The organism is Luteibacter jiangsuensis, from assembly GCF_030812295.1.
GTDB lineage: Bacteria > Pseudomonadota > Gammaproteobacteria > Xanthomonadales > Rhodanobacteraceae > Luteibacter > Luteibacter jiangsuensis_A.
This window is the reverse complement of record NZ_JAUSSK010000006.1, coordinates 57,672-115,342: the sequence shown is the minus strand read 5'-3', so window position 1 is coordinate 115,342 and position 57,671 is coordinate 57,672. Positions and strand designations below refer to the sequence as shown.

50 protein-coding genes (2 of these 50 cut by a window edge) are annotated in these 57,671 nt (G+C 65.7%); 26 read left to right on the top strand and 24 right to left on the bottom strand.

The window, feature by feature from the left end:
- The 6 genes from J2T07_RS19060 to J2T07_RS19035 all read right to left on the bottom strand — a co-directional run.
- A protein-coding gene (locus tag J2T07_RS19060) for an NAD+ synthase (RefSeq protein ID WP_306852414.1) crosses the window boundary here: on the bottom strand, positions 1–1,370 show its 5' portion. The gene continues 247 nt to the left of window position 1, outside the view; only the first 1,370 of its 1,617 coding nucleotides appear in the window; its start codon is at positions 1,368–1,370; the stop codon falls past the left edge of the window.
- A gap of 45 nt (positions 1,371–1,415) precedes the next feature.
- Positions 1,416–2,453: a serine hydrolase domain-containing protein gene (locus J2T07_RS19055; RefSeq protein WP_306852410.1), complete on the bottom strand. Its 1,038-nt coding sequence runs from the start codon at positions 2,451–2,453 to the stop codon at positions 1,416–1,418.
- A 2-nt stretch (positions 2,454–2,455) separates the two neighbouring features.
- Positions 2,456–3,181: a M15 family metallopeptidase gene (locus tag J2T07_RS19050; protein ID WP_306852408.1), complete on the bottom strand. Its 726-nt coding sequence runs from the start codon at positions 3,179–3,181 to the stop codon at positions 2,456–2,458.
- Entirely contained in the window at positions 3,120–5,762 is a 2,643-nt protein-coding gene (locus J2T07_RS19045; RefSeq protein WP_306852406.1) for a membrane dipeptidase, read from the bottom strand. Before J2T07_RS19045 ends, J2T07_RS19050 begins: the two co-directional genes overlap by 62 nt.
- Before the next feature lie 54 nt (positions 5,763–5,816).
- Positions 5,817–8,786, bottom strand: coding sequence for a TonB-dependent receptor (locus J2T07_RS19040; RefSeq protein ID WP_306852404.1), 2,970 nt, complete (start codon positions 8,784–8,786; stop codon positions 5,817–5,819).
- 75 nt (positions 8,787–8,861) lie between these two features.
- The gene (locus J2T07_RS19035) at positions 8,862–10,283 is read right to left on the bottom strand and encodes a transglutaminase-like domain-containing protein (protein ID WP_306852440.1); all 1,422 of its coding nucleotides are present in this window, start codon (positions 10,281–10,283) and stop codon (positions 8,862–8,864) included.
- Between the two features lie 274 nt (positions 10,284–10,557).
- Between J2T07_RS19035 and J2T07_RS19030 the strand changes: the two genes are divergently transcribed.
- Genes J2T07_RS19030 through J2T07_RS19000 form a run of 7 tightly spaced genes read left to right on the top strand, consistent with a single transcriptional unit; the run spans position 10,558 to position 18,211 of the window.
- Entirely contained in the window at positions 10,558–11,706 is a 1,149-nt protein-coding gene (locus J2T07_RS19030; RefSeq protein ID WP_306852402.1) for a DUF819 domain-containing protein, read from the top strand.
- 14 nt (positions 11,707–11,720) lie between these two features.
- Entirely contained in the window at positions 11,721–13,115 is a 1,395-nt protein-coding gene (locus J2T07_RS19025; protein ID WP_306852400.1) for an SH3 domain-containing protein, read from the top strand.
- A gap of 19 nt (positions 13,116–13,134) precedes the next feature.
- Positions 13,135–14,226, top strand: a complete 1,092-nt coding sequence (locus J2T07_RS19020; RefSeq protein ID WP_306852398.1) for a dipeptide epimerase — start codon at positions 13,135–13,137, stop codon at positions 14,224–14,226.
- 11 nt (positions 14,227–14,237) lie between these two features.
- Positions 14,238–15,083 carry a MurR/RpiR family transcriptional regulator gene (locus tag J2T07_RS19015; RefSeq protein ID WP_306852396.1) on the top strand — a complete coding sequence of 282 codons (846 nt, stop codon included), beginning with the start codon at positions 14,238–14,240 and terminating at the stop codon, positions 15,081–15,083.
- Positions 15,084–15,096: 13 nt separating this feature from the next.
- A complete protein-coding gene (locus J2T07_RS19010; protein ID WP_306852394.1) occupies positions 15,097–15,858 on the top strand; it encodes a L,D-transpeptidase family protein in 762 nt (253 codons plus the stop codon).
- Positions 15,855–17,090, top strand: a complete 1,236-nt coding sequence (locus J2T07_RS19005) for a dicarboxylate/amino acid:cation symporter (protein WP_306852392.1) — start codon at positions 15,855–15,857, stop codon at positions 17,088–17,090. Before J2T07_RS19010 ends, J2T07_RS19005 begins: the two co-directional genes overlap by 4 nt.
- On the top strand, positions 17,087–18,211 hold the full coding sequence (locus tag J2T07_RS19000) for an NAD(P)/FAD-dependent oxidoreductase (RefSeq protein WP_306852389.1): 1,125 nt from the start codon (positions 17,087–17,089) through the stop codon (positions 18,209–18,211). The genes J2T07_RS19005 and J2T07_RS19000 overlap by 4 nt, the downstream gene beginning before the upstream one ends.
- A gap of 167 nt (positions 18,212–18,378) precedes the next feature.
- Here J2T07_RS19000 and sucD read toward each other — a convergent pair whose 3' ends face one another.
- Together sucD and sucC are read right to left on the bottom strand one after the other, a co-directional pair.
- Positions 18,379–19,254: a succinate--CoA ligase subunit alpha gene (gene sucD, locus J2T07_RS18995; protein WP_306852387.1), complete on the bottom strand. Its 876-nt coding sequence runs from the start codon at positions 19,252–19,254 to the stop codon at positions 18,379–18,381.
- A gap of 14 nt (positions 19,255–19,268) precedes the next feature.
- Positions 19,269–20,501 carry an ADP-forming succinate--CoA ligase subunit beta gene (gene sucC / locus J2T07_RS18990; protein WP_306852437.1) on the bottom strand — a complete coding sequence of 411 codons (1,233 nt, stop codon included), beginning with the start codon at positions 20,499–20,501 and terminating at the stop codon, positions 19,269–19,271.
- A 151-nt stretch (positions 20,502–20,652) separates the two neighbouring features.
- On the opposite strand from sucC, the gene J2T07_RS18985 reads away from it, so the two are divergent.
- The 5 genes from J2T07_RS18985 (at position 20,653) to J2T07_RS18965 (ending at position 24,983) form a co-directional block, all read left to right on the top strand.
- Entirely contained in the window at positions 20,653–22,296 is a 1,644-nt protein-coding gene (locus J2T07_RS18985; protein WP_306852385.1) for a sensor histidine kinase, read from the top strand.
- A gap of 67 nt (positions 22,297–22,363) precedes the next feature.
- Complete coding sequence (locus J2T07_RS18980) at positions 22,364–23,758, top strand: sigma-54-dependent transcriptional regulator (RefSeq protein WP_306852382.1); 1,395 nt, start codon at positions 22,364–22,366, stop codon at positions 23,756–23,758.
- A gap of 8 nt (positions 23,759–23,766) precedes the next feature.
- Complete coding sequence (locus J2T07_RS18975; protein ID WP_306852381.1) at positions 23,767–24,084, top strand: hypothetical protein; 318 nt, start codon at positions 23,767–23,769, stop codon at positions 24,082–24,084.
- 57 nt (positions 24,085–24,141) lie between these two features.
- Positions 24,142–24,570 carry a DUF3757 domain-containing protein gene (locus tag J2T07_RS18970; RefSeq protein WP_306852379.1) on the top strand — a complete coding sequence of 143 codons (429 nt, stop codon included), beginning with the start codon at positions 24,142–24,144 and terminating at the stop codon, positions 24,568–24,570.
- On the top strand, positions 24,567–24,983 hold the full coding sequence (locus J2T07_RS18965; protein WP_306852377.1) for a DUF3757 domain-containing protein: 417 nt from the start codon (positions 24,567–24,569) through the stop codon (positions 24,981–24,983). The genes J2T07_RS18970 and J2T07_RS18965 overlap by 4 nt, the downstream gene beginning before the upstream one ends.
- A gap of 129 nt (positions 24,984–25,112) precedes the next feature.
- Here the strand turns inward: J2T07_RS18965 and J2T07_RS18960 are convergent, their stop codons facing one another.
- The 4 genes from J2T07_RS18960 to J2T07_RS18945 all read right to left on the bottom strand — a co-directional run bounded on the left by J2T07_RS18960 (position 25,113) and on the right by J2T07_RS18945 (position 31,492).
- Positions 25,113–26,654, bottom strand: coding sequence for a response regulator (locus tag J2T07_RS18960; protein ID WP_306852374.1), 1,542 nt, complete (start codon positions 26,652–26,654; stop codon positions 25,113–25,115).
- A 25-nt stretch (positions 26,655–26,679) separates the two neighbouring features.
- Positions 26,680–27,126: a response regulator gene (locus tag J2T07_RS18955; RefSeq protein WP_306852372.1), complete on the bottom strand. Its 447-nt coding sequence runs from the start codon at positions 27,124–27,126 to the stop codon at positions 26,680–26,682.
- Complete coding sequence (locus J2T07_RS18950) at positions 27,123–28,919, bottom strand: sensor histidine kinase (RefSeq protein WP_306852370.1); 1,797 nt, start codon at positions 28,917–28,919, stop codon at positions 27,123–27,125. The genes J2T07_RS18955 and J2T07_RS18950 overlap by 4 nt, the downstream gene beginning before the upstream one ends.
- Positions 28,920–29,143: 224 nt before the next feature.
- On the bottom strand, positions 29,144–31,492 hold the full coding sequence (locus J2T07_RS18945) for a GH92 family glycosyl hydrolase (protein ID WP_306852368.1): 2,349 nt from the start codon (positions 31,490–31,492) through the stop codon (positions 29,144–29,146).
- Between the two features lie 169 nt (positions 31,493–31,661).
- On the opposite strand from J2T07_RS18945, the gene J2T07_RS18940 reads away from it, so the two are divergent.
- From J2T07_RS18940 to J2T07_RS18920, 5 genes are all read left to right on the top strand, one after another.
- Complete coding sequence (locus tag J2T07_RS18940; protein ID WP_306852366.1) at positions 31,662–32,711, top strand: LacI family DNA-binding transcriptional regulator; 1,050 nt, start codon at positions 31,662–31,664, stop codon at positions 32,709–32,711.
- Positions 32,712–32,731: 20 nt separating this feature from the next.
- Positions 32,732–34,054 carry an L-fucose:H+ symporter permease gene (gene fucP / locus J2T07_RS18935; protein WP_430539381.1) on the top strand — a complete coding sequence of 441 codons (1,323 nt, stop codon included), beginning with the start codon at positions 32,732–32,734 and terminating at the stop codon, positions 34,052–34,054.
- Positions 34,055–34,129: 75 nt separating this feature from the next.
- Complete coding sequence (locus J2T07_RS18930) at positions 34,130–35,110, top strand: carbohydrate kinase family protein (protein ID WP_306852363.1); 981 nt, start codon at positions 34,130–34,132, stop codon at positions 35,108–35,110.
- Entirely contained in the window at positions 35,107–36,327 is a 1,221-nt protein-coding gene (locus tag J2T07_RS18925; RefSeq protein WP_306852362.1) for an AGE family epimerase/isomerase, read from the top strand. Before J2T07_RS18930 ends, J2T07_RS18925 begins: the two co-directional genes overlap by 4 nt.
- A gap of 194 nt (positions 36,328–36,521) precedes the next feature.
- Positions 36,522–37,439 (top strand): MBL fold metallo-hydrolase, encoded by a 918-nt coding sequence (locus tag J2T07_RS18920; protein ID WP_306852359.1) that lies wholly within the window; start codon positions 36,522–36,524, stop codon positions 37,437–37,439.
- A gap of 114 nt (positions 37,440–37,553) precedes the next feature.
- Here J2T07_RS18920 and ligD read toward each other — a convergent pair whose 3' ends face one another.
- From ligD to J2T07_RS18900, 4 genes are all read right to left on the bottom strand, one after another.
- Positions 37,554–38,426 (bottom strand): non-homologous end-joining DNA ligase, encoded by an 873-nt coding sequence (gene ligD / locus J2T07_RS18915; protein ID WP_306852357.1) that lies wholly within the window; start codon positions 38,424–38,426, stop codon positions 37,554–37,556.
- Positions 38,427–38,429: 3 nt separating this feature from the next.
- The gene (locus tag J2T07_RS18910; protein ID WP_306852355.1) at positions 38,430–39,368 is read right to left on the bottom strand and encodes a Ku protein; all 939 of its coding nucleotides are present in this window, start codon (positions 39,366–39,368) and stop codon (positions 38,430–38,432) included.
- 87 nt (positions 39,369–39,455) lie between these two features.
- Positions 39,456–41,366: a CocE/NonD family hydrolase gene (locus tag J2T07_RS18905; protein WP_306852353.1), complete on the bottom strand. Its 1,911-nt coding sequence runs from the start codon at positions 41,364–41,366 to the stop codon at positions 39,456–39,458.
- A 313-nt stretch (positions 41,367–41,679) separates the two neighbouring features.
- The gene (locus tag J2T07_RS18900) at positions 41,680–41,922 is read right to left on the bottom strand and encodes a hypothetical protein (protein ID WP_306852351.1); all 243 of its coding nucleotides are present in this window, start codon (positions 41,920–41,922) and stop codon (positions 41,680–41,682) included.
- Positions 41,923–42,237: 315 nt separating this feature from the next.
- Between J2T07_RS18900 and J2T07_RS18895 the strand changes: the two genes are divergently transcribed.
- Positions 42,238–45,150: an autotransporter outer membrane beta-barrel domain-containing protein gene (locus J2T07_RS18895; RefSeq protein ID WP_306852349.1), complete on the top strand. Its 2,913-nt coding sequence runs from the start codon at positions 42,238–42,240 to the stop codon at positions 45,148–45,150.
- A gap of 53 nt (positions 45,151–45,203) precedes the next feature.
- Here the strand turns inward: J2T07_RS18895 and J2T07_RS18890 are convergent, their stop codons facing one another.
- A complete protein-coding gene (locus J2T07_RS18890; protein ID WP_306852345.1) occupies positions 45,204–46,082 on the bottom strand; it encodes an EamA family transporter in 879 nt (292 codons plus the stop codon).
- Positions 46,083–46,199: 117 nt separating this feature from the next.
- Between J2T07_RS18890 and J2T07_RS18885 the strand changes: the two genes are divergently transcribed.
- The gene (locus tag J2T07_RS18885; protein WP_306852343.1) at positions 46,200–47,327 is read left to right on the top strand and encodes an aminotransferase class I/II-fold pyridoxal phosphate-dependent enzyme; all 1,128 of its coding nucleotides are present in this window, start codon (positions 46,200–46,202) and stop codon (positions 47,325–47,327) included.
- An 86-nt stretch (positions 47,328–47,413) separates the two neighbouring features.
- Here the strand turns inward: J2T07_RS18885 and J2T07_RS18880 are convergent, their stop codons facing one another.
- The 5 genes from J2T07_RS18880 to J2T07_RS18860 all read right to left on the bottom strand — a co-directional run bounded on the left by J2T07_RS18880 (position 47,414) and on the right by J2T07_RS18860 (position 51,872).
- Positions 47,414–47,929 carry a hypothetical protein gene (locus J2T07_RS18880; protein ID WP_306852339.1) on the bottom strand — a complete coding sequence of 172 codons (516 nt, stop codon included), beginning with the start codon at positions 47,927–47,929 and terminating at the stop codon, positions 47,414–47,416.
- 61 nt (positions 47,930–47,990) lie between these two features.
- Positions 47,991–48,764: a YdcF family protein gene (locus J2T07_RS18875; protein ID WP_306852336.1), complete on the bottom strand. Its 774-nt coding sequence runs from the start codon at positions 48,762–48,764 to the stop codon at positions 47,991–47,993.
- 42 nt (positions 48,765–48,806) lie between these two features.
- Entirely contained in the window at positions 48,807–49,151 is a 345-nt protein-coding gene (locus J2T07_RS18870; RefSeq protein ID WP_306852332.1) for a response regulator transcription factor, read from the bottom strand.
- Between the two features lie 127 nt (positions 49,152–49,278).
- Positions 49,279–49,917, bottom strand: coding sequence for a response regulator transcription factor (locus J2T07_RS18865; RefSeq protein ID WP_306852330.1), 639 nt, complete (start codon positions 49,915–49,917; stop codon positions 49,279–49,281).
- A complete protein-coding gene (locus J2T07_RS18860) occupies positions 49,914–51,872 on the bottom strand; it encodes a PAS domain-containing sensor histidine kinase (protein WP_306852328.1) in 1,959 nt (652 codons plus the stop codon). Before J2T07_RS18860 ends, J2T07_RS18865 begins: the two co-directional genes overlap by 4 nt.
- A gap of 235 nt (positions 51,873–52,107) precedes the next feature.
- On the opposite strand from J2T07_RS18860, the gene J2T07_RS18855 reads away from it, so the two are divergent.
- On the top strand, positions 52,108–52,704 hold the full coding sequence (locus J2T07_RS18855; protein ID WP_306852326.1) for a helix-turn-helix domain-containing protein: 597 nt from the start codon (positions 52,108–52,110) through the stop codon (positions 52,702–52,704).
- 3 nt (positions 52,705–52,707) lie between these two features.
- Here the strand turns inward: J2T07_RS18855 and wrbA are convergent, their stop codons facing one another.
- Positions 52,708–53,307: an NAD(P)H:quinone oxidoreductase gene (gene wrbA, locus J2T07_RS18850; protein ID WP_306852324.1), complete on the bottom strand. Its 600-nt coding sequence runs from the start codon at positions 53,305–53,307 to the stop codon at positions 52,708–52,710.
- 104 nt (positions 53,308–53,411) lie between these two features.
- Between wrbA and J2T07_RS18845 the strand changes: the two genes are divergently transcribed.
- The 5 genes from J2T07_RS18845 to J2T07_RS18825 all read left to right on the top strand — a co-directional run bounded on the left by J2T07_RS18845 (position 53,412) and on the right by J2T07_RS18825 (position 56,318).
- A complete protein-coding gene (locus J2T07_RS18845) occupies positions 53,412–53,684 on the top strand; it encodes a hypothetical protein (RefSeq protein ID WP_306852321.1) in 273 nt (90 codons plus the stop codon).
- A gap of 203 nt (positions 53,685–53,887) precedes the next feature.
- Positions 53,888–54,802 (top strand): hypothetical protein, encoded by a 915-nt coding sequence (locus J2T07_RS18840; RefSeq protein ID WP_306852319.1) that lies wholly within the window; start codon positions 53,888–53,890, stop codon positions 54,800–54,802.
- Between the two features lie 17 nt (positions 54,803–54,819).
- Positions 54,820–55,002 carry a hypothetical protein gene (locus J2T07_RS18835; RefSeq protein WP_306852317.1) on the top strand — a complete coding sequence of 61 codons (183 nt, stop codon included), beginning with the start codon at positions 54,820–54,822 and terminating at the stop codon, positions 55,000–55,002.
- 109 nt (positions 55,003–55,111) lie between these two features.
- Positions 55,112–55,876 carry a helix-turn-helix domain-containing protein gene (locus tag J2T07_RS18830; RefSeq protein WP_306852316.1) on the top strand — a complete coding sequence of 255 codons (765 nt, stop codon included), beginning with the start codon at positions 55,112–55,114 and terminating at the stop codon, positions 55,874–55,876.
- Between the two features lies 1 nt (position 55,877).
- Complete coding sequence (locus J2T07_RS18825) at positions 55,878–56,318, top strand: MarR family winged helix-turn-helix transcriptional regulator (RefSeq protein ID WP_306852314.1); 441 nt, start codon at positions 55,878–55,880, stop codon at positions 56,316–56,318.
- Here the strand turns inward: J2T07_RS18825 and J2T07_RS18820 are convergent.
- Positions 56,315–56,944 carry a homoserine/threonine efflux transporter gene (locus J2T07_RS18820; protein WP_306852312.1) on the bottom strand — a complete coding sequence of 210 codons (630 nt, stop codon included), beginning with the start codon at positions 56,942–56,944 and terminating at the stop codon, positions 56,315–56,317. The genes J2T07_RS18825 and J2T07_RS18820 overlap by 4 nt on opposite strands.
- A gap of 153 nt (positions 56,945–57,097) precedes the next feature.
- Between J2T07_RS18820 and J2T07_RS18815 the strand changes: the two genes are divergently transcribed.
- Positions 57,098–57,671 carry the 5' portion of a NupC/NupG family nucleoside CNT transporter gene (locus tag J2T07_RS18815; RefSeq protein ID WP_306852308.1) on the top strand. The gene runs 731 nt beyond the window's last position, so 574 of the gene's 1,305 nt are visible here — the first part of the coding sequence; the start codon lies at positions 57,098–57,100; its stop codon lies beyond the right edge, outside the window.

The following is a 57,671-nucleotide window of genomic DNA, read 5'->3' as shown; positions in this document are numbered from 1 at the left end:
TCGTGGCGCAGTTCGGCGGACGGCGGGCGGTCGATGACCGCCATCGGGATCGCACCGTCGATGGCCGCACGCCAGCGCGAGAGGCTGTAGACGGTGGTCTTGTAGACATCCTTGAGTGGCGCGTAGGCGCCGCACATGTCGCCATAGAGGGTGGCGTAACCGACCGCCATCTCGCTCTTGTTACCCGTGGACAGCAACAGTTTGCCGGTCTTGTTCGACATCGCCATCAGCAGCACGCCGCGCGCACGCGATTGCAGGTTTTCCTCGGTGATGTCCGGCCCGCGCCCTTCGAACACCGGCGCCAACGTGCCGGTGAAGGCCTCGTAGATCCTCTCGATCGGCAACACGTGATACTCGACGCCCAGGTGTTCCGCCTGCGCCTTCGCTTCGCGCAACGACAGGTCCGACGTGTACACCGTGGGCATCATCACGGCCGTGACCTTGTCCTTGCCGAGCGCGTCCACGGCGAGCGCCAGCGTGAGCGCCGAATCGATGCCGCCGGACAGCCCCAGCAGCACGCCGGAAAAGCCGTTCTTGCCGATGTAGTCACGCACGCCACGCACGAGTCCCGCGTACATGATCGCTTCCGGCGAGCGCGTGTCCTGTGCGGGCCAGTCGATCGCGGCGAGACGCTTCGTCCCGGTGTCGTATTCCACCGTGAGCATCATTTCCTCGAACGACGGCGCGCGGGCGACCACTTCGCCGTCGGACTGCACGAGCAAGGAATGGCCATCGAACAGCAGGTCGTCCTGGCCGCCGACCAGGTTCACGTAGGCGATGGGCACCCCGTTTTCCGTGGCCCGCTGGCGCAGCAATTCCTCGCGCGTGGCCGCCTGCCGGCGGTCGTAGGGCGAGGCATTGATCACCAGGATGAGTTCCGCCCCCGCCTGCGCGGCATGGGCGGCGGGTTCGGCCTCCCAGATGTCCTCGCAGATGAGCATGCCCACGCGCACGCCCTCGATCACGAAAACCCGCGTGGCCCGGCCATGCTGGAAATAGCGCTTTTCGTCGAAGACGGTGTAATTGGGCAAGGCCTGCTTGTGGTAGGTCCACTCGACCTTGCCTTCGCGGATCAGCGAGGCCGCGTTGAAGACTTCACCGCGCGTTTCGGGATGGCCCACGACGGCCGAAATACCGCGGATCTCCGGCGCGAGCGCCGCGAGTTCGCGCCCGCAGGCCTGAAGGAAACTCGGGCGCTGGAGCAGGTCTTCGGGTGGGTAGCCGGAGAGGGTCAGTTCGGGAAAGACGACCAGCGAAGCACCGAGGCGATCCCGCGCTTCCTCGGCCAGTGCCTTCACGCGCCGGGCGTTCTGGGCGGTGGCGCCTACCGGGAAGTCGTACTGGGCCAGGGCGAAGCGGAACGTGGACATCGGGGATCCGTGCGGTCGCGGGGGGACTGCCTATGATAGGACATGCTATAGGTAGAGGTTCGCGATGTGCACCGCCGTCTTGTACGGCTCGGGGTCGTTGCGGTTGGTCAGCAGGATCACGGTGAGGTGACTTCTTGGATATCGCACGATCACATTGCGGAAGCCGATGGTCTCGCCCGAATGCCAAAGCGTTTCGCCGGTGATCCGCCAGCCGTAGCCGTACCGCACCATGGGATCGTCGGTGGGTGTCCAGGGCGTGAAGGCGGCCCTGCGCGATGCGTCGCTCAGGAGCCGGTCGTCGTAGAGCGCGGCGTCCCAACGCGCCAGGTCGTCGATGGAGGAATAGATCCCGCCGTCTCCCAGCACCGAACTGGTCATGCTCTGGTCGGTGCGCACCCAATGCCCGCCCTCTTTGCTGTACCCGAAGGCGCGGTGCGCCACGGCCGGCCCTTCCCGCACATAGGCCAGGGTGTTCGTCATGCCCAATGGCAGGAAGATGCGCTCGCGAAGGAAATCCTGGAACGGTTTGCCCGAGGCCTTCTCCACGATCAGCGCGAGCATCGCGTAACCGCCGTTGCTGTATCGGTACGACGTGCCGGGCGTGAAATAGAGATGATCGGTCCTGGCGAGCAGGCCGAGCACGTCCCTGTCGCGCAGCGGCACCCGTGTGTCGGCGGGCATGATGTCCTCGTAATCGATCAGCCCACCCTGGTGGCTCAGCAACTGGCGGATGGTGATCGCATCGGCCGCGGCGGGCAACGTGGGCAGCCAGCGGCGGGCGCGGTCGTCCAGCGATAGCTTGCCATCCTGCGCAAGCAGGAGGATCGCCGCCGCCGTGAACTGCTTGCTCACCGAGGCCAGGCGATAGTTCGTTTGCGGCGAGGCCGGCACGTGGCCTTCCAGGTCGGCGAACCCATAGCCCCTCCGGACGACGGGCACGCCGTCGCGTATCACCAACAGCGAAGCGCCAGGCCCATCGCCGTCGTAACGCTTCATCAATACGTCCAACGCCACGTCACGCGATGGCGACGCGACACACCCGGCGAGGAAGACACAAAGGGCCAGCGATACGGCGAAACGCATGCTCACTCCACGGGAACGTCGTAGATGGTGTCGGCGGACGCGGCGGAAGGCAACGAGTAATGCCACCACTCTTGCGGGTAATTGACGAAACCTTCCGCCGCCATCGCACGCAGCAGGCGCTGGCGGTTCGCACGTTGTTCGGTGGTGATGCCCGGGTAGTCGGTATGCGCACGCGGATCGAAAAAGTCGAAGTCCGTGCCCATGTTCAGCGGCACGCAACGCGTTCCTTCGCATTGCATCAGCGTCAGGTCGACGGTGGCGCCACGGCTATGGCCGGAAACAGGCGCGATGTATTCGCCCAGCAGCTTGTCCTTGCCCAGATTTGGGTAATGCGCGGCCTTCGTCCGTGTATCGCCGGGATCACCCGCCCAGCGCACGAAGGCCGCGACGGCGCGTGCCGGCCGATAGCAGTCCCAGATACGCAGGCGCAGCCCCTCCCCACGCAGATGCATCTCCACCCGTGCCAGCGCCTCGGCGGCGGCCGTGCGCAGGAAACATTTCGGCGACCGGTAGCCATCCACCGGCGCACCGGTGAAGTTGTCGTTTCCCGCGTAATGGATGTCCTCGGCGATATCGGGCACCAACGCGCGTATGTCGGTGAGTCCCGCCTGGTGCGGCGTGCGCGCCGGGGACACCCCCGGCGGCGGGGGCTCGGCGGCGTGCGCGCTAAGGACAAGCACGCACGCGAGTAAAGGCCAGGTCTTCGTAGTCGTTGCTGAAATCGGCATCGGGATCGACCTTGGTCAGGCGCAACTGGTCCGGCGTGGAAAGATCCAGCCATGGCTCGGCGTCCATGCGGGGACTGGTCCACTGTACGAGGTAACGCGTACCCACGCGTTCGAGCATACCGGTCATGACCGGAGAGCGGGCCGCGGCGAAGCGCACGCCCTCTTTGCCGGGGCAGATGCTGACCTCGCCGAACCACGGATCGCGCCAGACACCGAGCAAGCCGCCCACTTCGCCGGTGGAGGCGGTCACGCGCGACGATGTGTCCGGTGCACGCGAAGCGCCCGGGGCGGACGACTCGGCGGCGATGCGGTCGGCGTACTCGCCCACCGTATGCGCTTCACCAGGGGCCGTGAACCGCTTGAGCAAGACCGCGGCCAGTGCATCGCGGGCGTCCTCGCTCCCGCCGTTCATGAGGATCACGAATCCGCTGCGCCGCTCAGGTAAGAGGCTCACCGTCGAATACATGCCGGAGAGCGTCCCCGTGTGCGAAACGCTCCATTGCCCATCCACGTCAGCCAGACGCCAGCCATAGCCGTAGCCATAAAGATGCGTGTCGTTCCAGGCCTTCCGGCGCTTACCCACCGGCATCGGATTCTGGATCGACCAAAGGGGTTCGCGATGCGCGGCGTCCAGCCATGCCCGTTGCGCCGCATCGGGCGTCAGCCAGTTGCCGGCCCAGCGGAGCATGTCGTCGAGGTCGCAGCGCACGCCGCCCGCGGCGGCGGAGGTGATCGCGGGAACCGTCGCCGGATCGCCGTTCACCACTTCGTTACCGTGCTCCCCTTGCCGATGCGGTTGGGCGACATTCCCCACGCCATCGCGCGACCAGCGGCCGACCTGGCAGCGGGAGAGCCCCAGCGGCTCGAATACCTCGCGGCGCAAAAGCGCTTCGTACGGGGCGCCGCCGGCCGCCGCGGCCACCTCGCCCGCCACCACGTAAAGGAGGTTGTCGTAGGCGTAGCGCGAACGGAAGCTGTGTTCCGGCTTCAGGTAGGCGAGGCCGGCCAGGATGTCCTTGCGCGTGAAGTCGTTCGGTTCCGGCCAGAGCATCAGGTCACCCGCGCCTTCGCGCAGGCCGCTGTTGTGGATCAGCAGGTCGCGCACCTGGATTTCGCGGGTGACCCACGGATCGTTCATGCGGAAACCCGGCAGGTACTTCGTCACCGGATCGTCCCAACGCAGCTTGCCTGCCGCGACCAGGCGCGCCAGCAACGCCGTGGTCATGGCCTTGCTGTTCGAGGCGATCTTGAACAGGGTCCGCTCGTCCACCTTGTGGCCCGAACCGGCGACGAGTTCTCCCGCCGTGCGCGTGTAGACCACCGTACCGCCGTCGATCACGCCCACCGCGATGCCGGGAATGCGATAACGCGACATCGCCTCGTCGACGAGCGCGTCGAGTGATCCGGTCGAAACGGCCTCGTCGGCGGCCCAAACGCGCAGCAGGTTGCCACCCCACAGCTTGGCGATGTCTTCTTCGGAGAAACCACGGCGTGCGAGCGCGGTGGTGACGTTATGCGTCTCGGAAGCGTCCATCCACCCGGTGATCTCGCCGCCACCGTCGAAGTCCGAGGCAATGCCCACGTGATCGACGCCCGCCACCTTGACCATGTGCTGGATGTGGTCGAGGAAATCGTCCAGCGTGGCGAGCGGATGCTCACGCTGGATCGCCTTCATGCCCTCGATATACGACGGCAGGTAGTCATGCTTTTCACTGTCGTACTCCTTGTCGCCCGCCTCGCGTGCCACCCGCGTCTGCAAGGCCTTCTCGGCGGCCGCGCGCTCCGGATCCTTCTTCAGGAACTCCTTGTACGCCACGGCCTGGACGACACCGCCCTTCGCGGCGATAGCCCTAAGGAGATCGTCCGGAAGGTTGCGAGGATGGTCGGTGATGGCCCGTGACGACGAATGCGACGCGATGATCGGCGCCTTCGACAGCGCGAGGACGTCGCGCACGCAGGCGTCCGACGCATGCGACACGTCCACCATCATCCCCAGCGCATTGGCCCGCGTCACCACCCGCCGGCCGAAATCGGTCAGGCCGAGGTTGCCGTCCACCTTGTCGCCAAGCTCCTTGCGAGGCAACGAACTGCCGCAGAGATCGTTGTTACCGACGTGCGCCAGCCCGATGTAGCGCGCTCCGCGTGCATAGGCCGCGTCCAGGCGCTTCAGGTCGTGCCCGAGTGAATAGCCGTTCTCGATGCCGATCATGGCCGACAAGCGCCCGGCGGCCTTGTTCGCACGGACATCGGCCGGCGTGCGCGCCGCCCGGATCCACTCGGGATACCGCTTCAGCATGAGGTCGATGGCGTCGTACTTGCGCGCCGCCTGTGCCACCGCCTTCGCGTACCCCGCCGGGGTCAACGGCCCCTGCTCCACATAGATCACGAAGAACGCCGCATTGAGACCGCCACGGCGCATCTTCGGCAGGTCCACCTTGAGCGGGCCGTCCTTGCCGGCGTCGAACTTCGGGTCGTGCATGTACGACAGGGGAATGTCGACGTGCGTGTCCAGGGTAAGCGGATGATCCTGCGCCTGCGCCGCCACGCAGAACAGAAGGGCAAGGGAAAGGGTACGTTTCATCGGTGCCTCCCGAAAAAAGAGGCGCCCCGGCCAAGGGGCGCCTTGCAAGGGACTTTAGAAGTCCAGGGAGACAGTCAGCTGGCCGAACCGGGGCGACTGGAAGCGCTGGGGTTGCAGGTACGTGGGGTTCAGTCCTCCGACCGACGTCTGCAGGTCCTGGTCGACGCCGAGCGTGCGCTGCTGATTGAGCAGGTTGTATACGGCGAACTTCACGCGCAGATTGTTCTTCTCGTCCAGCGGCAGCAGGTAGGTGATGCTGGCGTTGAGATTGAAGGTCCAGGGCGTACGGTCCTCGCCGCGCGGCGAGCGCTGGTACACGCGGTTCTCCGATACCGGGTCGGCGCAGTTCTCCACGCAGATGAAATAGCTGTGGTACACGGTGGCGTCATAAGGGTTGCCCACGCCGTAGCCGGTGATCGGACTGCCCGAGAGAGCGGTGAGGTCGGCGCCCACCTGCCACTGCTTGTTGATCGCGTAGGTGCCGCGGACCTTGAACTGGTGGCGATGATCGTTGGGCAGGTAACCGCCGGACAGGTTCACCCATGGGTCGTCGAAGTTCTCGGTACGGCCCGTGTCGTCGAAGTTGGTATCGGAGTTCACCGGTCCTTCGGCATTGCCCCGGCTCCACGAAAGCACGTACGAGGCGTTGAACATCCACTTTTCGTCCCACGCGCGGTCGACCTGGAACTCCAGCGAGCCGAACGAGCGCCGGGGCTTCTTCCAGCCACGCTGACCGAGGTAGTTGCCGTCGGCGTCGTACATCGCCCAGCCCTGCTTGGACGTGTCGATATCGATGTAGCCATCGGGCGTGCCGTCGCAGTTGATGTCGCCGTACACGGTGAGCTTGCGGCCCGGATTGCCCATCACGTAGCCGATGTAGCCATCGCCCCCGCACTGCGGCGTGGCACTGATCTCCATGTCGTCGATGGCATTGTGCAGCTTCCGGTAGGTACCGCTCACGCCCCACGACCATTTGTCAGTGATCGCCTGCTGGAAGCCGAGGATGGCTTCGTCCTGGTAAACGGAATCCATGTTCTTGTCGACCTCGGCACGCAGGTCGCCCACCGTGCCGTTACCCTGCGAATCGTCCACCGCACCGATCTGCGGACCGAGGATGGGCAACGCGTAGGGCGAGCCATTGCGATCGAGGATCTGGTAACCGTCGAAGGCGTAGTAGGTGCGCTGGTCGAGCAGGCCGCCGGCCTGCTTGATGTTGATCACGTTGGCCACGGGCAGGTAATACCGACCGAGGTTGCCGAAGATCTTGGTCGTGCCGTCGCCCTTCAGATCCCAGGAGAAGCCCAGGCGCGGCGCGATCATATTGTCCATCTTGATGTAGCTGGAACCTTCGCCCGTCTTGTTGTCGAAGGCGTCACGGCGCAGGCCCGCGTTCAGCAGGAAGTCCGGCGTGATGTTCCAGTTGTCCTCGAGATAGAAGGCGTTGTTGGTCGTCTCGAAGGTACCCGCGATCTCGTAGCGGCGCGCACGCACGTAGGCGTTGTAGCCCGCTGGCACCACACCGCCATTCTCGATGGTGGCCCCCGGCGTCGTGGAGTAGATGTTGTAGTAGTACGCGCCCGGGCCGGGGTAATGACGCGAATAGTCGGACGTGTCCACCTCGTGGTCGTAGCCGAAACGGACCAGATGGTCGCCCAGCGTCCATTCGAAGTCGGCGCGGCCCTGCTTGCGCGTATCGTTGCGCTTGATCACCGCGGTGCTGGTGCTACAGCCCAATGGGACGCCCGGCCCCGGCACCGCCGAGACCTTGGCCACCGGGTTGCAGTCGATATCGGACTGGGCGCGGGTGAAATCCTCGCGTTCGTTGCGGCCATACATCAGCTTCATCGAAAGGTTGTCGACGAGGTAGCTGGTGAAGGTGCCGTTCCAGTTGCGGCCGCCGGTGTCGCTGTAGATCTCGTCGTTCTTGTCGCTCTTGGTGTGCGTGGCGAAATCGTAGTTGTAGACGGAGCCGACGTTCTTGTCCTTGTCGGAGAACGCCATGAACTCGAACAGGTTCCTGTCGTTGATGTGCCAGTCGATCTTGGCGCCCCAGAAACCGGAGTCGGTGTCGTTCTGGGTGAGCACGGTGCCGAGGTTGTCGGTGTTCTGCGGCGTATATCCACGCGCCTCGTACATCGCGAAGAAGAACAGCTTGTCCTTCACGATCGGGCCGGACGCGTACACGTTCATCTTCGTACGCGAGTAGTGGTCTTCGGACGAGGTGATGTAGCGCTCGCCGTCCCAGTAGCGGTTCTTCGTCGTCGCCTGCCAGTCACTGGCCTCGAAGGTCATCTCCGCGCCGGCCTTGAACTCGTTCGTGCCCGAGCGGGTCACGGCGTTCACGACGCCGCCGGTGGTGCGGCCGAATTCGACGGAATAACCGCCGGTCTTGACCTGAAATTCCTGGTAGAACGCGAACGGCGCCTCGGAGAAGCCGTTGCGATTGTAGAAGTCGGTGACATTGAGGCCGTTCACGTAGAACGAGTTCTCGGCCACCGACGAACCGCCGAACGAGATGCCGCCAAAGCCGGCGTTACCCTTGTTCACGCCGGGGGCCAGCAAGGCCACCGACTGCACGTTCTGGTCCACGGGCAGGCGGCGGATTTCCTCGCGGCTGATATTCGTCGCGGTCTCGGTCGAGCTGACGTCCACGGCGGAGATGACGACCGGCGCGCTCACCTGCACGCCTTCGAGTTCGGTGGTGCCCGTCGCGCCGCGTTCCACGAGGTTCACCGTGGTGGCGTTACCGAGGCTCACCGTCACGTCCGTGGTGGCCGCCACCGGCTTGCCATCCTTGCTGCTGTCCACCTGGTAATGACCGACCGGCAGGTACGGCAGGCGAAAGTTGCCCGCGTCGTCGGCGGTTACCGTGCGCGTCAGCCCGGTGGCAGGATCGCGCGCGGTAACGGTCGCGCCCGCCTTGGTACGGCCGACGATCGTACCGTCGGTATTCGCGGCGGAGGCGCCGCCGGACATGGCAAGGCCCAGGCCGATCGCCATGCACAAGGCGCCGTGACGCAACATGCGCCGGTTCGTCTTCGTGTCCCCCATCTCCCCACTCCCATAAGATGATGTTTCGGGTTGTCGTGCGTTACCCGGTCAGGGCGCCGTGCCACCGCCCCCGCGCGGTGTATCGACACGGTGCCACCGGAAGTCGTAATCCCACTGGTCGAAATACAGGTTGCCGCCCTTCCACTCGACTTCACCGCGCTGCGAGTCGACCGTCTCCGAACGGAAGAAGGTCTTCGGCGGCGTGAACGGCTGCGTATAGTCGTCGTTGAAGGCGATGCGATAGGCATCCAGGCCGCCGAGGTAGAACCACTCGAGCGCGTCGTCGCCCGGCTTCGCGTCCGCTCCGGCCAGCAGGCGGCCGAAGGTCACGTCCATCGGTACCCATCCATACGGGGCCAGGTACACCTGCCCCCAGTCGTGGATGTTGTTGTACTTCCCGTCGGAGAAGATCCAGCCCGACTGCCAGCGCGCCGGTATCCCGTTGAGGCGCAGCAAGGTCATCAGCAGCAGGGTCTGCTCACCGCAATCGCCGTGACCGGCATGCAGCGTGTAGTCGCCGATGTTCGAAATCGTGGAGTATTCCCGCGCACCCGCCCAGGGAATCGTATCCACGGCGGCGAATAGCTTCCGCGCGATACGGTAGGGATCGGTCTCGTTGCCAACCACGCGCTTCGAATACGCGCGCATGGCGTCGGTGAAGACGATGTGCGGCGCGCGCTCGGCGACATAAGGCGCCAACGCCGGGGTGATCGGCGTCCGCGTCACCTTCGCCGGATCGATGTCGACGTAGCGCGCGTAGAGGGTCACCTCGTAGGTGATCGAGAATTCCGTGGGTTTGCCCGCCTCGGCCTTCTTCTCGAGGTAAGCCGTGCGCTGGAGGCTCGACTCGGGAGCGATAGCGGCCTTGGCCGGTTCGCTGCCGGTGAGCCGGATGTCTTCCTGCTGGCCCGCGATGGCGCGCGGATAGGGAATCCAGGCACGGATCGTTTCGCCCGCGGGCACCGCGCCGGCTTTCACCGTGAGCACCTGGGTGACGCTCTCGCGGCGCGGCAGCACGCTGCTGGCGTGATTGGCCAACGCGGCCGCGCGCACGGCGCGGTGGTGGTCGTTGAGGACTTCGTTCGGGCCGTCGTCGAAGGGCGTCTGTTCCTTGCGCCGCGCGCGCGCCTCGGCGCTGATCCGGAACAGATTTCCTGGCGAACGCTTGAAGTACAACGTCCGGCCGTCGATCACCTGCTTTTCGAGCAGGCCGGCGTCGTCCCACTTCACGAATTCGGCGTCGGTCAGATCGGGGATCTGCTTGCGCAGGCGGGTCTTCACCGCATCGGCGTCGAGGGTGAAATCGAGCAGGATTCGGCGCATGCGTTCGCGCTGGAACAGCAGGGTGTCGCGTTGCGCGGGGGCCAGGCCGGGTTGGGCGAGGGCCTTGGCGATGAGGGCTTCGGCGGTTTTGAAGTGACCGGCGTCTATTTGCCTTGAGGGGGCATCGCCGACAGGGTCGGCTCCCATCTGGGTCGGCGGAGCATCGGGGGCCGGGCGGGCCTCCACCATGGGAATGGAGCCCAGCGAGGCGAGCAGGCACGCCGCCAGCGCCGGGCGAATCATCGCGTTTCGTAGGGCCGCTTTCACCGTTCGGTATCCCCGATGCAACCGTGGTGGGTGGACGTGCGTCAGGGCTGTGTAACATGCTTGCAAAGCGCGGTCAATAATTTATGCTTCAGGCTACTTCGTTAGGAATAGATATTCCTGACGACCGTCGCGACACCACCCGGGGAGGGGACGCGTGATCCAGTCGGTTTGGCCTTACCTGGCCGTGATGCTGCTTGCCGCAGGCTTCTGGCCCGCGATCGAACGGCGTTTCGGCTGGAAGGTATTCGAGATCCTTCCGCCCATCGTCCTCACCTACCTCACCGTGACGGCCTTGTCCGTCGCCGGCTTCTGGACCGCCTCGCCCGAGATCCACGCGGCGCAGAACATGCTCGTCGCCCGGCTGGTGCCGGCCCTGCTCTTCCTGCTGATGATCAACTGCGACCTTCGCGCCATCCTCGCGCTGGGGCCGCGCGTGCTCGGCGTCTTTGTCTGCACCTCGATCAGCCTGTTCATCGCCTTCGTGCTCACCTTCCTGATCTACCGTCGCTGGATGCCGGGGGCCGGATGGATGCCGCTGGCCTCGTTGTCGGGCAGCTGGATGGGCGGCACGGCGAACATGATCGCGGTGAAGCAGGCCATCGGCATGTCGGATACGTCACTGGCGACCACGCTGCTCACCGACGCCCTGTGTTATTCGATGTGGGTGGTGGTGCTGTTCGCGGTGGCACGATTGGCACCCGCCTTCAATCGTTGGACACGGGCACAATCCAGCGCGAGCCTGACCGTGGCGGAGACAGCGGTCCGCGCACCCGCCACGTCCGACAGCGTGTTGCTCTGGCTGGGTCTCGCCCTCCTGGTCTCGGCCGTGTCCGCGGTGCTCGGCGCGAAGCTGCCGGTGGGCAGCATGGTGTCGCCGACGACATGGACGATCCTCATCGCGACGGTGACCGGGCTTCTCGCCGCGCATACGCCGCTAGCCCGTCTGCCCGGCGCGCTGGTTGTCTCGAGTGCGATGCTGATCTCGGTGGTGGCCGTGCTAGCCTCGCAAAGCAGCTTCGCCGGCATAGCCGCCGCCCCCCTCTACTTGCTGGCGGGAGTCACGGTGATCGCGCTGCATGCCGTACTTCTCAGCCTTGCCGCGCGCCTCTTCCACTTCGACCTGTATCTCTGCGGCATTTCCTCGCTGGCCCATATCGGTGGCGTGGCCGCCACCCCGGTACTGGCGGCCACGTATTCGCGGTCGCTGGTGCCGGTGGGCGTCCTGCTCGCCCTGCTCGGTTATATCCTCGGCACTGGCTTCGGTCTCGTCGTCGCCGCGGTGCTCTCGGCGCTGGCTTCCTGACCAAGGATCTCGCTATGAACCTGCTTCGCCCCACCCTGTTCGCCACCCTGCTTGCGTTTGCCGCGGGCGGCGCGTGTGCGGCTCCGCGCGACATGCCGGTACCGCCGTCGGGCATCCCCGGCATCACCGATGCGCAGCTCTCACCGGACTTCTGGGTCGCGCGGCTTCCGGATGCGGACACGCCCGTGCTCGACACCGCCGCCATCGCCGCGATCAACGAGCGCGTGGCGCGGCTGGACCCGTCGATGCACGACATCCGCCACCTCCCGGCCACCTTGCCACGGGAGCAGGTGAAAGGCTGGATCGAGAAGCTGACGTCGCTGCCGAGCAAGCCCTTGTTCGATGTCGAAGGCAAGCCCGTGACTGCCGCGACGATCGACGCCGTGATGGACAACGCCGCGATCGCAGGCATTCCCGCGCAGGTGACGCCGCGCTATGGCATGGCCGTGCGCCGAGGTGCCCTGCGTGGCTATCCGACCGACCTGCGCGTGTTCAGCCATGCCGACGACACCGACATCGACCGCTTCCAGGAAAGCACGCTGTTCCCCGGCGATCCGCTCGTGGTGGTGCATGCGAGCAAGGACGGCAAGTGGGTGTTCGTCGTCAGCCCACGCTACGCGGCGTGGATGCATGCGGAAGACGTGGCCTACGGTGACGCGGCGGCCGTCTTCGCCCACGCCGATGCCACGCCTTACCGGGTCGTCACTGGCGCGAAGCCGCTTACCGTCTACACGCCCGAAGCCCCCTCCGTCTCCGAATTCCAGCTGGACATGGGTACGCGCGTGCCGCTCGACACCTCGGTGCCGGCGGACCAGCCGGTAAACGGACAGAGCCCTTACACGTCCTGGGTATTGAGTCTGCCGGTCCGAGGCATCGATGGAGCGCTCTCGTTCCACCCGGCCCTGCTCCAGCGAAACCAGGATTCCACGGCCGACTATCTGCCATTGACCCGGGCGAACATCATCCGCCAGGCCTTCAAGTTCCTCGGCGAACGCTATGGCTGGGGTCACGCCTATAACGGCCGCGACTGTAGCGGCTTCGTTTCCGACGTGTACCGCAGCATGGGGGTACAGATGCCGCGCAACACGCGCGACCAGAGCATCAGCCCCGGGCTCGCCCACACGGTCTACACCGACAAGGACAGCCACGAGGCACGGGTGAAGGCCGCGAAGGCGCTCGAGGTGGGCGACCTGGTCTACATCCCCGGCCACGTGATGATGGTGATCGGCAAGATCGACGGCGAACCCTATGTCATTCACGATGTCGGCGGCATGAGCTACACGCAGGCCGACGGCAGCTTGCGACACATCAAGCTCAACGAGGTCTCGGTGACACCTCTCCTGCCCATGATGGCCAGCGGCGACAAGACCTTCGTCGACCGCATGACCAGCATCGTCCGCATCCGCTAATTCCGCCAAGCGAGACTCCATGAAGATCACCGACATCCGCTTCGGCATGCTGCGCGTGCCGCTGAAGACCGCCTTCAAGACGGCGCTTCGCACGGTCGACAAGGTCGAAGACATCGTCGTGATGGTGCACACCGACGACGGCCACGTGGGCTATGGCGAAGCGCCGGCCACGGCCGTCATCACCGGCGACACGCACGGCTCCATCATCGATGCCATCCGCCATTACATCGCACCCCGCCTCATCGGTCAGGACATCGCCGACCTCAACCGGATCACCAAGCTGATCCAGGGTACGATGGAGAAGAACACGAGCGCCAAGGCCGCCGTGGAGATCGCCGTCTACGACCTCTGGGGCCAACTGTATGGCGCACCGCTGTACAAGCTGCTCGGCGGTGGCGATCCGGTCATCACCACCGACATCACCATCAGCGTCGACTACATCGACAAGATGGTCGCCGACTCCATCGCCGCGGTGGAGCGGGGGTTCGAGTCGTTGAAGATCAAGGTGGGCAAGGACATCGGCGTGGACATCGAGCGTGTCCGCGCGATCTACGCCGCCGTGGAAGACCGTGCCCTGCTCCGCCTCGACGCGAACCAGGGATGGACCGCCAAGGAAGCGGTCTACGCGCTGCATACACTGGAAGACGCCGGCGTTCGCCTGGAACTGGTCGAGCAACCGGTGAAGGCGCGCGACCTGGAAGGCATGCGCTATGTCACCGAGCGCGTGCACACGCCGATCATGGCCGACGAGAGCGTGTTCGGCCCCGCCGAGGTGATGGATTTGATCCGCATGCGCGCCGCCGACATCATCAACATCAAGCTGATGAAGACCGGCGGCATATCCAACGCCATCCGCATCGCCGACATCGCCGGCCTCTACGGCATCGAGTGCATGATCGGCTGCATGCTGGAGACCAGCATCAGCGTGGCCGCCGCGGTGCATGTGGCGGTGGCCAAGTCCGACGTGATCACCAAGGTGGATCTGGATGGCCCCTCGCTGTGCGCGTACGACCCTGTCGACGGCGGCGTGAACTTCAACGAGTCGGAGATCTCCATCAGCGACGCGCCGGGGCTCGGCATCCGCGAGATCCGCGGCCTCGAGCCGCTCTGAGGGCCGCCGCCATGTCGCCGCTGGTGAAGATCCGTTCCGAACGCGACCGCATGTCGGCGGTGGAGCGGCGTATCGCCGACTTCATCCTCGAGAATGCCCAGCTGCTGCGTGACTATTCCTCCCAGCAGCTGGCCAACGCGCTCGGCATCAGCCAGTCCAGCGTGGTGAAGTTCACCCAGAAGCTCGGCTTCCGTGGCTACCCCGACCTGAAGTACTCCGTCGGCGAGGCCATCGGCCGTACCGACGAAGGCGACGGGGAGGCGGCCCCACTCGCTGAACGCCCGGGCGGCGACCCGCTGGGCGCGGCACTCTGGCAACGCAAGGCGCGTGCCGAGGAGGCGACGCGGCACATCAACAGCCCCGAGACCTTGCATGCGGTGGTCGACGCGATCGATTCGGCGGGCAAGGTCTTCCTCATCGGCCTGGGCGAAGACGACCTGCACGCACGGGGTTTCGCCGTGCGCCTGTCGCTGTTGGGTATCGTGGCCATCCGCCACTTCGATGTAAGCCGCATGGCCGCGCAAGTGGCGATGTCATCACCGGGCGATGTCCTCATCGTGTTTTCCGAACAGGGCAAGCATCCCGCGCTGGCCAAGATCGCCCGCTATTTCCGTGAGCGGCGCGGGCGCGTGGTGACGGTCACGCGGCATACCTCCAATCCCGTGCGGGCGCTCGCCGATATCGCGCTGGCCGTGGCGGCTCACGACGATGCGTCCTACATCCAGTCGCTGATCTATCAATCCACCGTGCAACAGTTGCTCGACACCGTGTTCGTCCACCTGTGCGAGGGTGACGAAGCCCGCCATGCCCGCCTCGTGCAGAACCTCGATCGCATCCAGCAGATGCTCGAACCCTGACCGGACCGCCATCATGCCCTTCTCCCGAACGCTCCCACGCCTGCTCGGCCTCGCCGCCCTTGTCCTCGCCGCATCCAGCACGGCGTTCGAGACACCGGCGGCCTGGTCGGTATCCCGGCAGATGATCGTGGTGACCACCGACGGATGGGATGTCGATCACGGGACGCTCCGCGCGTACGTCCGCGAAGGTACGCGCTGGAAACAGGAAGGGCCGGCCGCCGAGGTGACCATCGGCAAGCGTGGCAGTGCATGGGGCGTCGGGCTCAATCCGCCCGAACGCGATGGACCGGTGAAGAAGGAAGGCGACGGCCGCAGCCCGGCGGGCGTGTTCCGTATCGGCCAGGCCTTCGGTTACGCGGAGACGAATCCCACCGCCCTTCCCTACCGCGGCCTCGGCGTATCCGACTATTGCGTGGATGTGGACAGCTCGCCGTACTACAACCAGCTGGTCGACGCGAGGAAGGTCGGCGAGAAGGCCGTGGCCGGCGCGACCGAGCCGATGCGTCGCGACCTGCACTTCAACGGCGACCACGCGTATCGCATCGGCTTCGTCATCGAGCACAATCCCGACGGGCGCAAGGGCGCGGGAAGTTGCATCTTCGCCCACCTGTGGAAGTCGCCCACGTCGCCGACCGCCGGTTGTACGGCGATGACCGACGAAGCGATGGAACGCTTGCTCGGTTGGCTCGATCCATCGAAGAAGCCAGTCTTCGTGCTGCTGCCGAAGAACGAATATGCGCGCCTGCGCGAAGCCTGGAACCTGCCGGCCCCATGACCGCCACGCAACGCATCCTCCTGGGTCTGGCACTCGGCGCGGCGATCGGCATCGCGCTGGCCTCATGGACTCCCAGCGCCGCGGAACGCGTGGCCGATGCCGTGCAGCCGCTGGGCAAACTGTGGCTGAGCGCCTTGCAGATGACCGTGGTGCCGCTGGTGCTTTCGCTGGTGGTCGTCGGCGCGAACACCGCCACCGATGCCGCGGCATCGGGCCGGGTCGCGCGTCGTGCGATCGTCGTGTTCCTGTTGCTTCTTGCACTCGGCGCCGCGGTGGCGGCCGTCGCGGCGCCGGGGTTGTTCACGCTGTTTCCGCGCAGCGATTCGCTCACCGCCGCACTGCGCACCACCGGCGGACATCTTCCCGTCACGGCGCCGGTCGGCTGGTCCGACTGGTTGTCCGGCATCGTTCCCACCAATGCCGTCATGGCAGCCGCGCAGAGCGCCATGCTGCCACTGGTGGTGTTCGCGATGTTCCTCGGCTTCGCACTCACCCGCATCGCGCCGGAGCGGCGTGCGCTCGCCGTGGAATTCTTCCGTGCCATCGCCGACGCCATGATCGTGGTCGTGCGCTGGGTGCTGCTCGTGGCGCCCCTGGGCGTGTTCGCCCTGATCCTCTCCGTATGCGCGAGGGCCGGGTTGCACATGCTCGGGGCGCTGGGTGTCTATGTCCTTGTCGAATGCATCGTGTACCTCATCGTCACCGTACTGATGCTGGTCGTCGCCCGGGTGTGGGGCCATGAGCCATTCACGCGCTTCGCTTCGGCGATCGCGCCAGCGCAGGTGGTCGCGGCAAGCACTCAGTCATCGCTCGCGTCGCTGCCGGCCATGATCGACAGCGCGGACCGGCGGCTTGCCTATCCGACGGCGGTCACTTCGCTGGTCCTGCCCATGGCGGTATCGCTCTTCCGCCTTACCAGTCCTGTGCAGTACATTGTTTCGGCAAGTTTCATCGCCTGGGCCTTCGGCATCGAACTGGGCATCGTCCAATTGGCTGCGGGCGCGGTCCTCGCCGTGGTCGTCAGTCTCGGTTCGGTCGGGTTGCCGGGCCAGGTCACGTTCATCGCGACCAACGTTCCCGTCGCCCAGGCCATGGGTCTCCCCATCGGACCGCTGGGTATCATGCTCGCGGTGGACACCTTGCCGGATACCCTGGCCACGCTCGGCAACGTCACCGCCGATCTTGCGGCGACCAGCGTCGTCGCCGCGCAATCCCTTAAGGACAAGGCATGAGTGAGAAACATCTTGATGTCATCGTGATCGGCGCCGGCATCGCCGGCGCCTCGGTCGCGTGGTTCCTCGCACCACACGCGCGCGTCATGCTGCTCGAACGCGAATCTTTCGCCGGCTTCCACACCACGGGGCGCTCCGCCGCGCATTTCAGCGAAAGCTACGGGTCGCCGCAGGTACGCGCATTGAGTCGAGCGACGCGCCCCTTCCTCGAACATCCACCCGAAGGATTCGCGACCCATCCCCTTCTTCATCGACGCGGCGCACTCGTGGTGGGCAGCGCGGAACAAGCAGGTCGCGTGCGCGATGAATACGACGCGGTGCGTCGCCATACCCCTTCACTGACACTGCTCGACCGTGAGGCCATCGCGGCGCTCGTACCCGTGCTTCGTCCCGAAGCCGCGGAAATTGCGTTCTTCGAACCCGATTCCGCCGACATCGACGTCAACGAACTACACCAGGGCTTCTTGCGTGGAGCGAAGGCCCGTGGCGTCGCGCTACATCTCGACACCCGCGTCCACGCCCTGCGCCGCGAGGGCGACGAGTGGATCGTCAACGAACACTGGCGCGCCCCGGTGGTGGTGAACGCCGCAGGTGCCTGGGCCGACGCCTTGGCCGAACTGGCCGGTGTGCGTACCATCGGTCTCGAACCGCGCCGGCGGTCCGCCTTCACGTTCGCGGCACCGGAGGACGTCGACACATCCGCGTGGCCCTTCGTCGTCGACATCGACGAAACCTTCTACTTCAAGCCCGATGCGGGCTTGCTACTGGGCTCCGCGGCGAACGCCGATCCCGTCCACCCGCACGACGTGCAACCCGAGGAATACGACATCGCCCTCGGCATCCACCGCATCGAGGAAGCCACGACGATGACGATCCGCCGCCCCGCTCGCACCTGGGCTGGCCTGCGCAGTTTCGTCGCCGACGGCGATCTCGTCGGCGGGTTCGCACCGGACGCGCCCGGGTTTTTCTGGCTCGCTGCGCAAGGCGGCTACGGTATCCAGACCAGCGCGGCCATGGCCGAAGCCTGCGCCTCGATGATCCTCGGCAAACCCATGCCGGATCACCTCGCGCAGGCCGGCATCACGGCCGAGATGCTCGGTCCCAAGAGGCTCCGCAGGTAACCTGGTGGGGTGCTGCAAGTACCCATCGCCGCTGAAGCAGCTCCCACAACGGCAACCGTTCCACCGTGGCGGGAAATCTCACGGGTCCGGTAGCCAATCCCACCGAGCACAAAAAAGCCGCGGCCCGAAGGCCGCGGCTTTTCATCACATACCGAAGTGCGCGACGCTTACTTCTTCATCAGGCCCGCGAGGGTCTTGCCGAGGTCGGCCGGGGACTTGACCGTGGTCACGCCCGCCTTCTCGAGCGCGGCGAACTTCGCCGCCGCCGTGCCCTTGCCGCCGGAGATGATCGCACCGGCGTGGCCCATGCGCTTGCCCGGAGGAGCCGACGCGCCCGCGATGAACGAGACGACCGGCTTCTTCACGTACTGGCCGATGAACTCGGCCGCGTCTTCCTCGGCGCTGCCGCCGATTTCGCCGACCATGATGATGCCTTCGGTCTGCGGATCGTCCTGGAACAGCTTGAGGCAGTCGATGAAGCTCAGGCCATTGATCGGGTCGCCACCGATGCCGATGCAGGTGGACTGGCCGAGGCCTTCGTTCGTGGTCTGGAACACGGCCTCATACGTGAGGGTGCCCGAACGCGAGACGATGCCGACCTTGCCCGGCTTGTGGATGTGACCCGGCATGATGCCGATCTTGCACTCGCCCGGGGTGATGACGCCGGGGCAGTTCGGACCGACCAGGACGACGTCCGGATGCGACTTCAGCACGTTCTTCACGCGCATCATGTCGAGCACCGGGATGCCTTCCGTGATCGCGACGATGACCTTGATGCCACCGGCGATGGCTTCGAGGATCGAGTCGGCGGCGAACGGAGGCGGCACGAAGATCACCGACGCGTCGGCGCCCGTCTGGTCGACGGCGTCACGCACGGTATTGAAGACCGGCTTGCCGATGTGCTCGGAACCGCCCTTGCCCGGGGTCACGCCACCGACGATCTTGGTGCCGTAGTCGATCGCCTGTTCGGCGTGGAAGGTGCCCTGCTGTCCGGTGAAACCCTGGACGAGGACCTTGGTGTTCTTGTTGATCAGGACGCTCATGGGTAATTCGCTCCTCAGGCCGCTGCGGCCACGGCCTTCTGGGCCGCATCGTTGAGATCGTCGGCCGGCGTGATCGCCAGGCCGGAATTGGCCAGCAGTTCACGACCCAGTTCGACATTCGTGCCCTGCAGGCGCACGACCACCGGGATCTTGAGGCCCACTTCCTTCACCGCGGCGATGATGCCTTCGGCGATGAGGTCGCAACGCACGATGCCACCGAAGATGTTGACCAGGATGGCCTTCACCTTGTCGGACGAGAGGATGAGCTTGAACGCCTCGGTGACGCGCTCCTTGGTGGCGCCACCGCCGACGTCGAGGAAGTTGGCCGGCTCGCCGCCCGCCAGCTTGATGACGTCCATCGTGGCCATCGCCAGGCCGGCGCCGTTGACCATGCAGCCGATCGTGCCGTCCATCGTGACGTAGTTGAGGTTGTGCTGGACGGCGGCCGCTTCGGCGGCGTCTTCCTGCGTGAGGTCGCGCATGGCGGCGAGGTCCGCGTGGCGGAACTCGGCGTTGTCGTCGGAGTTGACCTTGCCGTCGAGGGCGGCGAGGTTGCCGTCGGCGAGGATCGCCAGCGGGTTCAGCTCGACGAGGGCGAGGTCCTTCTCGTTGAAGAGCTTGTAGAGGCCCATCATGATCTTGACGAGCTGGCCCACCTGCTTCGGATTCAGGTCCATCTTGAACCCGAGATCGCGGCACTGGTACGGCTGCAGGCCTTCGACGAAGTCCACCACGATGGTGTGGATGTCTTCCGGCGTGTCGTGGGCGACCTGCTCGATGTCGACGCCGCCGTGCTTGGAGGCGATGAACGAGATCGACTTGGTGTCGCGATCGGTGAGGATCGACAGGTACAGTTCCTTCGCGATGTCGGTCGCGTCGGTGACCAGGACCAGGTTCACCGGCAGCGCGCGGCCGGCGGACTGGTAGGTTTCCATGTTCGTGCCGAGCATGCCCTTGGCGGCGGCGCGGACGTCGTCGAGGCTGCGGCAGAACTTCACGCCGCCGGCCTTGCCGCGGCCACCGGCATGGATCTGGGCCTTGACCATCCACTGGGTACCGCCGAGGGCCTTGGCGGCATCGACGGCGGCGTCGGGAGAGTTGGCAATCTTGCCCGGCGGCACGGCGATGCCGTACTTGGCGAACAGTTCTTTAGCCTGGTACTCGTGGAAATTCATTCGATACCTCGAGCGAACGGAGAAAACGTGTGAAAGCGTGCGGGCCGCGGGGTCCGCACGGGGAGGGGGGATGAATCGATTGCGCCAGTTTCACGCAATACGGCCGCGTATTTTCCCGGAAGGCGCCCCGGATGGAAAGGGGCGATGCGGCATTCGCGGGCCCGCCACCCTATACTGACGGCCATCCACGGCCCCGGGGGGCCCACGGCGGAGAAGTATCCAGGTGTCCACGCCCGCGTCGACCATCGCCGTCCGAGCCAGCGCGAACCAGACCACCGCGCGCCACGAACTCTTCTTTTTCAACTACTTCCGACTCGGCCAGGCCGCGGTCTACACCGCGCTGGCGTTCCGACCCGAGCACATGAACTGGCCGGCCCTGCCGGAACCGGTGTTCGCCCGCCTGTTCGCCCTGGCCTACCTGCTTGCCGCCCTGGTGATGGTGGCCCGCACCCGGCAAACCCTCAACCGGCCGGTGCTGATCGTGTCGATCGGCCTCACCCTGGATATCGCCGCGGCCCTGCTGGCCCTGGTGCTGATGCACGACGTGCGCATGGGCGTGGCCATGATGCTGGCCGTGAACATCGCCACCGGCGCCTTGCTGCTGCCGTTCCGCCTGTCGATGTTCTTCGCCGCGCTGGCCACCCTCGGCATGCTCGGACACTCGGTCTTCGACCTGGACTCGGCCGACGGCACCGATCGCGAGATGGTCGAATACGGCCTCTTCGGTGCCGCTTATTTCGCCTGCGCCTCGTTGTGCTACGTGCTGGGCCGCAATATCCGGGCTTCCGAGGCACTGGCCGAGCAGCGCGGCATCGACCTGGCCAACCTGTCCCAGGTCAACGAACTGATCATCCGGCGCATGAAGACCGGCGTGTTGCTGGTGGACGAAAGCAACCGTATCCACCAGCTCAATGAATCGGCCTGGATGCTGATGGGCAATCCTTCCGCGGAGCAGCGCGACCTCGGCAGCCTCGCGCCCGAGCTGTCGCGGCGCCTGTACCACTGGCGCACTTCCGGCAAGCTCGACGAGAGCGCAACGATGCTCGCCGACGGCACCCCGGAAGTGGTGCCGCGCTTCTCGCGCCTGGCGCCGAACGACGACTCGCACGTGCTGATCTTCCTCGACGACACCTCCCTCGTGTCGCGCCGCGCCGAGGAACTCACCCTCAGTTCGCTGGGGCGGTTGTCCGCCTCGATCGCCCACGAGATCCGCAATCCGCTGGCCGCGATCCACTATTCGGCCCAGCTGCTGGCGGAATCCACGGACATGAACGATACCGACCTGCGCATGGTCGAGATCATCAACAACCATTGCTCGCGCCTCAACGAGATCATCGAGAACATCCTGCAACTCTCGCGGCGCGAGCGTTCGCGACCGGAGACCCTCGACCTGGGCAAGTGGGTGCACCACTTCGTCACCGAGTACCGCCAGGGCAACGACCTTGGCTCGGACATCCTGCGCGCGGTGTCCGGCAGCGAGCCGGTTGCCGCCGTGGCCGACCCCCAGCACCTGCAGCAGGTGATCTGGAACCTGGTGCAGAACGCGCTGCGCTATGGCCGCCTGCCCGGCGAGCCGGCGCGGGTGATGCTGGTGGCCCGGCATTCCGAGGCCGGCATCCCCATCCTCGAGGTGATCGACCGCGGCCCGGGCATCCCGCCCAAGGTGGCCGCGCAAATTTTCGAGCCGTTCTTCACCACGCACGAATATGGCACGGGGCTGGGCCTCTACCTCGCCCGGCAGATGGCCGAGGCCAACCAGGCGGCCCTGGAATACGTGCGCGTGGCCGGCGGCGGCAGCTGCTTCCGCATCAGCCTGACGCCGCCCGCACGCACGGCCGTCGCGACTCCCCTGGCGGCACGCGCGTGAACCCCGCCCTTTGCGTATGCCGCCCGGGCGGTTACATTTGGACTATTCACCGAACCTGTCGGACCTAATGAGCAAGCAGACCGTACTGGTCATCGACGACGAACGGGACATCCGCGAGTTACTGACCATCACACTCGGTCGAATGGAACTCGACGTCGACGCCGTGGGGAGCGTCAGCGAAGCGCGGAGCGCATTGGCGGCCCGGCGCTACGACCTGTGCTTCACCGACATGCGGCTGCCCGACGGCAGCGGCCAGGAAATCATCGAGCTGATCGCCACCAACCATCCGGACATGCCGGTGGCGATGATCACGGCCTACGGTAATGTCGATGCGGCGGTCAACGCGCTCAAGGCGGGTGCCTTCGATTTCGTTTCCAAGCCGGTGGATATCCACCTGCTGCGCCGCCTCGTGCGTACGGCGCTTCGCCTGTCCGAGGAGCGCAAGGCGGGTGCCGGCAGCAAGACCTCGCCCGGTGCCGATCGCCTGATCGGCGACTCCTCCGCGATGACCGAAGTACGCGGCAAGATCGCCAAGCTCGCACGCAACCAGGCGCCGGTCTATATCGCCGGCGAGTCCGGCGTGGGCAAGGAACTGGTCGCCCGCCTGATCCACGAGATGGGGCCGCGCGCGACCGGCGCCTTCGTGCCGGTGAACTGCGGCGCGATTCCGTCCGAGTTGATGGAAAGCGAATTCTTCGGCCATCGCAAGGGCAGCTTCACCGGCGCGCATGCCGACAAGGAAGGCCTGTTCCAGGCCGCGCAAGGCGGCACGCTGTTCCTGGATGAGGTGGCGGAGCTTCCGTTGCACATGCAGGTGAAACTGCTGCGCGCCATCCAGGAAAAAGCGGTGCGTCCCATCGGCGGCCGCGACGAAATTCCAGTGGATGTCCGCATTCTCTCGGCCACGCACAAGAACCTCGCCGCGCTGGTCGAGCAAGGCCTGTTCCGGCAGGATCTCTTCTACCGCATCAACGTCATCGAACTGCGCGTTCCGCCGCTACGCGAGCGTCGCGGCGACGTGCCGAAGCTGGCGGACTTCATCCTCCGCCAGCTGGCCACCGAAGCCGGCGGCGAACCCGGGCGCCTGCGCCCGGAAGCCCTTGCCGCGCTGGAGGCCTACCAATTCCCGGGCAATGTCCGCGAACTGGAGAACATCCTCGAACGCGCCATGGCGATGTGCGAAGGCGACACGATCGAAGCCGAAGACCTGATGCTGCCGCAGCGCACCGTCGCGCCGGCGCTGGCCGCCGTGACGGAAGCCGCCGCCCCGGCCACCGCCGCACACGCCGTGCGCAGCGCCGCGACCGACGGCTCGCTCGAGGATTACATCTCCAACATCGAGCGCGACACGATCATCAAGGCGCTGGAAGAGTCGCGGTATAACAAGACGGCGACGGCGAAGAAGCTGGGGATCACGTTCCGCGCGCTGCGGTACAAGTTGAAGAAGCTCGGGATCGACTGAGACTGCTGGTGGCAAAAGCTGATCGCTCGGTCAGCAACTTCTGCAACGCAGAACTGGCAAAGCCCGCACCGGACAGGGAAGAAAATTCGGAAATCCGGCTCACAGGTGATTCCGCGCCAAGCCGTCTTCGCTGGAAAGCAAAGGAATTTTTCCATACCATGAATTTGCCTTTGGACAGGACGCGCCAAAGGAAACCCATCCAGGGCGAGGAGCGCGCCAGAATCTCCCATATCCAGGGGGCGGTTCGTGCCGAAAAGGGCATACCTGACAAGCGCACTCGTACATCGCCGACGGCGCCACCGTCGCTCGATTCCCATACTGACTGATAGCCCGTCGCCCCCGGCGATGTTGGCGCCCTTCCCTCATGGAAAAGGAAATCAGTCATGCGCGCATTGCTCGGCGCTATCGCGACACTTGCATCCCCCGTTACCTCGGCCTACGTCATCGAACATTGCCCGCATCCATTCACGATCGTGAGTCAACACGGTGTCCATAAGGCGCCTGCACAGGACTCGCGATACGAATGGGTAGGTGTCGCACCCGCTGGAAACGATGGCAACGTGGTTCGCTTCGAAGAAGCGATCTTCTACCCCGATAGCGAAACCGCAATCGACGGCGAACTGGCCCGTTGCAGCTACAAACTGGAACGAGGCGCATTGGATATGGCTTACATGGACATGGCCGGGAGACCGAAACTCCGTCTGCACGACCGCCATGCGTGGACGCGTGAGCTGGGCCCCTTCGGCGTGGTGTATCACACGTGCACTGCAACCGACGGTATCGGTTGTACGTTCCGCGGAGTCGGCGAATGAGAACGCTGCCAGCGCTTGCCATCTTGCTCCTCGCGCCAACGGTGCACGCACGAGTCACCGAGCACTGCCCTTCCCCGAACGACATCATCTTCGCTGACGAAAAGTATCGTGCGCACGCCCAACGGGCGGACGCGACGTGGTCCGGCATACCGAGCGCCGCCGGGGGCGGTCACGTGCGCGAATTCATCGACGCGGAATTTCACGCGGTGCGGGCCACGAATCCATCCATGATCTTTGGATTCTTCGAAGGCTGCCGCTATCGCCTCACCTCTGGCACGCTCGTCATGAAATACAACGGCGGCGCAACGCCACTCAAGGTGCTGGTCCCTCCCCATGGCTGGTCAGCCCGCAAGGGAGACTGGCTCTACAGATGCTCGCGAAATCGAGAGGGCTGCTCATTCACCACGGACTGACCGACGAGCCTCCTGGTGGGAGCCGACCCTGTCGGCGATGGGTGCTTGCCGTAACCTGGCCCGTTGCCGCGAGATCGCCGACAGGGTCGGCTCCCACCAGGGCTTGCTTTTCCCAAGCAACGGAGCGTTCTAACCCGCATTCAGCGCCTCACGCACCTTCCGCAGCAACGCCCGCGACTGTACCGGCTTCTCGATCACATACAGATGATCGAGTTGGGGCAATTCGTCGAGGTTCGGTGGCGCATTGGGGTGCGCCAGCAGCAACACCGCGCCGCCGTAGCCGTGATCGAGCAACGCGGCCAGCGTGCGAACCCCGGTGAACAGGTTCATGTCGGCGTCCATCACGACAAGGTCCGGCACGCCATGCGCCTCGATCCATTGCAACGCGGCCGTGCCGCTCTGGCTCGCACCAGCCTGGTAGCCGTACGCGTCGAGCGTATCGACCAGCAGCGATAGTTGCACCGCCTCCTCCACCACCACCAGCACGCGTTCGGCCTCGCCCTGGAGGCTCGCATCCATGATTTGCGGTTCGACGTGGTCGCCGTCCTCGTTGCGCAACGGCAGATAGAGATGAAATTCCGTGCCTTCGCCGGCCTGGCTACGCACACGCATGAGGCCGCCGTGATTGGCGACGATGCGCTTGCACGACAGCAGGCCCAGACCCGTTCCCGCTTCCTTCGTCGTGAAGAACGGTTCGAACAATCGCTGCAGGACTTCGGGCGGCATGCCGTGCCCGCTGTCGACGACCGACAGTCGCAGGTATCGCCCGGGCGTGGCTTGCTCGCCATCGGAGAAGAAATCCTCGGGCAGGCTGACCATATCGGTTTCTATCCGCAGCACGCCTCCCTCGGGCATCGCCTGGATAGCGTTGAGGCAAAGATTGAGAAGGCACTGTTGCAGTTCGGTGTGATTGCCTTCGAACGCCACGTCCGGATCGAATACGTCCACATCCATCCGCACCATACGCGGGATGCTACCTTGCAGGAGCAGGTTCAGCGCTTCCAGCAGGGCGCCGAGCTTCACCTGCTCCGCGCGCCGCGCACCGCGGGCGAAGGAAAGCATCGAAGAAACCATTTCCAGTCCGCGGCGCCCGCAATCGCGCACCAGCGTGCCGAGCCTCGCGAGGCGAGGATCGTCGGCATAGTCCTCCAGCGTGTCGCCAGCGAGCAAAAGCGGCTGCAACAGGTTTCGCAGGTCGTGGCTCAGGCCACCAGCCAGCAGGGCGAGGCTTTCGAAACGCTGCGCGCGGATCAATTCCTGCTCAGCCCGTGCGCGGGCACGTTGCTCTTCCGCCTCGCGCAGGGCGCGGCGAACCGCGCTGGCAAGACGTGCGGTGTTGTGCTTCAGGATGTAATCGGTGGCACCGTTACGCAATGCCTCGATCGCCGCTTCCTCACCGAGCGTGGCGGAGATGAAGATGAAAGGAATATCGGAGCCGCGCTCGCGCAGGATCCGCAGCGCACGTTCGCCGCTGAAGACCGGCATGCTGAGATCGGACAGCACGATGTCCGGATGAAATTCGTCGAGGGCAGCGATATAGGCCTGCTCGTCGTCCACCAGCCTCGTCTCGTACTCGATCCCGTCCTGGTCGAGTTCGGTCAGCACCAACTCCGCGTCGAGGGGACTGTCCTCGACTTGGAGAATCCTGACCTTTTGGACTTGCCCACCCATGTCTCATCCCGTCCGTCGTCGCGTGTTATTCGCCTTCCGGGCGCTGGTTCAGCACCGCCCAGAAGTGGCCAAGCGTCTGCACCGCCGTGAAGAATTGCTGTACATCCACTGGCTTCAGCACATAGGCATTGACGCCGAGATCCCAGCTGCGCGCAAGATCGCTCTCTTCACGGGATGAAGACAGGATCACCACCGGCAGGCGCTTCCAGCGTTCCTCGGTACGCAGTTGCTTGAGTACTTCCAGGCCGTCCATGCGCGGCATCTTGATATCGAGCAGGATCACGGAGGGATCACCCTCCGGCCGATCGACGAAGGCACCGCGGCGATACAGCCAGTCGAGGCAATCGACGCCATCCTCCACGTGGACGACCGGATTGGCGAGCTTGGCCTCGCGAAGGGCGTCGATGGCCATTTCGGCATCGGCCAGGGAATCTTCGACGAGAAGGATCGTGCGCAGGTCGCGCTTGTTCATGTGTCACCCGTTCTGGAGCCCGGCACATCGGATGCCGGTAGTGAGAAATGGAAAGTGGCGCCGCGGTCGATCTCACCCTCGGCCCAGGTCCGGCCGCCATGGCGAGAGATGATGCGCCTGACATTGGCAAGACCGATGCCGTTGCCGGGAAACTCGGAAGCGCGATGCAAGCGCTGGAACACGCCGAACAGTTTGCCGGCGTACTTCATGTCGAAACCCGCGCCGTTGTCGCGCACCGAGAACTGGTAGTCGCCCGTGGGGGTTCTATCCAGCCCCACCTCGATCCGCGCGGACTCGCGGTGCGAAGTGTATTTCACCGCGTTGCCGAGCAGGTTCTGCCACACCGTGCGAAGCATGTTCTCGTCGCCGATCACGATGGGCATCGGTGTGATCTTCCAGTCGATGTGGCGATCCTGGGCATCGGTTTCCACCAGTGCCCGGGCTTCCTCCACCAGGGACTGCATGTCGACCGGCTGCAGTCGCAGCGCACCACGGCCCAGGCGCGAGAACACCAGCAGGTCGTCGATCAGCTGGGCCATGCGTCGCGACGAGCTGCTGATCACGTCGATGTAATGCCGCGCGCGTTCATCGGCCTTCTCGCCGAGTTCCATCTCGAGTTTGCCCGCGAATCCCGAGATGTGCCGCAGCGGCGCACGCAGGTCGTGCGACACCGAATAACTGAACGCTTCCAGTTCCCGGTTCACGTCCGAGATCTGTTCCACCTTGCCTTCGAGCTGGCGGTTCAGTTCGTTGACCTTCTGTTCCACCAGGGCTCGCGCGGTGATATCGCTCACCGTCAGCAGCAGGGCTGGATCGGCGCTGTCGGGCTGTTCGATGCGCCGGGCATTGATCACCACGAAGCGGTCGATGCCGTCGGCCGTGCGTTGGGTCAGTTCGTAATCCCATAGCTCGCGGTCGCGGGCGATCACGTCGGACAAGCGCTGCAACAACGCGGTGTCGCCCCATGCGCCGTCACCGATGCGGTCGAGCGGCGCATGCTGGTCGCTTTCAGGATCGAATCCGTAGAGTTCGGCGAAGGCGGTGTTCACCAGCAACGTACGCAGGTGACGATCGAGCATCGCGATCGGTTCGCGCACGGCCTGCACGATGAGCTGTGACCGTTTCACCGCATCGGCCACGCGGGACTCCGCGGCCAGGCGGATGGCAATCTGCCGCTCCGAAACCACCACCACGATGCCCAGCAGCGCGAGCTGCGCCAGCGCGGCAACCAGCAGCACGATGCGGTTGTTCGAAGCCAGCGTGGTGGCGTCGGCACGACGGGCGGCGAGCAGCTTCGATTCTTCGGCAAGCACCTCGTCGATGGGGCCGCGAACCGGGAACAGCTTGCGGGCATCCTCCATCGAGGCGAAGGCGCCGGCGCGATCGCCGGCAACCAGGCGCTGCAAGGCCTGGTCGGTGAGGGCCATGCGTCCGCTGGCGATCGACTCGAGGGCACCCAGCCGGGTCAGTTGTTTCGCGTTGTCGCGTGTCATCTCGCGCAACCCGGCGATGATCCCCGGCACGAGCTTACGCGGTGCCATGGCGCGTTCGTCCAGCTCGGCACCGTCAGGCGCACCGGCGATGCGCGCGTACATCGCGGCCTCGCTGCTGCGCAGGATGCCATCGAGCTGATACACGCTGGCCTTGATCTCCGCCGTATGGGTGACCCAGTCGCGCGAGTCCAGGGCGTCCTCCGAACTCGAGCGCGTGACGACATACGGCAGCGCCACGATCACGAGTACCGCTGCCAGCAGTCCGACCAGCCGCCAGCGCAGTCCAATGCGTTCGATCATGCCTTCCTCATCCCCACGACGACTCCTGCCCGGAAAGGACATTCATTGTAGACGCCGGATGCGTCGCTTCGGTGGATCGCCATCGCCGGCCCTCAGGACGCGCGACGGGTGCGCCCCCTCCCCCCGCCGACTGGCAAGGGAAGAGTGACGCACCCGTCCGTTTGGAGGCGTGCTTAATGCCGAAGGCGTCGTGAAGAGCCTGTGACGGTGTGTGAAGGCCCGGCTCAGTTCGCCGGTGCGCTCATGGAATAGGGCTGGGCCCCTTCGCCCGTACCCCATGTCTTCGCCGGCGTTTCCTGCATCGAGAAATGCAGTTCGCCGCCCGCGACGATCTCCTCATGCCGAACGAAGGTCCGTTCCAGCGACTTGCCATTGAGCGTGACCTTGCCCACATACGGATGCTTCGCATCCAGGTGGTCGGCCGTGACGGTGAAGCGCTTGCCTCCGGCGAGGTTGAGCGTGGCCTTTTCCACGAACGGACGGCCGATCACGTACTGGTTGCTGCCAGGCGCCACCGGGTAGAAGCCCAGCGCCGTGAAGATGTACCACGCCGACATCTGGCCGAGGTCGTCGTTGCCGACGAGGCCCGTGGGCGTCGGCGTGTATTGGGTCTGCATGATCTTCACCAGGCGCTCCTGGGTCTTCCAGGGCTGGCCGGCGTAGTCGTAGAGGTAGGCCACCTGGTGGCTCGGCTCGTTACCATGCGCGTACCAGCCGATCAGCCCGGTGATGTCCTCGACGTGGGCGAAGGACTTCGGGTCGACCTTCGCATCGAACACGGAATCCAGCTTGTCGACAAAGGCCTGCCTGCCACCCAGCGCGTCGATCAGCCCGGCGACGTCCTGTGGCACGTACCAGGAATACTGCCAGGCGTTACCTTCGGTGTAGTCGCTGCCGTAACCGGCGGACGAAGGATCGAACGGCTCGCGATACGTGCCGTCGCTCTTGCGGGCGCGGAGGAAACCGGTCTTGGTGTCGAAACTGTTCTTCCAGTTACCGGCGCGCTTCATGAAGGTCGCGGCGATGCCGTCCTTCCCCATGGCCTTGGCCATCTGCGCCAGCGACCAGTCGTCGAACGCATACTCCACCGTCTTGGACGCGGCTTCGGGCTGGCGGTCGATCGGCACGTAGCCGAGCTTCATGTAGTCGTCCAGGCCACCGTAGGGGCCGTAGGTGGCGCTGGCCACCATCGCGTCCAGCGCGGCGTTGGCATCGTAGCCGCGGATACCCTTCATATAGGCGTCGGCGATCACCGGCACGGCGTGGTAGCCGATCATGCACCAGGTCTCCATGCCCTGGTACGCCCACACCGGAAGGATGCCGAAGGGGCTTGCCTGGCGGGCGGCGATCAACGAACTGACGAAATCGTTGCTTTTCGCCGGTTCGAGCAAGGTCATCAGGGGCTGCTGCGCGCGGTACACGTCCCAGAGCGACCACGTGGAATAGAAGTCGAAACCCTTGGCGGTGTGCACCTGGTTGTCCGGGCCGCGGTACTCGCCGTTGACGTCCATCGACAGGCCGGGCGCGATCATGGCGTGGTACAGCGCCGTATAGAACGTCTTGCGGGTCTGCGCCGGGGCTTGCACGTCGACGCTGGAAAGGGCCTTCTCCCAGGCCTGGCGGGCTTCCGCGCGGCGGGTGTCGAAATCGAATCCGGCCCCGTCCTTGTCCAGGTTGGCCACCGCGTTGTCCTCGCTCACGGACGATACCGCCACCTTGACGACCAGCGGCGTGCCGAGGTCGCCGAAATCGAACACGCCTTCCAGGGCCCGCCCGCTGATCGCGTCCACGTCCTCGGCACGGTTGCCCGGACCGCTGAAGCCACGGTAGGGAATGGCGGATTCGCGGTTCTTGAGGCTGCGCGAGGCCAGTGGCTGGTTGAAGCGCATGGCGAAATACAGTTGGCGGCCCGGCGCCCAGCCACGCGTGGTGCGGCCGCCGGTCACCGTGCCGTCGGAGCGGACGCGCAGGGACGACCACAGCACCTTGCCGTCGTAGTCATAGATGCTGGGTCGGAGGTCGAGCAACAGGTGGGCCGGCTTGCCCTTGGGAAAGGTATACCGGTGCCAGCCCACCCGGGCTCCCGCGGTCAGCTCCGCGCGCACGTCGTAGTCGGCCAGCGTGACGGCGTAGTACCCTGCCTCGGCTTTCTCGCTCTTGTGATCGAAACGTGAGCGATAGCCGCTACCGGGCTGGTCGGGGGAACCGGGATCCAGCTTCACGTCGCCGGCGATGGGCATGACGAGTACGTCGCCCAGGTCGGAATGGCCGCTGCCGGAGAAATGCGTATGGGAGAAACCGAGAATACTCGAGTCGCCGTACTGATAGCCGGCGGCCCATTTATAGGCATGCTTCACATCCGGCATGGCCGTGTCCGGCGAGAGCTGGATCATGCCGAAGGGCACCGTGGCGCCGGGGAAGGTATGCCCGTCACCACCGGTGCCGATCATCGGATCGACCGCCGCGAAGGCGCTGGACGCCTTGTCGCTCGGGGCCGCCAGCGCGAGCGCGGGCAAGGCGAAGGACAGGGCGGCGGCCAGCAGGCCGTGGCGCAGACGGGTGGTGCTCGACATCGTTGGTTCCCCTCGGGTGGACGCGTTGCGAGTGGTCGCGATCATTTGGATCGTGACAAACGGACCGAACGTAGCAAAGATTGCGCAGACACGCATGTTGCAGTGCGTGATGCATCCCTGGGCCTACCGCGCGATCATCGCCCGGTTTAGATCGTTTGAAGGAGCTTCAATGTCGAGGAATACCCCGCAGCGCCGCAAGGTGACACTCGCCGATATCGCCCAGGGTTGCGACGTATCGCGGGCCACCGTATCCCTGGTGCTGCGCGGCAGCCCCTTGGTCAACTCCGCCACCCGGGCACGGGTGGAGGCGGAACTGAAGCGCCAAGGCTACGTTTATAACCGGGCGGCGGCCAACCTGCGCCGGCGCACGTCCTCGAGCATCGGCCTGGTCATCAACGACCTCGGCAACCCCTTCTTCGCCGAATTCGCCGCCGGGGCCGACGAAGCCCTGGCCAGCGCGGGCTACGTCACCCTCCTGGGCAACACCGGCGAATCGCCGGACCGCCAGCAGGCAGTGCTCACCTCGCTGATCGAGCATGGCCCCGCCGGGATCATCCTCTCCCCGGCCGAAGGCAGCGAGGGTGAGCAGGTACTGGCCGCCGTGGGCATGCACACGCCGCTGCTCGTGTTCAACCGCGAGCTGCCCGACGACGATGGCGCGCACCGCTGGGACACGCTCGAGATGGACAACGAGCACGGCGCCCGCCTTGCCACCGAACACCTGATCGGCCTGGGCCACCAGCGCATCGCCTTCTTCGGCGGCCACCGCGACTCCAGTTCGGTGGAACAGCGCCGCCGGGGCTACGCCGGCGCCATGCGCGATGCCGGGCTCAAGGTCGATCCCGCCTGGATGATCGAGAGCGCGCCCACCCGTCTCGAAGCCGCCCGGCAGACCGGCGCCCTGTTCGCCCGCGATCCCGCACCCACGGCGGCGGTCTGCTACAACGACGCCGTCGCCCTGGGGCTCATGCTTGGACTGACCAGGCGGGGCCGCCGCCCGGGCGAGGATTTCGCCCTGACCGGTTTCGACGATGTCGCGGAAGCCTCGGTGTGCGTACCGCCCCTCACCACCATCGCGGTCGATCCGCGTGGCCTCGGGCGACGCAGCGCCGAACTCATCCTGGATAGATTGAGCAATCCCGAGACGGACACTGCATATACGATCGCGCCGGTACGGCTGGTCGTACGCGAAAGCAGCTGTCCGCCGTCCTCCCCCTGAACCAACCAATGGAGCGCCCCATGGCCACCGGTTACACGCCATCGCCCACCTCGTCGTCCTCGACGACCTCGGGCGACACCCGCTACACCTATTTCCCCCTTGCGCTCGGCGTGATGACGACGATCTTCTTCATGTGGGGGTTCCTGACCTGCCTGAACGACATCCTCATCCCCCACCTGAAGGCCGTGTTCGAGCTGAACTACGCCCAGGCGCTGCTGATCCAGTTCACCTTCTTCGGGGCGTACTTCATCATGTCGCTGCCGGCGGGCAAGATCGTCGCCGCGCTCGGCTACAAGAAAAGCATCGTCGCCGGCCTGATCGTCGCCGGCATCGGCGCGGCGATGTTCTGGCCCGCCGCGGGCATGCGCCTGTACCCGTTCTTCCTCGCCGCGCTGTTCATCCTCGCCACCGGCATCACGGTGCTGCAGGTGGCGGCCAATGCCTATGTGGCCCTGCTCGGCCCCGAGAAGACCAGCTCCAGCCGTCTCACCCTGGCCCAGGCGCTGAACTCGTTCGGCACCTTCCTGGCCCCGTTCTTCGGCGGCTTCCTGATCCTCTCCAGCGCGGTGAAGAGCAGCGCGGACATCGCCAAGCTCTCGGCGGCGGAGCAGATCACCTATCGCGCGCACGAAGCCTCCACGGTGCAGGGCCCGTACATCGGCCTGGCCATCGTGCTGGTGCTGCTGGCCGTCGGCGTGTACCTGTTCAAGCTGCCGGCACTGGAAGAAACCACCGAGAAGGCCGACGACAGCCACCACTCGTTGATGGACGCCCTGAAGACCCCGCACGTGCTCTTCGGCGTGCTCGGCATCTTCTTCTACGTCGGTGGCGAAGTGGCGATCGGCAGCTTCATGATCAACTACCTGCAGCTGCCGGAAATCGGCAACATGTCGGGTGAAGTGGCCGCCAGCCACGTGGCGTTCTACTGGGGTGGCGCGATGGTCGGCCGCTTCATCGGCTCGGCCCTGCTGGCCAAGTTCTCGCCACGCAAGCTGCTTGCCGCATTCGCCGTGATCAACATGCTCCTGGTGCTCACCACCATGATGACCACGGGCACCGTGGCCGTTTACAGCATCGTCGTCATCGGCCTGTTCAACTCGATCATGTTCCCGACGATCTTCTCGCTCGGCATCGAGCGCATGGGCCCGCTGACCGGCAAGGCCTCGAGCCTGCTGATCATGGCCATCGTCGGCGGTGCGCTGATCCCCTGGATCCAGGGTGTCGTCGCCGACCAGATCGGCTTGCAGCACGCCTTCTTCATCCCGCTGATCTGCTACGCGTACATCGTGTTCTACGGCCTCAGCGGCTCGAAGATCCGCGGCGTCCCCGTCGCCGCCCGCTAAGCGCCCCACGACGACGGCCGGCATCGAAGCCGGCCGTCGCTCTTTTCACCTCGCCCCCAAGGACAGGCCGTACGCATGTCTTCCATCCTCTGCTTCGGCGAGGCGCTGATCGATTTCCACGCACAGCCCCAGGGCGGCGCCGGTCAGCCTCCCGCCTTCGTTCCCTTTGCCGGCGGTGCGCCGGCCAATGTCGCGGTCGCCGCGGCACGACTGGGCGCCCAGGCCCGCTTTGCCGGCATGCTCGCACGCGACATGTTCGGCGACTTCCTGCTGAAGAGTCTTACCGAACTCGGTGTCGGTACCGACGACATCGCCCGTACCGACGAGGCGCGCACGGCGCTGGCCTTCGTCGCCCATGACGACAAGGGCGACCGTAGCTTCAGCTTCTACCGTCCGCCCGCCGCGGACCTGCTCTTCCGTCCCGAACACTTCCGCAAGGAAGCCTTCGACGACATCGCCATCTTCCATGTCTGTTCGAACTCCCTGACCGAAGCCGCCATCGCCGCCACCACGGTGGAAGGCATGCGCCGCGCCCGCGCGGCCGGCGCCCTGGTGAGTTTCGACATGAACCTGCGCCCCGCCTTGTGGCCCCACGACGAGGCACCGCTGCCACGGCTGTGGGAAACCCTCCACGAAGCGGACGTGATCAAGCTGAGCGCGGAGGAGTTCGCCTTCATCCACGCTGGGGCGGGTTCCGACGACGCCGTGCTCGAACGCCTCTGGCGTGGCAAGGCGCGCCTGCTGCTGGTGACCGACGGCGCCGAGCCGATGCGCTGGTTCTCGCGCGGCGCGCGCGGCACGCTCGAGGGATATCACGTGGAGGCTGTCGACACGACCGCCGCCGGCGATGCCTTCGTCGGCGGCCTGCTCGCCCGCCTCGCCACCGAAGGCGTCACTCCCGAGCGCTTCGATGCGCTCATCGCCGACGAGCGCCGCCTCGTCGACCTGATCCGATTCGCCGCCGCCTGCGGCGCGATCACCGCCACCCGCAAGGGCTCGTTCACCGCCATCCCCGACCAGGCCGAAGTGAAGGCCTTCATGGAGAAGCACGCATGACGACCGTTCCCCTTCCCGATTTCCATTCCGTCGATGTCCTGCGCGACCACGTCGCCAAGACCATGGCCTTCTACAAGCCGAACGAGGTCGATCCGGCCGGCGGCTTCTTCCAGTACTACAAGGACGACGGCACGGTCTACGACAAGACCCACCGCCACCTCGTGTCCAGCACGCGCTTCGTCTTCAACCACGCGATGGCCTACCTCGAGTTCAAGAAGCCCGAGGACAAGGAACTCACGATGCACGGGCTGAAGTACCTGCGCGAGGTGCACCTCAACCCGGAAACCGGCGGTTACGCCTGGACCATCGCCGACGGCAAGCGCGACGACCAGATGAACCACTGCTACGGGCTCGCCTTCATGCTGCTGGCTTATTCCTGCGGCGTGAAGGTCGGATTCGAGGAAGCGAAGGGCTGGCAGAACGATATCTGGGACCTGCTCGAGAAGCGTTACTGGGAGCCGTCCCACGGCTTGTACCGCGACGAGGCCGACAAGGACTGGAACTTCACCGGTTACCGCGGCCAGAACGCGAACATGCACATGACCGAGGCCATGATCGCCGCGTGGGAAGCCACGAAGGACGACCGCTTCCTCGACCGCGCGCTGCTGCTGGCCGAGAACATGACCCAGCGCCAGGCTGGACTGACACCGCAAAAGCTCGTGTGGGAGCACTACCACAGCGACTGGACGATCGACTGGGAATACAACCTCGACAATCCCAAGCACCTGTTCCGTCCCTGGGGCTTCCAGCCCGGCCACCAGACCGAATGGGCGAAGCTGCTGATGATGCTCGAGCGCTATACCAAGGGCACGGCGCGGCATAAGCCGTGGCTTGTCCCCACGGCGAAGCACTTGTTCGACGAAGCACTGGACAAGGCCTGGGACAAGCAATACGGCGGCATCGCCTACGGCTTCTCGCCCGAGGGCGACGTCTGCGACGACGACAAGTATTTCTGGGTACAGGCCGAGTCGCTCGGCGCGGCGCAGTTGCTGTTCGAGACCACCGGCGAGAAGAAGTACGACGAGTGGTACGACAAGATCTGGGCTTACAGCTGGGAGCATTTCGTCGACCACACGTACGGTGCGTGGTACCGCATCCTCAAGCGCAACAACGAGAAGTACGACGACGAGAAGAGCCCCGCCGGCAAGACCGACTATCACACGATGGGCGCATGCTACGAGGTGATGGCTTCGCTGCGGCGGATGCAGGGTAAATAAAGGGCGCCAGCCGGGCTCCGCCGGAAGGCGGAAGCCCGGCACCGCGCCACCGCACATTTTTCCAATACGCCGACAGTCGCTGCAAGCGCACCTTGCGTGGTGCGTTTCAGGAAACACGGTGACGCGCTCGAAGGATCTACTGACGATATCTCCCGCGACCTAGGATGCGGACGTATCCCCTGGAGATCTCCATCATGTCGTCCGTACCCAACATCGCGCGTCCCGCCGCGCAGCCGCCTCAAGAACTGGTCCCGTCCCGCTACGCGGTGAAGGTCGGCGACATCGACGTGCTCGTGATCAGCGACGGTGTCATGCCGATACCGGCGGTGATCATGGCGGCGAACGCCGCACCCACCGATCTGTCGGACTGGCTGGGTTACATGTACATGCCGCCGGACACCTTCGACTGGCCGCTGAACGTGATGGTGGTGCGCAGCGGTGAACAGACGATCCTCATCGACGCCGGACTGGGCATCCAGTTTCCGGGCTTCCCGCGCACCGGCCAGCTTCCGCAACGACTGGCCTCCGCCGGCATCGATCTCGCATCGATCACCGACGTGGTGATCACCCACATGCACATGGACCATGTCGGCGGCCTGCTTGTCGAGGGAGTGAAGGAGGGCTTGCGTCCGGACGTCCGTATCCACGTGAACGCCGCCGAGGTCGCGTTCTGGGAGGCGCCCGACTTCACCCACACCGCCATGCCGCCGGCGGTGCCGCCGGTGCTTCGATCGACCGCACAGAGTTTTGCGAACGAATACCGCGACCGCATCCAGACCTTCGACGAATCGTACGAAGTGGCACCGGGCGTGGTCGCCCGGCGCACCGGTGGACACACGCCAGGGCACTCCGTGGTCGCGCTGACCTCGCGCGGGGAGCGACTGACTTTCGCCGGCGACGCCGTCTTCCCCGTCGGCTTCGACCACCCGGAGTGGTCCAACGGCTTCGAGCACGATCCCGAGGAAGCGGCCCGCGTACGCTTGAGCCTGTTCCGCGAAATGGCGGAAAGCGGCTCGCTGATGGTGGCCACCCACCTGCCCTTCCCGTCCGTGGGACGTGTCGCGATCAGCGGTGACGCGTTCCGTTGGGTGCCGGTGATCTGGGATTTCTGATCCCGCATCGCTTGGTGGGAGCCGACCTTGTCGGCGATCCCGCGGCAGCGGGCCCGGCCGCGGCGAGCACCCATCGCCGACAAGGTCGGCTCCCACCGGAGCTTTTCTTGGGCGCTAGGGCAGCGACTGTTTGAGCGTCGCGATGTCCGCCCAGGGGTCCGCATCCGCGGACTTCGCCCGTTTCAACGCCTTCTTCAGGTCGAAGGCACCGCCGCCTTTCAGCCGCGCGATCTCATCCCAGCGCACGGGCATCGCCACCGGCGCACCGGGCCGTGCGCGCAGCGACCAGCCGGTGACGCTCGTGGCGCCGCGGGTGTTGCGCAACCAGTCGATGAAGATCAGGCCCTCGCGCTTGGCCTTGCTGGCCTGCGCGATATAGCGCTGGGGTTTATCGGCGACCATCGCATCGGCGATGCCTTCGCAGAACGCTTTCACCGCATCCCAGGAGGGCCCTCGGCGAAACGGGGCCACCACGTGCAGGCCCTTGCCGCCCGACGTGCGCACGAAGCTTTCCAGCTTCACCTCGGCAAGGCGGTCACGGATCTCGCGGGCCGCCGCCACGATGTCCTTCCATGCGACACCGGTAGCCGGGTCCAGGTCGAAGATCAGCCGGTCCGGCTGGTCGGGCTTGTCCGCGCGGGCGCCCCAGGGATGGAATTCGAGCGTGTTCATCTGCACCAGTTCGAGCACACCGGCGACATCGTCCACATAGATGTACTCGGCTTCACCCCCGTCCTTTTCCATCAACGTGACGGCTTTGACGTGCTCACCGAGCTTGTCGCTGTGATGCTTCTGAAAGAAACACTGGCCGGTGGTGCCCTGTGGGCAACGGACCAGCGAGAGCGGGCGTCCTCGCAGTTCCGGCAGCATATGCGAGGCGACCGCTTCGTAATACGCCGCCACGTCGCCCTTGGTCGGACCACCCTCGCCGAACACCTCGCGTTCGGGATGGGTGATGGTGATGCCGCCGACGTGTTGTCCCGCCATGGGTCAGCCCGCCTTCCGGCGCTTGGCCGGAGCCTTGCGCGAAGCGGTCTTCTTTGCCGCCGTTTTCTTCGCGGCCGTTTTCTTCGCAGGCGCCTTCTTCGCCGCCGGCTTGCGTTCCGGGGTGTTCTTTGCCGCCGGCGTACGCGTCTTCGCGCCGATGCTCTTCTTCAACAGCGCCATGAAATCGACCACATTCGTCGCGGCGTTCTCCGGTGTGTGTTCCTCTTCCTCCACCCGGGCGGTGACACCCTTGCTCTTGAGGCGCTTCTCGATGGCCGTACGCAGCTTTTCGCGGAACTCGTCACGGTAATCCTCGGGCTTCCACTTGCCCGACATCGACTCGACGAGATCGGTCGCCATCGCTATCTCACGCGATGTAATCCGGTAGTCGCCGGTGGATTTTCCCGGCAGTTCGAAGTCGTCCAGGTCGACGACCTCCGAGGTGTAACGGAGCAGGTTGAGGACCAGGGCATCGCCTTGCGGCATGACGGCGGCAAGGTATTCCTTCGTCCGGATGACCACGCGGGCGATGCCGGCCTTGCCGGTTTTCTTCAGCGTCTCGCGCAGCAACACATAGCCCTTCTCGGCCTTCTTCGCCGGAAGCAACACATAGGGCTTTTCGTAGTACGCCGGCGCTATCTCGCGGGCATCGACGAAGGTGTCGATCTCCACCGTCTCGTGCGCGTCGCTGGCGGCGTTACGGATATCGTCCTCTTCGAGGACCACGTAATTGCCTTTCTGGTACTCGAAGGCCTTGACGATGTCCTTCCATGGCACTTCTTCGCCCGTGTCGGCGTTCACGCGTTCATAGCGCACCGGCGTATTGTCGCGCTGGTCGAGCATGCGGAAATGCAGGTCGTTGCGTCGCTCTCCGGACATCAGCCGGATCGGCACGTTGAGCAGGCCGAACGACAGCGTACCGGTCCAGATGGGGCGGGCCATGCGGGCGATCCTCGGGCTCGGGTGGAACCCGAGGATCGCGCCGGTGGCGTGCAGGGAACGCAAACGTGGTTGCGCCCCCGGGCTGCCTTACTTGCCGCCCTGCACCACCGGAAGTTCGATCGCACTGGCCGTGCCAGGCGCATGCCATACCTGCTGCGTGGCCTTCCGGTAATCGGACGGCTTGGCGAAGAAGATGTTGGGCACGAAGGTTTGCGGGTTGCGGTCGTACAGCGGGAACCACGACGACTGCACCTGCACCATGACCCGGTGGCCGGGAAGGAAGGTGTGGTCCACGGTCGGCAGGCCGAAGCGGTACTCCAGTGGCGTATTCGGCGTGAGCGCCTTGGGCTCGGCGAAGCTCTCGCGGTAGCGGCCGCGGAAGATATCCATGGAGACCGCGAGCTCATAGCCACCCATGGCCGGCTTGCTGGCATTGGTGTCCGGGTAGACATCGATCAACTTCACCACCCAGTCGCTGTCCGTGCCACTGGTCGAGGCGTAGAGGTTCACCTGCGGTGCGCCAGCCACCCTCAGCGGCGCGGTGAGCGGCTCGGTCACGTACGTCAGGACATCCGGACGTCCATCGACGAACCGCTGGTCTTGCACCAGCCAGGTGGTCCAGGACTGTCGGTCGGCGAAATGCACCGGGCGTGGCACATATGGCACCGGCTTCGCCGGGTCCGAGACGTACTCGTCATACTTGGCTTCGGCCGCGCCAGGGGCCTCAAACGACAACTTACCGTTGGCATTGAGGTACATCGGCCGGCTCGACCTGGCCTGTGGCCAGCTCTTGAAGCGGTCCCAATGGTTCTCGCCCGTGTTGTAGATCAACACGGGCGGGGTGTTCGCCTTGGGTGCGCCATCGACCAGGTACTGGTTGAAGAAGGGCAAGAGGACATCGCGGCGGAACTGCAGCGCGGTATCGCCATCCCACTCGAGCGCACCCAGCGACGAGGCGTCGTAGTTCACCTGGCTGTGCCGCCATGGGCCCATGACCAGGTAATTCCTGTCGTTGCCCTTGTCCTTGGGCTCCACCGCCTCATAGCTGTGGATGGCGCCCCACATGTCCTCCTGGTCCCACAGGCCCTGGACCCACATGGTGGGCACTTTCAGCGGCTGGCGACCCATTTCCTTGTCCAGCGCCTGTCCTTGCCAATAGGCGTCGTAGGCGGGGTGTTCGCTGAGTTTGCGCCAATAAGGCAACTGGTCGAGGCCCGCGGTCCGCGCATAATCCCCCGCGGAACCGGCAGCCAGGAAGTTGGCGTAGTCGTCGTAGCCCGTCCGCGGAATGGTCGCGCCCTTGCCGCGCTTGGCGTTCTGGCCGGCGATGTAGTCGAAGTTGGTCTGGCGGAAGGCCCCGTAGTGGAACCAGTCGTCGCCCATCCAGCCATCCACCATCGGGCTCTCCGGCGCGGCCACCTTGAGCGCGGGATGGGGATTTACCAGGGCCATCACCACGGTAAACCCCTCGTAGGAGGACCCGATCATACCGACCTTGCCATTGGACTCGGGCAGGTTCTTGGTCAGCCATTCGATCGTGTCGTAGGCGTCGGTGGAGTGATCGACATCGGACGAGTTCAGTGGCCCACGCAGTGGCCGGGTCATCACGTAATCCCCTTCCGAGCCGTACTTGCCGCGAATGTCCTGGAAGACGCGGATGTAACCGGCGTCGACGAAGACCTCGTCGCCCATCGGCAGCAGGTTGCGCATGGTGGGAGCGTCCGAGCGCTTCGCCCGCCCGTCGGCGTTATACGGGGTGCGGGTGAGCAGGATAGGAGCGTGTTTCGCGTTCTTCGGGATGACGATGACGGTATGCAGCTTCACCCCGTCGCGCATCGGAATCTCGACAACGCGCTTGATGTAATCGTTGGCGCCGGCGGGCGCTTCGTACGTTGCCGGGATATCCGGCGTCAGCGGCGCGGTCTGCGCGGCGACGAAGGACGAGGTGACAGCCAGGGACAGCGCGAGCATGGGCAGCAACACGGGACGACGTGGCATGGGCATTCCTGTGGCAGTGGGACGGAACCGCCCTAGCCTGCCGCATCCTGAACGGGAGGGCTACAGGTCATGAGACACGGAGCCAGTTGGCCGCCGCCTGGCACGAGGCATGCCCGGAGCCCTGGTGGGAGCCGACGTGTCGGCGATCCCGTGGCAGCGGGCCAGGTTGCGGCAAACACCCCTCGTCGACAGGGGGCGGCTCCCACCCGGGCTCCCCGGTAACGGACAAAAAAAGCCGCTGCGAACAGCAGCGGCTTTTTTTCCGCGAATCCGCTCGTCCTTCCGGGGAAGGACGGGCGGTCGCGAGCGTGGCTTACTGACCCGAAGCGGTCGAAGCCGGAGCCGGAGCGGCGGTGCCGGCGGCAGCCGGAGCGGCCGTGCTGGCGGCCGGCGGGGTGGTGTCAGCCGGCGGCGTGGCGGCCGGAGCAGCCTCGGGGGCGGCAGCGGCGGTCGAAGCGGACGACGGCGCGGTGGCCGAGGTGTCGTCGGACTTGTTGCAGCCCGACAGCATGGCGGCGGCGACAAAAGCCAGGGCAGTGATGGAAATGACCTTCATGATTTAGGGCTCCTCATTTGTTATGTATAGGGCAAGCGCTGCGGAGCATACCGCTGAAATGGCGAACCTTCCACGGCAATCGTCGCGCTTGCAGACAAAATAAAACTCGCATCCGGTGCGCACCCGTCCAAAGGACGGACCCGCCTAGGGTGCAACGGCTATTGTGAAGCGTGGATGTCCGGCGGCGCATCGCAGACGGCGTTCGCAGACATTTTCAGAATAATCGCGTTCCGCCACCTGAAGCCAGTCCCTACCCTGTCACCCGGAAGTTGCTGTTGGGCACCCCTGCCCAGCCGCCTGACAAGGAGCGACGCTTTGACCATACAACACCCCTCTCCCCGCCGATACCTCGCCGCCTTCGTGGCGGCGCTTTGCGCCCCGGCGGTCTCGGCCGAGCCCCCGCCATTCGTGGCCGACGGCACCTGGCTGGATATCGACGCCGGAACCTATGAAACCAGCGAACCATCACGCTATGGGGTACTGGCCACCAACGGTGGCAAGGCCGAGGGCAAGCACGTCATCCTGCGTACCCAGGGCGAATCCGCGTCGGCCATCCGCGTGACCGGCGCCTTCAGCGAAGTCACCCTCACCGGCGGCGAACTCACCACAAAGGGCGACCTCGCCCATGGCCTTTATGTCACGGGCACGCAAGGCACCGTCACCGCCCTTTATGGCGTCGACATCCGTACCGAGGGCGGCAGCGCCACAGGGGCCACTTTCGCGCTCGACGGTGCAGCCGGCCGCATCGAGGGTGGCAGCATCCATACGCTGGGCACCGTCGCCGCCGGCATCGTGGCCGAGGATGGCGGCCAGTTCCTGGTCGAGGGAACCAGCATACGCACCGAAGGGGACAACGCCGCCGGCTTGATTGCCCGCGACGGCAGCTCTTCGCTTTCCGCACGCCGCGCCCAGATCGAGACATCGGGCAGGGAAAGCCACGGCGTCCATACCCAGGACACCGCCACCGCCACCCTCGAAGATGTGCAGGTGACCACGAACGGGGAGTGGGCGAACGCGTTGAACGTCAACACCGGCAGCGGATTGTTCACCGTCACCCGCAGCAACCTCCTCACCCATGGCGAGCACTCCGCCGGTGTGAGCGTAGCCAATGGGGGGCCTCTCTCCTTGGCCGACACGCGCATTGAAACCACGGGTGATTTCGCCTCGGGCCTGGACAATCGTGGCGGTTCGGTCGCCGTCGGCAACGTCGATGTCGTTACAAACGGCCAGCAAAGCCATGGCCTGCTCGCGCAGGGAGGCGATCATCCGGGCCGCCTCCCACAGGTCGATGTCCGCGGCTCGCGCGTCGCCACGGCAGGCGCATCGGCATACGGCGTGTTCGCGACCCAGGGCGGTACCGTGCAACTGCGCAATGCATCGATCGTCACCTCGGGAGCCGGCGCACACGGCATCCATGCTTCCGGCGGTGACATTCGCAGCACGGACAGCACGGTCGAGGTGTCGGGCGCCGGCGCGTACGGCGCCATCGTGCAGGCAGGCGGCACGCTGCGCATGGATGGCGGCTCCCTGCACAGCCAGAACGGTGCAGCCCTGGGCCTCAACGATCCCGGCATCGTCCGCCTTGGCGGCGGCGCATCGCTGACCGGTGGAAACGGGGCGTTCGCGGAAGTGGACCCGGCCTCCACGCAGGCATTCACCGTGGTGCTGGACGACCGTGCCGTCGCCGTGGGGGCTATCCGTCTTTCGGACAATCCGGCGGTACCTACGCCCGACCAGACGAAGTTCTCGCTTTCCATCAAGAACGGCGCCGCCTGGTCCGGCGCCACATCGATCGTGCGCCATGTGTCCCTTGAAAGCGGGGGTACCTGGACCGTCACCGGCGACAGCCGCATCGGCAGCCTGCGCAACGACCATGGCGTCGTCGCCTTTGCACCCGGTACGCCGGGATCCTTCGGCACGCTCACCATCGCCGGCGACTACGAAGGCAACGATGGCCTCTTCCGGATGCGCGGCAGGCTTGGCGACGATCACTCCCTGGCCGACCTCGTGCATGTCACGGGCAACACCTCGGGAGGCAGCCTGATCGCCGTCGACGTGCTCGACGGCACCGGCGACCACACCCAGGACGGCATCCCCCTAGTCCGGGTCGACGGTCGCTCGGAAGGCAGCTTTCGGCTCGCTGGCCGCGCGGTCGCCGGAGCGCATGAGTATTTCCTCTACCAAGGCTCCCTGAGCCAACCCGACGACGGCGACTGGTACCTGCGATCGAGCGTGCGGGAGGTCATCGTCGACCCGCAGACACCTCCCGATCCGGGCGAATGGGTCGATCCTGGCGAGCCGCCTGCACCGGTGCTGCGTCCGGAAACAGGTACGTACCGGGCCAACCAGACGGCGGCGCTCGCCATGTTCCGGACGGGGCCTGGCGCGGGTGAAGACGAGGAAGACGAAGGCTCCCGCCGCAGTGCGTGGGCACGCTTCGAACGCCAGCACACCACGTTCGACCTGCGCGATCAGATCACCACGACCACCGCCACGAACGAACTCACCCTGGGCGCCGACCTGCTTCATGGTGACGGGGCAGCGGCATCGCACGTGGGCGTCATGGCCTCCGCAGGACACTCGGATACGCGTGGTCATTCCCTGCTCACACGCTATTCGGCCAAGGGCCGCGTGCGCGGTGCGGCCGCCGGTATCTACGCAGGAGTCCGGGCCAACAATGGCATGTATCTGCGCGGCTGGACCCAATACGCGCACTTCAGCCAGCGGGTGGAAGGCGACGCCTTGCAGAACGAGCGCTACGGTAGCGGCGCGCTCACGGCCAGTGTCGAAGTAGGTCACCGCTGGCGCACTACACTGGGCGCGGAATCCGACGCATACCTGGAACCCCAGGCGCAGCTGCTCGCCACCCGCATGCGGGGTGGCAAGCATACCGAAGCCAATGGAACCCGTGTCATCCCGGCTCATGCCAGCGGCCTTACCAGCCGTCTTGGCGCTCGTGCGGCGGCTCGCTGGAACACGCCGGGGGGGCACATCGCCTCACCCTACGTGGCCGCCAACTGGCTTCGCCGTCTCGGCAAGCTGGATGCCACGCAACTCGATGGTGAAACCTTCACAGGCGGCGTGCCGCGCAACAGCTATGCGCTGAAACTCGGCGTCGCCTTCCTGAGGCATAGCGGCTGGCGCGTGTGGGGCGACGTGGAAACCCGCTTCGGTGCGCGTCACTACCGGCGTGTCGCGGGGACGCTCGGGGTTCGCAAGTCCTGGTAACCGGTGGGCGGGCCGCAGCTGCGACCCGCCTGTCACACCGCATCCGGTCGATCTCAGCCAGCCACTTCCACCGAGGGGGTCGCGGCGCGCTTCGCCGTCACCGTGCTACCGATCGATGCCAGCACGATAAAGCCGATCGCCAGCCACTGCGACGACATGAGGTGCTCGCCCAGGAGCAACATCGCCAGCAAGGATGCAACGGCGGGTTCCAGGCTCACCATGATGCCGAAGGTCTCACTGGGCAGGCGCTTCAACGCCATCATCTCCAACGACATGGGAATGGCGCTGGAGATGACGGCCACACCGAGTCCGGCGGCCAGGATGCCGGGATTCAGCAGACTCGCTCCCGCATGCGCAATCCCATAGGGCACGACGACGAAACTGGCGGCAACGAGTCCCAGCGAGACCGAATGCCCCGCATGCAGGTGTCCTGCCTTCTTGCCGAAGACGATGTAGAGGGCCCAGCACACCGCGGCGGCCAGGGCCAACGTTACGCCCATGGGGTCGAGCGGGCTGTCGTGGCCAAGCGGCAACAACATGACGAGACCTGCGATCGCACAGGCAAGCCAGACGAAATCCACTGGCCGACGCGACGACCACATCGCCACCGCCAACGGGCCACTGAACTCGATCGCCACGGCGATCCCGAAGGGGATCGTGCGCAGGGCGAGGTAGAACAGCAGGTTCATCACGCCAAGGGTCAGCCCGTAACGGATCACCGATCCCGCGTCGCGGCGGCTCAACGGCCAGCGCCAGGGGCGCCATACGATCAGCAACACCAGTGCCGAAAAGCCGACGCGAAGCGCCGACGTGCCCTCGGCTCCGATGAGCGGAAACAGCTTCTTCGCAAACGACGTGCCGATGCACAACGACGTCACGGAGCCGAGCACGGCAAGCGCCGGCAGCCACAGGGTGGAACGCGTAGAGTTCATCGCGACACTGTATCCGCTGATCGCGCATTTCTATAGGGAGGGCGGCCCCATGTGGCACATGCATGGACATTATGTTTATATGAGACGTATTGTCTACAAGCAGGGCCACGCCCGATCATGACCACCCTTCCCGACTTCCGACTCGAAAGCTGGTTCTCGCGCTGGGAATTCGCCGCGCGCCACCACCTCACGGCGTCCGATGCACAGAGCATGAGCCTCGCCGAATTGCTCGCGCTGGCGGAACCCTCCGATCGCGAGGCCTTCGGGGTCTTGCACCTGGGCTATACGCAAACCTACGGCGCGCCTGCACTGCGTGAAGCCATCGCATCGACATACGAGCAACGCGACGCGGCGGACGTCCTCTGTTTCTCGGGTGCCGAGGAGGGCATCTATGTCGCCATGCGCGTGCTGCTCGAGCCCGGCGACCATGCCATCGTGGTCACGCCGAATTACCAGGCCGCCGAAACGATTCCGCTGTCGATTTGCGAGGTAACCGGCATCGCGCTGAATCCGGATGACCGGTGGTCCCTCGACATCGACGACGTGGCGGCGGCGATCCGACCGAATACCCGCGTCGTATCGATCAACTTTCCGCACAATCCCACCGGCAAGATCCTCGAGCGCGAGCGTTTCGACGCCCTCGTGGCCTTGTGCCGCAAACACGGCATCTGGCTCTTCAGCGACGAGGTGTACCACTCCCTCGGCCCTTCGGGGGCGGCACACCTGCCCCAAGCCGCCGATGTCTATGAAAAGGGACTATCGCTCGGTGTGATGTCCAAGGCCTATGGCCTGCCGGGGCTCCGCATCGGTTGGATCGCCTGCGCGGACCGCGCGCTGCTACAGCGAATGGAGCGCTACAAGCACTACCTGTCGATATGCAATGCCGGACCGTCGGAGGCATTGGCCTTGATCGCGTTGAAAGCGCGCTCGACGATCCTGGATGGACATCGCAAGCGCATCGACCGCAACCTCGCCACGCTGGACGGCTTCTTCGCACGTTGGCCCGACCGCTTCCAGTGGTATCGCCCCGATGGAGGTTGCATCGCCTATCCGCGATACCTGGGACCGGAGGGCGTCGAGGCATTCGCGACCGACCTCGTCGAACACGCCGGCGTGCTCTTGCTTCCCGCTTCCAACTACCGATCGGAGCTCACGGCCACCCCCACCGACCGTTTCCGCATCGGTTTCGGCCGCGCGGACTGCGCCGAGGCGATCGACGCTCTGGACCGATACCTGGAGAAATAACGGATTCTTCGTGGAAGTCGAGGGGCGGCTCGGCTTCGCCATCGCGGCTTTTGCGTCGAGGCACAGGGAGAACCGCCCAAATTCCGTCACTGACCGCCGCCGGCCTCGTCCTGGGTCATCAGGGCGTTGATCTGGGCCTTGTGCGCTTCGTAGAAAGCGACGTTCTGCTTGTTCACCTTGGACTGGTCGACGTACGCGGCCATCTGCGGGTTGTTCTTCGCTTCCGAGGCGATCGCCGCGTTGGTGACGGCCAGGTTCGCCAGCAGGAATTCACGCGGCGTGAAACCATACTTCTTGATGAGCGGCTCGATCCGCGGATCGGCAGCGGTCACCTGCGCGGCGAGGTCGTCGAGTGAATGGATCTTCGAGAAATCGGTCTTGGCATCCTTCGGCTTGATCCCTTGCTTCTTCGCATCCTGCGATACCTTCACTATACGGTTGAACACGTCGTCGTTGAGGTTGTAGTTCTGGATCGCCTGCTTGTCCGACGCGGGAATCGCGCTCGCGGGGTTCGCGGCCGGGGCGGCTTCTTGCGCAAAGGTGGCGGCCGGCGCGACGGAGGCGGCGGCCAGCAGGGCGGCGAGGATATAACGTGGCTTCACGGGCAACTCCTGGGTTGTCGGGTCCGTGCCGGACGGGTGGACCAGCATAAGGCGCCAATTGTTACGTATGCGTCGGCGCGGTCACGTTTTCTTCAGGAATCTTCGGCGCGTTCCAGCCCATCGCGTTGTAGAAGTGGTAGCGGGCCACGCCGATGTATTCGTGAAGGGCGAAGTCCGCGAACGAGAGGTTTTCCGAGGTGGGCAACCAGTCGTAACGGGCGGTGACGTAATCGCCCCTTACCGCTTCGCCACGGATGCCGAAGTGGGCGAAATAGAGCACCGCCCGCTTCAGGTGGACCGCCGAAGACACCAGCACCACCTTGTCCGCGCCGTAGGCCATCAGCAGTGGCTTGCTGAACTGGGCGTTCTGGAACGTATTCATGCTTCGCGCCTCGAGCACGAGGTCGGTGCGCGGCAGGCCAAGGCGTTCGAGGGTGATCGCGTAGACGTCGGCTTCGGCCTGGCGCAGCTTCATCGCGTCACCGCCACTCACTTCCACCTTGCAGTCCGCGCCGGTGGCCTTGCAGGAGCGGTAGAGCTCCGCCGCGCGCAGGATACGTCCATTGGCGTAGAGGCTCGGCTCGATGGCACCGGCCCCGCTGCGTACCGTACCGGCGCCCAGCAGGATGATCGCGTTGCGCTGGCCCCATTGCGCCACGTCGGGCGCGAAGCCCGCCTGGAGCCGGCCAAGCAACATCCCGGTCAAGGGACCGCAACCGGCGAAGAACAGCCATGCCAGCGAGAGGACCACGACGGCCGCGCCGCCACACGAGCGGCGCCGGACGAGCAGGACAAGGCCGATGGCCAGGAGGATGAGGAACAGGAGGAGGGTCATGGGGCCGGAGCGTAGCAAACCCGGATGGCGAAAAGCCTCCCGTTATCGGCTGAGTTCCAGGGCCCGTTCCAGGCAGGTCACCAGTTCATCGCCGCTGTACGGCTTGCCGATATAGCAGAAGGCGCCCTCTTTCATGGCGCGCTCGCGCACACCATCGTCGGGAAACCCGGTGACGAAGACGACGGGATAGGTGTGCCCGCGTTCGATGAGCCGCCGTTGCAGTTCGAGCCCGTCCATGCCGGGCATGTTCACGTCGGTGACGAGGCAATCGATGCCGCCGCCACCGTGGCGGAGAAACTCCTCGGCCGAGATGAAATCCCGTGCCTCGTGTCCCAGCGACCGAACCAGACTCACCGTTGCCGCGCGCACGGCCTCGTCATCATCCACGATCGCCACAATCCTGTTAGCGGCCAACCTCGATTCCTCGCCCGGCACCTGCCGGACCTGCCGACAATACAGTGCGCCGCAGGCCCCGGAATGGGAATCATACGGAAGTGTGCGGTGGAGCCTCGGGTCAGGAGCGAATGCCCAGCGCTTCCGCCTGCTTGACCAGCTCCGCAAGGGATTTCGCGCCCATTTTGCGCATGACATTGCCACGGTGGATCTTCACCGTGATCTCGGACAGGCCCAGCAGGCCGCCCACCTGCTTGTTCATCAGGCCGGCGGTGACGTGGCCCATCACCTCCCGTTCGCGCGGGGTCAGCGAGGCATGGGCCTGGCGCAGCGTGGCCAGCGCGTCGGCATCGCGCCGCGCGGTCGCGTCCCGCTCGATGGCATTGGCCACCGCGTCGAGCATGTCCTGGTCCCGGAACGGCTTGGCCAGGAAATCCAGCGCCCCCGCCTTCATCGCGCGGACGGACATGGGGATATCGCCGTGTCCGGTCATGAAGATGATCGGCAGGCGGTTGTCCAGCGACGCCAGCTGCGATTGGAAATCGAGGCCGCTGACCCCGGGCAGGCGCACGTCGAGCACGAGACAACCCGGCGCATCGGCGTGGTCGCGGGCGAGGAAATCGGCGGCACTGCCGAAGGTGGCCACGCTCAGTCCCACCGAGCGGAATAGCGAAGCAAGCGCCTCGCGCACGGAGGCATCGTCGTCCACGATGCACACGATCGGCGTCCGCGCGGCGTTGGTGATGGGTACCCGTGTCATGCCCGGAGCTCCTCGGCCACCGTGACCGGCAGCGTGAAATGGAAGGTCGCTCCCCCTTCCGGACGGTTGGTCGCCCACAGGCGGCCGCCGTGAGATTCGATCGTCGAGCGGCAAATGGCAAGACCCATTCCCATGCCGTCACCCCGCGTGGTGACGAAGGCATCGAACAGATGGGGTGCGATGTGTTCCGGAATGCCCGTGCCGCTGTCCTCGACTTCCACCAGCAGGCTGTTCGCCCCCTCGGGGCGTGCGCGTACCAGCAACCGCCGCTGGCCGCACACCGCCGACATGGCCCGGATCGCGTTGCCCATGAGGTTCACGACCACCTGTTGCAGCTGGACGCGGTCACCGCGCGGTGTGGGAGCGTCGCGGGCGATATCCACGCGCAGGACGATGCGATGCAGGGCGATCTCACCGTCGAGCAACTGCGCGCATTCCTCGATCAGGGCGGCGAGGTCGAACGGCACGTGCTGGCGAGGCTCCTTGCTGGCCAGGCTGCGCACGCGATGAACCACTTCGCTGGCCCGGCGGGCGTCGCGGACCACGCGCTCGATGGCATCGCAGGCTTCGCCCAGGTCCGGCTCGGGCCGGCGCAGCCAGCGCAGGGCGGCCTCGCCATGGGTGACGATCGCGGCCAGCGGCTGGTTCACCTCATGTGCGATGGAAGCGCTCATCTCGCCCAGGGCGGTGACCCGCGCCGCCTGGGCCAGCTCGGCCTGCACCGCGATCAGGGCACGTTCGGCGCGCTTGCGGTCGGTGATGTCCACGACGCTCACCAGCACACGGTCGTAACGGCTGGGGCCCAGGGGCATGTTCAAGCCGAACAGCACGGTGATCCGCTCGCCGCGCAGGTTCACCAGGTGGGTTTCGCCCTCGGCGATCCCTCCGCCCTGGATGATGGTGAGCAGCACCTGGGCGAACGTGCGCTCGGAGGCCGGCAGGAAACGGCTGAGCGGCCCGATCAGGTCTTCCCGTCGCCGGGCCCCCAGCATGCGCACGGCGGCCTCGTTGACGTCGGTGACGCAGGTGAGCTCACAGGCTTCCGTGACGAACTCCGGGTGCGCCTCCAGATAGGCGGCCAGGTCGGTCACACCCTCCTCGCGCAGGGTGGCGACCCGCTCCATCACCCGGGAATAATCCTCTTCCCAGAACGAGAACCGGGCCGTTTCGAACATGCTGCGGTAACGGCGCTCGCTCTCGGCCGTGGCGGCGGCCGCGGCACGGCGCTCGGTCACGTCGGTGCCGGCCTCGAGGATGACCCTCGGCTTGCCCTGCTCGTCGCGCAACAGGGCGCAACGTGCCTCGACGATCACGATGCGGCCATCACGATGGCGCTGGATGACCTCGCCTTCCCACCGGCCGGTGCCGGACAGTTCGGCATCCGCGGCCTTGCGGTCGCCGGGGAAGGCCGTGCCGAGCAAGTCGTTCGCACGGCGTCCCAGGGCCTCATGGGCCGTCCAGCCGTAGAGCTGCTCGGCGCCGCCGTTCCACAACACGATGATGTCGTCCATGTCGCGGACGAAGATGGAATCGTGGGTCAGCTCGATCAGGCTCGCCTGCCCCGCGATGGTGATCATGCGGTCGCGGTTGCGTAGCGCCAGCACGGCGGTGATGGCGATCGCGCCAAGACTCACCGTACAGCGCATCATGGCCGCGTCGAATGCGATCCATCCGTGCCCGCGCAGATAGGCCACGGCAGTCAGCACCATGCAGCCCGCGGCGGCACCGACGATCGCACGACGGCTGCCACTGGCCGCCACCAGGAGCACCACCACCACATAGACCACCGCCACCGCGCTTTGCAGGGGGGTGAAGGTATCGACCAGGAAGACGCCGAGTGCCAGGAGCGCGCCAAAACCCATGAGCAGGCCAGCCACCAGTCGCCGCGGGCGGGCGGCGGGGGCATAGGCACGGCTTTGCAGGGGCGTGTATCGGGACATCGGGAGGCTGGACACGGTGTCTTGTAGGAAACGACCCGGATCGTCATGGATAAACGGCATATCAGTCTTGCACGCCGGTGATGGTTTTTGACCGTTACGGCACAGCTCTTACAAGAATTGCGACATGGCGCTCCTATCCTTTGGTATGGAACGCCCTGACCGTATGTAGAATTCATCCCACCCCGCATCGCGCATACGCTGCCTTCATGGGCAGTCCCGCCCATGAGCCGCCGCCGTGGAGCCGATGCAGATGCGATTCGAAACCAACGCTTACGCCGGGACGGGAGCCACACTGGCTTCCGAAGCCATGCATGGCATGGCGCCCTTCACCCTCCCCCCTGCCGATACCGAGGCCAGCGTCACCCGCCTCCTGGAGCAGGCCCTCACCGCCGCCGAGACCGACCTCGCCACCACCCGTGCCTGCGTCGCCCGCGTGGCCGCGCTGCTGGAACGTGAGCAGGTACCCGCCGCGGCAAAGGAACCGGTGGTAGCGCGCCGCCGTACCGGCGCAGGCCTGGCGCCATGGCAAGCCCGCCGCGTGGCCACCCATGTGGACGAGAACCTGGGACTCCCGATCACCATCGACCACCTGGCGACGATCGCGGGGCTGTCCAGCAGCTATTTCTGCCGGGCGTTCAAGGACACCTTCGGCGATCCGCCGCACGCGTACATCATGCGCCGCCGCGTGGAACGCGCGCAGACGCTGATGTTGCAGACCCGTGAACCGCTCAGCCAGATCGCCCTGGCCTGCGGCCTTTCCGACCAGGCGCACCTGTGCAACCTTTTCCGCCGCCTGGTGGGGCAAAGCCCCAGCCACTGGCGGCGCTCGCGCTGGCAGGAAGCCTGAGCCTCAGCCGAAGAGCTTCGTGGCGACCTCGGCGATGTGCCTGCCCTGGAAACGGGCACCGGCGAGTTCGTTTTCGCTGGGCTTGCGGGAACCGTCGCTGGCCGCGATGGTCGTAGCTCCGTAGGGGCTGCCACCGGTGACTTCGTCGAGTTTCAACTGGCCCTGGAAACTGTAAGGCAAGCCCACCGGGATCAGGCCCAGATGAAGCAGGTTCGTGATGATCGAGAACAGCGTCGTCTCCTGGCCGCCGTGCTGCGAGGCCGTCGAGGCGAAGGCACCACCCACCTTGCCGTTGAGCGCGCCGCGCATCCACAGCGCGCCGGTCTGGTCGAGGAAGTTGGCCATCTGCGAGGTCATCCGGCCGTAACGGGTACCGGTTCCGACGATGATCGCGTCGTAGTTCTCGAGTTCGTCCACCCGCGCTACCGGCGCGGCCTGATCGAGCTTGAAGCCGGACTTCTTCGCGACATCGTCGGGAACCAGTTCGGGAACGCGTTTGATGTCGACGCTGGCACCCGCTTCACGGGCACCCTCGGCGACGGCGTTGGCCATCGTTTCGATGTGACCATACGCCGAGTAGTAGAGAACGAGGACCTTGGCCATGAGCGGAATCTCCGTCGGGAAAGGATCAGGACAGGAAAGGTAGGCACGTTGCCGTCTATGCAACGTGTCGGCGCACCATCGCCGCCGTATAGAGGTTGAGCCGTATGCCGTACGCCCGGATCGTCGATATCCATTCCACCGTCGAAGGCGCCGCGCGCAAATCGCACGCCTGGCAAGTGCTGCGCGAGGCCGCCCGCGTCGAACCGGACGAGTCCGCCCGCATCGCCTGGTACCGCGACGACCCCATCGCCGGCCTTGGCCTGCTGACGGCCGAGTCGCTCGTGGCCGCGGGCCGCTACGAGGATGTCCTGGCATTCCTGCGCGGGGTGAAGACGGATCTCGGACTCGAACCGGCCCGGGGCTTCGGCAGCTTCTAGCTCACGATCGCCGACAGGGTCGGCTCCCACCAGGGCGGCTTCCACCAGCGGTTGGATGGCCTGGTGGGAGCCGACTCTGTCGGCGATCCCGCGGCAGCGGGCCAGGTCACGGCAAGCACACCATCTCCGCTGAAGCGGCTCCCACAGTGAAGTGGCCTCGGCCACGGTAAAGTCCGGACAGCCAGCAGCCCGGAACCCGCATCGTGTCGATCGAAGAAGCGATCACCCCCCAGCGCAACGAACGGCTCACCGCCGAGCGCGCCTACGAACTCTACTGGGCCGACCTGCTCGACCACGACGCCACGTTCACCTGTGTCGGCACCGGTTGTTCCGCACCGCTGATCTGCGCCTGCCTGGACAAGCCCGAGCAGAACCTGCGCATTCGCCCGTATTTTCGATCGCGCCGCCTGGAAGACCATGCGGAAAGCTGCGAGGTGGCGCACGGCCGTGGTGAACCAACCGCCGGCAAACAACCGGATGTCTTCGAAGCGGAAAGACCGGCCGATCATTTCCGGGCCACCACGGCGGCGGCGCAAGCGGACCCGGCGGCGGTACCCGCGCGTCGCGTGGCAACCGGCGCCGGCACCGGGTTGAAGCCGCGCCCCAGTCACTATTACCGCCTGTCCTCGCTGGTGCAGAAGTTCCTGGAGCACCGCCGGGACAAGGATCTGGCCGAGGCCACGGTCGACATCGGCGGCGAGACCGTCACCTATGAAGCCCTCTTTCGCAACATCTACCGGCAGAAGGCGACCGACCTGCTCGGTACCCGCGCCGTATGGTGGGGCACGGCGTCGCTGCGCGCCACGAAGGAAGGCGGCTATTACCTGCGCTTCTCGCGCCCCTTCCGCCACGACGATGGCGAACTGCGGCCGACGATCACCCTCACCGCAAAGGACATCGACGCCTATCCCGTGCGCAAGCTGCTGCGGGCAAGGCTCGACAAACTCATCGCGGAAGCGGACGGCTATTGCGTCGTCTTCGTCTGGGCGAAACCATGGATGCCGAAGGACGCGGAGAAGCCTTTCGTGCGGTTCTACGTGAACAACCTGGACCACATCGATGTGCGGGGGCCGGAGATCCTAGAGGAACTGAAGAACACCTCGCGGGTGGGCACCTGAGTCGGTAGCATGACGGCATGCCAGCCAAACGCCGCAAACGCCTGCGCCTGCCTTTCATCCGCCACCCGCGCGACGCATCGCATGACTACGACGATGCCAGTTACGACGGCGGCGCGTCCGGCGGGGCCTACCTGCGCCATGTGTTGATCGTGGTGCTCGTGCTCGCCGTGGTGGCCGCCATCGCGCGCTGGGTCCTCTGACACGCGGCCAAAAGGCCTAATTGCGCGACCTACCTCTTAAGGGTGTAGGCTGTATTCCTTGCATGCGCAATCCTTGGCTCGTCATCCGATACCTCGAGAGGATCGGCTCATGTACCGCGCCGAATCAGCCTGCACCACCCGCCACGTGGGTTTACCCACGGTCATCGTCGACCTCGCCCAACGATCCGCCGCCGTGGACCGTGGCGACCGGCAGCGGGGCGTCAACCTCATCGCCAACCTGCGCGGGCGCGCCCAGCTTACCGAGATCCTGCTCGACGACGCGGACGAAGCCGAGGACGACCTGCTCCTGATCTATCGCGCCGCCTATGCGGCCGATACCGAGGGAGCGGGTGCCATCCTGTTTCGCCGGCAGGCGGAAGGTGACGTATGCGCCCAGCACCCGCCTGCCGTGCGCACCCTGGCCCAGGTGCTGTTCGACAGCCTGCGTGCCGAGGCGCCCAACGTCCCCCTGCTCGCCCACGTCGCCCTTGCCCTGCGTGCCATCCTGACCTTCCGCCCCTCGCGGGAGGACACCACCCCTCGTGGAGGCCTTGCCACCTGGCAGGAACGCCGGGCCATCGCCTATATGGACGAGCGGCTGGACCAGTCCTTCCCGGTGTCCGCCGTGGCGGAGGCCTGCGGGCTGTCCGTCAACCACTTCTCGCGCGCGTTCCGTCGCAGCATCGGCAAGCCGCCCCACCGCTGGCTGCTCGACCGGCGCATCGAGCGCGCGTGCGAACTTCTCCGCGGCACGGACATGTCGCTGGCCGACATCGCGCTGGGTTGTGGCTTCGCCGAACAAAGTCATTTCACGCGGGTCTTCACCCGCACGATCGGCATGCCTCCCGGCGCTTGGCGTCGCGCGGCCGATTGACATGACCGGCGACGAGACGACGCCCTCGCCCCTGGGCCTGGGCCGTGACCTGATGCTGGCGGGATCGCGCCTGCGCGATGCCGTGCGCCGTCGTGCCCAACGCGAATTCGGGCTCACCGCCCTGCAGAGCGACATCCTGCTGGTGCTGGCCTCGCGCGGCAGCATGATCTCCACCGAACTGGCCAGCGCCTGCGGCGTCAATGCCAGCACGGTGACCCATGCCGTCGATGCGGGCGTGGAACGGGGCCTGGTGCTGCGCGTGCGCAACGAGGCAGACCGGCGGCTGGCCGACATCGCCCTCACTCCCGCCGGCAAGCGCATGGCCGAGCGCGTGCGGGCGCTCATCGCCGACCTCGCCCGCGCGGCTCTGGAGGGCGTGGACCAGCCGGGCCTGTTGGCTGAAAGCCTGGCCCAGGTGACACGCAACCTCGAGAAGGGCTAGATCGCCCGGCGGCCGAAGATCAGGTGCAGGCCGAACAGGGTGAAGATCGCCCCCGCCCCACCATCGATCCAACGGCTCGCACGCACGTAACCGCGACGCATCGCGGGCAAGGCGAAGATACCGGCCACGACGGCGAACCAGAGCAGGGTTTCCAGGGTGACCATGGCCCAGAGACCCCAGCGCGTCGTGGCGGACATGCCGTCCCCGACAAAGGCCGAGAAGATCGAGGCGAAGTAGATGGCGGCCTTGGGGTTGGCCAGGTTGGTGGCCAGCCCGCGCACCAGCGCGCGCCATGGGCTGGAGCCGCGCACGTCGACCACCGGTACCGCGGCGTCCGGTTTCGCCTTCCACGCCGACCTGAGCATCTGGAACCCCATCCAGCAAAGATAGGCACCGCCGGCGATGGCGATTCCCCGCTCCAGCCAGGCCAGCCGGTGCAGGAGGATCTGCAGGCCCAGGAGGGCCAGCGCCGCCCATACCGCCACGCCGAGCGCGATGCCGACCACGCCCGCGAAGGCCTCGCGCCGCGAACGGCTGGCGGCGAGCTGGGACACGAAGAAGAAGTCCGGGCCGGGCGTGATCAGGGCCACGATCTGGACCACGGCGATGGTGAGGAAGAGATTCATGCGTCGAGGGTAAGCCCGGAGAGGGGGCGCGCGAAAGACGCCAGCCCACCCCGATTCCGCAGCGTGCCTTGCCCCACAAGGCCACCTCCCGTAACCTCGCGTTTTTTAAAGTGGTCACGGGGCTGCCCCCGGCCTTCCAAGGGGTAAGTCACGATGCTGGGTCTGCTAGGCCACGTCCTTTTTGGCCTGTTCGGTTTGGCGGTGCTCGTCGGCATCGCGTTCTGCTTCTCCAACAACAAGCGCGTGGTCGACTGGAAGCTGGTCGCCACCGGCGTCGCCCTGCAGATCGCCTTCGCGGCGATCGTGCTCAAGGTGCCGCTGGGCCGTGACGTCTTCGACGCCATCGCCACCGGATTCGTGCGCCTGCTCGACTACGTCGACGTGGGTTCGCGCTTCATCTTCGGCAGCCTGCTCGACAGCAGCAAGTTCGGCGTGATCTTCGCGGTGAAGGTGCTGCCCACCATCGTCTTCTTCGCGGCGCTCACCGGCGTGCTCTACCACCTTGGCGTGATGCAGCAGATCGTGAAGGGCATGGCCTGGGTGATCACCAAGGTGATGCGCGTGTCCGGCGCGGAAACCACCAGTGTCTGCGCCAGCGTCTTCATCGGCCAGACCGAGGCACCGCTCACCATCAAGCCGTACATCGAGCGGATGACCCAGGCCGAGCTGATGACCGTGATGATCGGCGGCATGGCGCATATCGCCGGCTCCGTGATGGCGGCCTACG

Coding starts and splice junctions, on each gene's coding strand:
- J2T07_RS19055 (WP_306852410.1), bottom strand. CDS start 2,453: ATGCGTTTCGCCGTATCGCTGGCCCTTTGTGTCTTCCTCGCCGGGTGT.
- J2T07_RS19050 (WP_306852408.1), bottom strand. CDS start 3,181: ATGCCGATTTCAGCAACGACTACGAAGACCTGGCCTTTACTCGCGTGC.
- J2T07_RS19045 (WP_306852406.1), bottom strand. CDS start 5,762: ATGAAACGTACCCTTTCCCTTGCCCTTCTGTTCTGCGTGGCGGCGCAG.
- J2T07_RS19040 (WP_306852404.1), bottom strand. CDS start 8,786: ATGTTGCGTCACGGCGCCTTGTGCATGGCGATCGGCCTGGGCCTTGCC.
- J2T07_RS19035 (WP_306852440.1), bottom strand. CDS start 10,283: ATGGGAGCCGACCCTGTCGGCGATGCCCCCTCAAGGCAAATAGACGCC.
- J2T07_RS19025 (WP_306852400.1), top strand. CDS start 11,721: ATGAACCTGCTTCGCCCCACCCTGTTCGCCACCCTGCTTGCGTTTGCC.
- J2T07_RS19020 (WP_306852398.1), top strand. CDS start 13,135: ATGAAGATCACCGACATCCGCTTCGGCATGCTGCGCGTGCCGCTGAAG.
- J2T07_RS19015 (WP_306852396.1), top strand. CDS start 14,238: ATGTCGCCGCTGGTGAAGATCCGTTCCGAACGCGACCGCATGTCGGCG.
- J2T07_RS19010 (WP_306852394.1), top strand. CDS start 15,097: ATGCCCTTCTCCCGAACGCTCCCACGCCTGCTCGGCCTCGCCGCCCTT.
- J2T07_RS19005 (WP_306852392.1), top strand. CDS start 15,855: ATGACCGCCACGCAACGCATCCTCCTGGGTCTGGCACTCGGCGCGGCG.
- J2T07_RS19000 (WP_306852389.1), top strand. CDS start 17,087: ATGAGTGAGAAACATCTTGATGTCATCGTGATCGGCGCCGGCATCGCC.
- sucD (WP_306852387.1), bottom strand. CDS start 19,254: ATGAGCGTCCTGATCAACAAGAACACCAAGGTCCTCGTCCAGGGTTTC.
- J2T07_RS18980 (WP_306852382.1), top strand. CDS start 22,364: ATGAGCAAGCAGACCGTACTGGTCATCGACGACGAACGGGACATCCGC.
- J2T07_RS18970 (WP_306852379.1), top strand. CDS start 24,142: ATGCGCGCATTGCTCGGCGCTATCGCGACACTTGCATCCCCCGTTACC.
- J2T07_RS18965 (WP_306852377.1), top strand. CDS start 24,567: ATGAGAACGCTGCCAGCGCTTGCCATCTTGCTCCTCGCGCCAACGGTG.
- J2T07_RS18960 (WP_306852374.1), bottom strand. CDS start 26,654: ATGGGTGGGCAAGTCCAAAAGGTCAGGATTCTCCAAGTCGAGGACAGT.
- J2T07_RS18955 (WP_306852372.1), bottom strand. CDS start 27,126: ATGAACAAGCGCGACCTGCGCACGATCCTTCTCGTCGAAGATTCCCTG.
- J2T07_RS18950 (WP_306852370.1), bottom strand. CDS start 28,919: ATGATCGAACGCATTGGACTGCGCTGGCGGCTGGTCGGACTGCTGGCA.
- J2T07_RS18945 (WP_306852368.1), bottom strand. CDS start 31,492: ATGTCGAGCACCACCCGTCTGCGCCACGGCCTGCTGGCCGCCGCCCTG.
- J2T07_RS18940 (WP_306852366.1), top strand. CDS start 31,662: ATGTCGAGGAATACCCCGCAGCGCCGCAAGGTGACACTCGCCGATATC.
- fucP (WP_430539381.1), top strand. CDS start 32,732: ATGGCCACCGGTTACACGCCATCGCCCACCTCGTCGTCCTCGACGACC.
- J2T07_RS18930 (WP_306852363.1), top strand. CDS start 34,130: ATGTCTTCCATCCTCTGCTTCGGCGAGGCGCTGATCGATTTCCACGCA.
- J2T07_RS18925 (WP_306852362.1), top strand. CDS start 35,107: ATGACGACCGTTCCCCTTCCCGATTTCCATTCCGTCGATGTCCTGCGC.
- J2T07_RS18920 (WP_306852359.1), top strand. CDS start 36,522: ATGTCGTCCGTACCCAACATCGCGCGTCCCGCCGCGCAGCCGCCTCAA.
- ligD (WP_306852357.1), bottom strand. CDS start 38,426: ATGGCGGGACAACACGTCGGCGGCATCACCATCACCCATCCCGAACGC.
- J2T07_RS18910 (WP_306852355.1), bottom strand. CDS start 39,368: ATGGCCCGCCCCATCTGGACCGGTACGCTGTCGTTCGGCCTGCTCAAC.
- J2T07_RS18905 (WP_306852353.1), bottom strand. CDS start 41,366: ATGCCACGTCGTCCCGTGTTGCTGCCCATGCTCGCGCTGTCCCTGGCT.
- J2T07_RS18900 (WP_306852351.1), bottom strand. CDS start 41,922: ATGAAGGTCATTTCCATCACTGCCCTGGCTTTTGTCGCCGCCGCCATG.
- J2T07_RS18890 (WP_306852345.1), bottom strand. CDS start 46,082: ATGAACTCTACGCGTTCCACCCTGTGGCTGCCGGCGCTTGCCGTGCTC.
- J2T07_RS18885 (WP_306852343.1), top strand. CDS start 46,200: ATGACCACCCTTCCCGACTTCCGACTCGAAAGCTGGTTCTCGCGCTGG.
- J2T07_RS18875 (WP_306852336.1), bottom strand. CDS start 48,764: ATGACCCTCCTCCTGTTCCTCATCCTCCTGGCCATCGGCCTTGTCCTG.
- J2T07_RS18865 (WP_306852330.1), bottom strand. CDS start 49,917: ATGACACGGGTACCCATCACCAACGCCGCGCGGACGCCGATCGTGTGC.
- J2T07_RS18855 (WP_306852326.1), top strand. CDS start 52,108: ATGCGATTCGAAACCAACGCTTACGCCGGGACGGGAGCCACACTGGCT.
- wrbA (WP_306852324.1), bottom strand. CDS start 53,307: ATGGCCAAGGTCCTCGTTCTCTACTACTCGGCGTATGGTCACATCGAA.
- J2T07_RS18845 (WP_306852321.1), top strand. CDS start 53,412: ATGCCGTACGCCCGGATCGTCGATATCCATTCCACCGTCGAAGGCGCC.
- J2T07_RS18835 (WP_306852317.1), top strand. CDS start 54,820: ATGCCAGCCAAACGCCGCAAACGCCTGCGCCTGCCTTTCATCCGCCAC.
- J2T07_RS18830 (WP_306852316.1), top strand. CDS start 55,112: ATGTACCGCGCCGAATCAGCCTGCACCACCCGCCACGTGGGTTTACCC.
- J2T07_RS18825 (WP_306852314.1), top strand. CDS start 55,878: ATGACCGGCGACGAGACGACGCCCTCGCCCCTGGGCCTGGGCCGTGAC.
- J2T07_RS18820 (WP_306852312.1), bottom strand. CDS start 56,944: ATGAATCTCTTCCTCACCATCGCCGTGGTCCAGATCGTGGCCCTGATC.